The sequence below is a fragment of the Streptomyces sp. LUP47B genome, from assembly GCF_001746295.1.
Taxonomy (GTDB): Bacteria; Actinomycetota; Actinomycetes; order Streptomycetales; family Streptomycetaceae; genus Streptomyces.
Genome location: NZ_MJAH01000034.1, coordinates 1 through 56,016, shown reverse-complemented (window position 1 = coordinate 56,016; position 56,016 = coordinate 1). Strand labels below are relative to the sequence as shown.

Annotated in this window: 54 protein-coding genes, 4 tRNA genes and 4 pseudogenes (1 of these 62 only partly in view); 31 read left to right on the top strand and 31 right to left on the bottom strand. The window is 69.1% G+C overall.

The window, feature by feature from the left end; translation table 11 throughout:
• A tRNA-Ser gene (locus BFN33_RS48040) sits at positions 1-75 on the top strand; it begins 13 nt to the left of the window's first position.
• Between the two features lie 79 nt (positions 76-154).
• On the opposite strand, the gene BFN33_RS55170 is transcribed toward BFN33_RS48040, so the two are convergent.
• From BFN33_RS55170 to BFN33_RS55780, 3 genes and pseudogenes are all read right to left on the bottom strand, one after another.
• On the bottom strand, positions 155-463 hold the full coding sequence (locus BFN33_RS55170) for a tyrosine-type recombinase/integrase (RefSeq protein ID WP_256123093.1): 309 nt from the start codon (positions 461-463) through the stop codon (positions 155-157).
• 244 nt (positions 464-707) lie between these two features.
• Positions 708-1,673 (bottom strand): annotated as a pseudogene (locus BFN33_RS48030) (ATP-binding protein); the annotation flags it as partial.
• A gap of 6 nt (positions 1,674-1,679) precedes the next feature.
• Positions 1,680-2,356: pseudogene (locus BFN33_RS55780) on the bottom strand (DNA methylase); the annotation flags it as partial.
• Between the two features lie 134 nt (positions 2,357-2,490).
• On the opposite strand from BFN33_RS55780, the gene BFN33_RS48025 reads away from it, so the two are divergent.
• Both BFN33_RS48025 and BFN33_RS48020 read left to right on the top strand, forming a co-directional pair.
• On the top strand, positions 2,491-3,018 hold the full coding sequence (locus BFN33_RS48025; RefSeq protein WP_069766540.1) for a hypothetical protein: 528 nt from the start codon (positions 2,491-2,493) through the stop codon (positions 3,016-3,018).
• Positions 3,019-3,054: 36 nt separating this feature from the next.
• Positions 3,055-3,543: pseudogene (locus tag BFN33_RS48020) on the top strand (AAA family ATPase); the annotation flags it as partial.
• Between the two features lie 200 nt (positions 3,544-3,743).
• On the opposite strand, the gene BFN33_RS51140 reads toward BFN33_RS48020, so the two are convergent.
• Complete coding sequence (locus BFN33_RS51140) at positions 3,744-6,092, bottom strand: NB-ARC domain-containing protein (RefSeq protein WP_256123092.1); 2,349 nt, start codon at positions 6,090-6,092, stop codon at positions 3,744-3,746.
• Positions 6,093-6,531: 439 nt separating this feature from the next.
• Positions 6,532-7,086, bottom strand: a complete 555-nt coding sequence (locus tag BFN33_RS48010) for a hypothetical protein (RefSeq protein ID WP_069766537.1) — start codon at positions 7,084-7,086, stop codon at positions 6,532-6,534.
• Between the two features lie 323 nt (positions 7,087-7,409).
• Between BFN33_RS48010 and BFN33_RS52915 the strand changes: the two genes are divergently transcribed.
• The 3 genes from BFN33_RS52915 (at position 7,410) to BFN33_RS48000 (ending at position 9,900) form a co-directional block, all read left to right on the top strand.
• The gene (locus BFN33_RS52915) at positions 7,410-7,925 is read left to right on the top strand and encodes a hypothetical protein (RefSeq protein WP_141758086.1); all 516 of its coding nucleotides are present in this window, start codon (positions 7,410-7,412) and stop codon (positions 7,923-7,925) included.
• 198 nt (positions 7,926-8,123) lie between these two features.
• Positions 8,124-9,047, top strand: a complete 924-nt coding sequence (locus tag BFN33_RS48005) for a hypothetical protein (RefSeq protein ID WP_141758085.1) — start codon at positions 8,124-8,126, stop codon at positions 9,045-9,047.
• A gap of 403 nt (positions 9,048-9,450) precedes the next feature.
• The gene (locus tag BFN33_RS48000; RefSeq protein ID WP_141758084.1) at positions 9,451-9,900 is read left to right on the top strand and encodes a hypothetical protein; all 450 of its coding nucleotides are present in this window, start codon (positions 9,451-9,453) and stop codon (positions 9,898-9,900) included.
• A 922-nt stretch (positions 9,901-10,822) separates the two neighbouring features.
• Here the strand turns inward: BFN33_RS48000 and BFN33_RS52910 are convergent.
• The 4 genes from BFN33_RS52910 to BFN33_RS47985 form a co-directional block, all read right to left on the bottom strand.
• Entirely contained in the window at positions 10,823-11,002 is a 180-nt protein-coding gene (locus BFN33_RS52910) for a hypothetical protein (RefSeq protein WP_141758083.1), read from the bottom strand.
• Between the two features lie 72 nt (positions 11,003-11,074).
• Positions 11,075-11,887 carry a DUF2637 domain-containing protein gene (locus tag BFN33_RS55165; protein WP_256123091.1) on the bottom strand — a complete coding sequence of 271 codons (813 nt, stop codon included), beginning with the start codon at positions 11,885-11,887 and terminating at the stop codon, positions 11,075-11,077.
• Complete coding sequence (locus BFN33_RS47990; protein WP_069766534.1) at positions 11,835-12,080, bottom strand: hypothetical protein; 246 nt, start codon at positions 12,078-12,080, stop codon at positions 11,835-11,837. The genes BFN33_RS55165 and BFN33_RS47990 overlap by 53 nt, the downstream gene beginning before the upstream one ends.
• A 267-nt stretch (positions 12,081-12,347) precedes the next feature.
• A complete protein-coding gene (locus tag BFN33_RS47985; protein WP_069766533.1) occupies positions 12,348-13,127 on the bottom strand; it encodes an SDR family NAD(P)-dependent oxidoreductase in 780 nt (259 codons plus the stop codon).
• Positions 13,128-13,157: 30 nt separating this feature from the next.
• Here BFN33_RS47985 and BFN33_RS47980 point away from each other — a divergent pair, with 30 nt between their 5' ends.
• Positions 13,158-14,000, top strand: coding sequence for a DUF72 domain-containing protein (locus tag BFN33_RS47980; protein ID WP_069766532.1), 843 nt, complete (start codon positions 13,158-13,160; stop codon positions 13,998-14,000).
• On the opposite strand, the gene BFN33_RS47975 is transcribed toward BFN33_RS47980, so the two are convergent.
• The 5 genes from BFN33_RS47975 to BFN33_RS47955 all read right to left on the bottom strand — a co-directional run bounded on the left by BFN33_RS47975 (position 13,966) and on the right by BFN33_RS47955 (position 19,806).
• Complete coding sequence (locus BFN33_RS47975; RefSeq protein ID WP_069766531.1) at positions 13,966-15,735, bottom strand: copper resistance protein CopC; 1,770 nt, start codon at positions 15,733-15,735, stop codon at positions 13,966-13,968. The two genes, BFN33_RS47980 and BFN33_RS47975, sit on opposite strands and share 35 nt — an antisense overlap.
• A 124-nt stretch (positions 15,736-15,859) precedes the next feature.
• The gene (locus BFN33_RS47970) at positions 15,860-16,612 is read right to left on the bottom strand and encodes an SDR family NAD(P)-dependent oxidoreductase (RefSeq protein WP_069766530.1); all 753 of its coding nucleotides are present in this window, start codon (positions 16,610-16,612) and stop codon (positions 15,860-15,862) included.
• On the bottom strand, positions 16,609-17,076 hold the full coding sequence (locus BFN33_RS47965) for a cupin domain-containing protein (RefSeq protein WP_069766529.1): 468 nt from the start codon (positions 17,074-17,076) through the stop codon (positions 16,609-16,611). Before BFN33_RS47965 ends, BFN33_RS47970 begins: the two co-directional genes overlap by 4 nt.
• A complete protein-coding gene (locus BFN33_RS47960; protein ID WP_069766528.1) occupies positions 17,066-17,677 on the bottom strand; it encodes a GNAT family N-acetyltransferase in 612 nt (203 codons plus the stop codon). The genes BFN33_RS47965 and BFN33_RS47960 overlap by 11 nt, the downstream gene beginning before the upstream one ends.
• Positions 17,678-17,700: 23 nt before the next feature.
• Positions 17,701-19,806, bottom strand: a complete 2,106-nt coding sequence (locus BFN33_RS47955) for a penicillin acylase family protein (protein ID WP_069766527.1) — start codon at positions 19,804-19,806, stop codon at positions 17,701-17,703.
• Positions 19,807-19,885: 79 nt separating this feature from the next.
• Here BFN33_RS47955 and BFN33_RS47950 point away from each other — a divergent pair, with 79 nt between their 5' ends.
• From BFN33_RS47950 to BFN33_RS47940, 3 genes are all read left to right on the top strand, one after another.
• The gene (locus BFN33_RS47950; RefSeq protein ID WP_069766526.1) at positions 19,886-20,623 is read left to right on the top strand and encodes a siderophore-interacting protein; all 738 of its coding nucleotides are present in this window, start codon (positions 19,886-19,888) and stop codon (positions 20,621-20,623) included.
• Between the two features lie 33 nt (positions 20,624-20,656).
• Complete coding sequence (locus BFN33_RS47945; RefSeq protein ID WP_069766525.1) at positions 20,657-21,244, top strand: HhH-GPD-type base excision DNA repair protein; 588 nt, start codon at positions 20,657-20,659, stop codon at positions 21,242-21,244.
• Positions 21,245-21,489: 245 nt separating this feature from the next.
• Complete coding sequence (locus BFN33_RS47940) at positions 21,490-21,807, top strand: hypothetical protein (protein WP_069766524.1); 318 nt, start codon at positions 21,490-21,492, stop codon at positions 21,805-21,807.
• A 190-nt stretch (positions 21,808-21,997) separates the two neighbouring features.
• Here BFN33_RS47940 and BFN33_RS55775 read toward each other — a convergent pair.
• Positions 21,998-22,183, bottom strand: a pseudogene (locus BFN33_RS55775) (ATP-binding protein); the annotation flags it as partial.
• A 222-nt stretch (positions 22,184-22,405) separates the two neighbouring features.
• On the opposite strand from BFN33_RS55775, the gene BFN33_RS47935 reads away from it, so the two are divergent.
• Positions 22,406-22,702: a type II toxin-antitoxin system VapB family antitoxin gene (locus BFN33_RS47935; protein WP_003999914.1), complete on the top strand. Its 297-nt coding sequence runs from the start codon at positions 22,406-22,408 to the stop codon at positions 22,700-22,702.
• Between the two features lie 100 nt (positions 22,703-22,802).
• On the top strand, positions 22,803-23,444 hold the full coding sequence (locus BFN33_RS47930) for a LytR C-terminal domain-containing protein (RefSeq protein WP_256123090.1): 642 nt from the start codon (positions 22,803-22,805) through the stop codon (positions 23,442-23,444).
• 497 nt (positions 23,445-23,941) lie between these two features.
• Here the strand turns inward: BFN33_RS47930 and upp are convergent, their stop codons facing one another.
• Positions 23,942-24,577 carry a uracil phosphoribosyltransferase gene (gene upp, locus BFN33_RS47925; RefSeq protein ID WP_057609479.1) on the bottom strand — a complete coding sequence of 212 codons (636 nt, stop codon included), beginning with the start codon at positions 24,575-24,577 and terminating at the stop codon, positions 23,942-23,944.
• Between the two features lie 96 nt (positions 24,578-24,673).
• Here upp and BFN33_RS51135 point away from each other — a divergent pair, with 96 nt between their 5' ends.
• From BFN33_RS51135 to BFN33_RS47895, 8 genes are all read left to right on the top strand, one after another.
• Positions 24,674-24,856, top strand: a complete 183-nt coding sequence (locus BFN33_RS51135) for a hypothetical protein (protein WP_079141430.1) — start codon at positions 24,674-24,676, stop codon at positions 24,854-24,856.
• Between the two features lie 322 nt (positions 24,857-25,178).
• Positions 25,179-25,718: a hypothetical protein gene (locus tag BFN33_RS47920; RefSeq protein WP_069766523.1), complete on the top strand. Its 540-nt coding sequence runs from the start codon at positions 25,179-25,181 to the stop codon at positions 25,716-25,718.
• 47 nt (positions 25,719-25,765) lie between these two features.
• Positions 25,766-26,191 carry a tRNA adenosine(34) deaminase TadA gene (gene tadA, locus BFN33_RS47915; RefSeq protein ID WP_069766522.1) on the top strand — a complete coding sequence of 142 codons (426 nt, stop codon included), beginning with the start codon at positions 25,766-25,768 and terminating at the stop codon, positions 26,189-26,191.
• A gap of 45 nt (positions 26,192-26,236) precedes the next feature.
• Positions 26,237-26,321, top strand: a tRNA-Ser gene (locus tag BFN33_RS47910).
• 106 nt (positions 26,322-26,427) lie between these two features.
• The gene (locus tag BFN33_RS53575) at positions 26,428-26,604 is read left to right on the top strand and encodes a hypothetical protein (protein ID WP_088245552.1); all 177 of its coding nucleotides are present in this window, start codon (positions 26,428-26,430) and stop codon (positions 26,602-26,604) included.
• 18 nt (positions 26,605-26,622) lie between these two features.
• On the top strand, positions 26,623-26,916 hold the full coding sequence (locus BFN33_RS47905) for a Dabb family protein (RefSeq protein ID WP_069766521.1): 294 nt from the start codon (positions 26,623-26,625) through the stop codon (positions 26,914-26,916).
• Between the two features lie 143 nt (positions 26,917-27,059).
• The gene (locus tag BFN33_RS47900; protein ID WP_069766520.1) at positions 27,060-27,917 is read left to right on the top strand and encodes an RNA polymerase sigma factor SigF; all 858 of its coding nucleotides are present in this window, start codon (positions 27,060-27,062) and stop codon (positions 27,915-27,917) included.
• A 313-nt stretch (positions 27,918-28,230) separates the two neighbouring features.
• Positions 28,231-29,124, top strand: coding sequence for an RNA polymerase sigma factor SigF (locus tag BFN33_RS47895; RefSeq protein WP_069766519.1), 894 nt, complete (start codon positions 28,231-28,233; stop codon positions 29,122-29,124).
• A 588-nt stretch (positions 29,125-29,712) separates the two neighbouring features.
• Here the strand turns inward: BFN33_RS47895 and BFN33_RS47890 are convergent.
• Positions 29,713-29,916: a hypothetical protein gene (locus tag BFN33_RS47890; RefSeq protein WP_069766518.1), complete on the bottom strand. Its 204-nt coding sequence runs from the start codon at positions 29,914-29,916 to the stop codon at positions 29,713-29,715.
• 195 nt (positions 29,917-30,111) lie between these two features.
• Here BFN33_RS47890 and BFN33_RS47885 point away from each other — a divergent pair, with 195 nt between their 5' ends.
• The 5 genes from BFN33_RS47885 (at position 30,112) to BFN33_RS47860 (ending at position 35,266) form a co-directional block, all read left to right on the top strand.
• Positions 30,112-30,618: a MarR family winged helix-turn-helix transcriptional regulator gene (locus tag BFN33_RS47885; protein WP_069766517.1), complete on the top strand. Its 507-nt coding sequence runs from the start codon at positions 30,112-30,114 to the stop codon at positions 30,616-30,618.
• Between the two features lie 13 nt (positions 30,619-30,631).
• Complete coding sequence (locus tag BFN33_RS47880) at positions 30,632-33,172, top strand: MFS transporter (RefSeq protein WP_088245551.1); 2,541 nt, start codon at positions 30,632-30,634, stop codon at positions 33,170-33,172.
• Positions 33,173-33,261: 89 nt separating this feature from the next.
• Complete coding sequence (locus BFN33_RS47875) at positions 33,262-34,083, top strand: YceI family protein (RefSeq protein ID WP_069766516.1); 822 nt, start codon at positions 33,262-33,264, stop codon at positions 34,081-34,083.
• A gap of 408 nt (positions 34,084-34,491) precedes the next feature.
• The gene (locus tag BFN33_RS47865; protein ID WP_069766514.1) at positions 34,492-34,788 is read left to right on the top strand and encodes a hypothetical protein; all 297 of its coding nucleotides are present in this window, start codon (positions 34,492-34,494) and stop codon (positions 34,786-34,788) included.
• 4 nt (positions 34,789-34,792) lie between these two features.
• Positions 34,793-35,266, top strand: a complete 474-nt coding sequence (locus BFN33_RS47860) for a PPOX class F420-dependent oxidoreductase (protein WP_069766513.1) — start codon at positions 34,793-34,795, stop codon at positions 35,264-35,266.
• 19 nt (positions 35,267-35,285) lie between these two features.
• Here BFN33_RS47860 and BFN33_RS47855 read toward each other — a convergent pair whose 3' ends face one another.
• The 8 genes from BFN33_RS47855 to BFN33_RS47820 all read right to left on the bottom strand — a co-directional run bounded on the left by BFN33_RS47855 (position 35,286) and on the right by BFN33_RS47820 (position 45,410).
• Positions 35,286-36,047: a TetR/AcrR family transcriptional regulator gene (locus tag BFN33_RS47855; RefSeq protein WP_069766512.1), complete on the bottom strand. Its 762-nt coding sequence runs from the start codon at positions 36,045-36,047 to the stop codon at positions 35,286-35,288.
• Positions 36,048-36,191: 144 nt separating this feature from the next.
• Complete coding sequence (locus BFN33_RS47850; protein ID WP_069766543.1) at positions 36,192-37,673, bottom strand: MFS transporter; 1,482 nt, start codon at positions 37,671-37,673, stop codon at positions 36,192-36,194.
• A 116-nt stretch (positions 37,674-37,789) separates the two neighbouring features.
• On the bottom strand, positions 37,790-40,003 hold the full coding sequence (locus BFN33_RS47845; protein WP_069766511.1) for a glycosyltransferase family 39 protein: 2,214 nt from the start codon (positions 40,001-40,003) through the stop codon (positions 37,790-37,792).
• The gene (locus tag BFN33_RS47840) at positions 40,003-41,490 is read right to left on the bottom strand and encodes a bifunctional glycosyltransferase family 2/GtrA family protein (RefSeq protein WP_069766510.1); all 1,488 of its coding nucleotides are present in this window, start codon (positions 41,488-41,490) and stop codon (positions 40,003-40,005) included. Before BFN33_RS47840 ends, BFN33_RS47845 begins: the two co-directional genes overlap by 1 nt.
• A 14-nt stretch (positions 41,491-41,504) precedes the next feature.
• Complete coding sequence (locus BFN33_RS47835) at positions 41,505-43,109, bottom strand: HAMP domain-containing sensor histidine kinase (RefSeq protein ID WP_079141429.1); 1,605 nt, start codon at positions 43,107-43,109, stop codon at positions 41,505-41,507.
• On the bottom strand, positions 43,106-43,846 hold the full coding sequence (locus BFN33_RS47830) for a response regulator transcription factor (RefSeq protein WP_054235077.1): 741 nt from the start codon (positions 43,844-43,846) through the stop codon (positions 43,106-43,108). Before BFN33_RS47830 ends, BFN33_RS47835 begins: the two co-directional genes overlap by 4 nt.
• A gap of 184 nt (positions 43,847-44,030) precedes the next feature.
• The gene (locus BFN33_RS47825; protein ID WP_069766508.1) at positions 44,031-44,516 is read right to left on the bottom strand and encodes a hypothetical protein; all 486 of its coding nucleotides are present in this window, start codon (positions 44,514-44,516) and stop codon (positions 44,031-44,033) included.
• Positions 44,517-44,534: 18 nt separating this feature from the next.
• Complete coding sequence (locus BFN33_RS47820) at positions 44,535-45,410, bottom strand: DUF2797 domain-containing protein (RefSeq protein WP_079141428.1); 876 nt, start codon at positions 45,408-45,410, stop codon at positions 44,535-44,537.
• Between the two features lie 485 nt (positions 45,411-45,895).
• Between BFN33_RS47820 and BFN33_RS55770 the strand changes: the two genes are divergently transcribed.
• Positions 45,896-46,261 carry a hypothetical protein gene (locus BFN33_RS55770; protein WP_370743397.1) on the top strand — a complete coding sequence of 122 codons (366 nt, stop codon included), beginning with the start codon at positions 45,896-45,898 and terminating at the stop codon, positions 46,259-46,261.
• Positions 46,262-46,275: 14 nt separating this feature from the next.
• Positions 46,276-46,815 carry a GtrA family protein gene (locus BFN33_RS47810; protein ID WP_069766506.1) on the top strand — a complete coding sequence of 180 codons (540 nt, stop codon included), beginning with the start codon at positions 46,276-46,278 and terminating at the stop codon, positions 46,813-46,815.
• Between the two features lie 97 nt (positions 46,816-46,912).
• On the opposite strand, the gene BFN33_RS47805 is transcribed toward BFN33_RS47810, so the two are convergent.
• Entirely contained in the window at positions 46,913-47,470 is a 558-nt protein-coding gene (locus BFN33_RS47805; protein ID WP_079141427.1) for an NUDIX hydrolase, read from the bottom strand.
• 221 nt (positions 47,471-47,691) lie between these two features.
• Between BFN33_RS47805 and BFN33_RS47800 the strand changes: the two genes are divergently transcribed.
• Positions 47,692-47,886 (top strand): hypothetical protein, encoded by a 195-nt coding sequence (locus tag BFN33_RS47800; protein WP_088245549.1) that lies wholly within the window; start codon positions 47,692-47,694, stop codon positions 47,884-47,886.
• Between the two features lie 130 nt (positions 47,887-48,016).
• The gene (locus BFN33_RS47795) at positions 48,017-48,571 is read left to right on the top strand and encodes a DUF4760 domain-containing protein (protein ID WP_069766505.1); all 555 of its coding nucleotides are present in this window, start codon (positions 48,017-48,019) and stop codon (positions 48,569-48,571) included.
• Positions 48,572-48,596: 25 nt separating this feature from the next.
• Here BFN33_RS47795 and BFN33_RS47790 read toward each other — a convergent pair whose 3' ends face one another.
• The 5 genes from BFN33_RS47790 to BFN33_RS47765 all read right to left on the bottom strand — a co-directional run bounded on the left by BFN33_RS47790 (position 48,597) and on the right by BFN33_RS47765 (position 51,706).
• Entirely contained in the window at positions 48,597-49,157 is a 561-nt protein-coding gene (locus BFN33_RS47790) for a GNAT family N-acetyltransferase (RefSeq protein WP_069766504.1), read from the bottom strand.
• 397 nt (positions 49,158-49,554) lie between these two features.
• Entirely contained in the window at positions 49,555-49,701 is a 147-nt protein-coding gene (locus tag BFN33_RS55155) for a hypothetical protein (RefSeq protein WP_256123089.1), read from the bottom strand.
• An 826-nt stretch (positions 49,702-50,527) separates the two neighbouring features.
• Positions 50,528-51,073 (bottom strand): hypothetical protein, encoded by a 546-nt coding sequence (locus tag BFN33_RS47775; RefSeq protein WP_256123088.1) that lies wholly within the window; start codon positions 51,071-51,073, stop codon positions 50,528-50,530.
• Between the two features lie 282 nt (positions 51,074-51,355).
• Positions 51,356-51,428: transfer RNA gene (locus tag BFN33_RS47770), tRNA-Arg, on the bottom strand.
• 187 nt (positions 51,429-51,615) lie between these two features.
• Positions 51,616-51,706 (bottom strand) — tRNA-Ser (locus tag BFN33_RS47765).
• Positions 51,707-51,859: 153 nt separating this feature from the next.
• Between BFN33_RS47765 and BFN33_RS47760 the strand changes: the two genes are divergently transcribed.
• Positions 51,860-52,288, top strand: coding sequence for an SSI family serine proteinase inhibitor (locus tag BFN33_RS47760; RefSeq protein ID WP_069766500.1), 429 nt, complete (start codon positions 51,860-51,862; stop codon positions 52,286-52,288).
• Positions 52,289-52,458: 170 nt separating this feature from the next.
• The coding region (locus tag BFN33_RS47755; RefSeq protein ID WP_088245554.1) for a PAS domain-containing protein at positions 52,459-56,016 on the top strand (3,558 nt) is incomplete at its 3' end.

Here is a 56,016-nt window from a genome sequence, read left to right as displayed (position 1 = left end):
AGAGGCCTAGGGCGCACGCTTGGAAAGCGTGTTGGGTTCACACCCTCACGAGTTCGAATCTCGTATCCTCCGCCAGTGCCTCACCGGGCACGATGTCGAAGGGCCCCACCGTTCGCGGTGGGGCCCTTCGACGGTTGCGGTCTCATCTACAGTCTCAACGTGAGCCTGCGGAGCACTCCGGGCCACCTTCGTCGGCAGCCTTGGCCACCTCCCAGATGAGACCGCCGACCCGCTGCGCCACGTCGGCCATGATCCCGCTCGTCACATGCTGGTAGCGGGCCGCCATCGCGGTCGACGACCACCCCATGATCTGCATCACCACCCGTTCCGGAACTCCGAGGATGAGCAGGATCGTGGCGGCGGTATGCCGGGCGTCATGCAGCCGTCCGTCCCGCACCTTGGCATCGGTGAGGAGCTGCTGCCACACGTCGTAGTCCGTGCTGGGCACCAGCGGCTCACCCACGGGAGACGTGAAGACGAAACCGGTCTCGTTCCACTCCTGTGCGGCGATCCGGCGCTCTCGGTCCTGCTCCTTGCGGTGCAGCTCCAGCAGTCTGACCAATTCGCCGGGCACGCCGATCACCCGGCGGCCGGCCTTCGACTTGGTGTTGGCCGTGTCCTCGTTCTTCCTGATTCGCTGCTTGCAGTACCCGGGCTTCCGGTCGCACTCTCCCCCGCAGCCGTGCAGGTACTTCGGTCGCAGTCTTGGACGCCATACGCACTTCGGCGCCGGCGTCGAGCCCTGCTGCGTGCTTCAGGACCGTCTGCGCCAGCAGGTCACCTTCGATGACGCCGTCGTTGAGGTCATCCAGACTCGCTCGGTACGCGGCCAGCGAGCCGAAGCCGGTCGCCGCGTCGAGCTGCGCGCACAGGTGGGCGAAGTCGGCCATCCGCAGGTCGGTGGGGGTGTCCGCCTCAGCGGCCCGCACCTTCACGGTCAGGTCCAGCAGGGAGCCGAGAACGACGGGGAGGATCTCCGCGTACTCCACCCACAGCTCTGCCTCGGTCCGCCGCACCTGGGGCCGCACGAGACGCAGCGCCAGGAGGCGTTCGGCGAGGTCGGGCCGGATGACGCCGACGTCGATACCGGTCAGCAGCATGGGGCGCCGGTAGCGGGAGCGCACGACATCACCATCGGTGAACAGCGCGCGCTTGATGCTCTCGGCACCGGTCACGATGCAGCACATGAGGTCGGACAGGTCCGGGGGCAGGTGGGAGAGGTTGTCCAGGGCGGTGACCCATCCGGCAGCAACGGCCGTGATCATGTTCTCCTCGTCCTTCGGGGCCCGGCGCAGGTCGCCGCTCATCCCCTCGATGATCCGCACCAGCATCCGGCCCCCGGTGGACTTGCCCGCCCCCTGCGGGCCGGTGAGGAACGGCGCGGGAACGGGCACGGAGGGTTCCAGGCAGCCGATCAGCCAGGCGATGGCCAGGCACTCGGTCTCAGCACTGGCGAAGTTGCACAGGCGCAGCAGGAGGTCGATGCCCTAGCCGTTGGTGTCCTTGGCGGGCAGGGGGAGTTCCCCGGTGAGCTGGGTGCGCCTCCAGCAGACTTCCTGCGGGTCGGGGGTGAGGACGTCCCGACCGGTGGCGTGGATGCGGACGGACCTGCCGTCGTTGCGGCCCAGGTCGAGCCAGGTCGCGCCGTCGAATCCGGGAGCGACGCGGATGTGGGGGGCTGTAAAGGCGGGCGGGAGGGCTTCCCGCAACCTGAGGTGGTCGGTGGACCAGTCGATGCGCTTCGCGGCGCGGATCTCATCCACGGTGGCCTTGCCACCGCCGGCGCCGTACGCGGCCACGTAGGGGCCCTCGCGGTAGACGCCGTGCCGCCAACCGCGCACATAGCCACGGTGCTTGGGATGAGCGGGCTGCGCGGTGATCCAGCCCCCGAGTTCGAAGTGGCGGTGCATGAGCACCCCCAGGCCGAACATCTCGCCGCACAGGCGCAGGTCTTTGGGACCTGGGAGCCGGCCACGTTCTCCATCACGTACGGGCGGCCCGTGCTTTCCAGGGCGGCCCGGGTCGGGGCGATGAGCCGGGGGTAAGTGCGGCCGATGGCTGCGTTGCGGGCCCGGTTGGTTCCCTGGGTCGGGGCGCCCTCGCCCTGGCAGGGCGGGGTGGCGTGGATGAAGTCGTACTCGTGGCCGTGGGCGCGGATGTACTCGATGGCGTCGCCCTGGTGGAAGGCGTCGCCGCAGTAGTCCGGCTGCGCCTGGATGTCGATGCCGGTGATGTGGCAGTTGCCGAACGCGCGCCGGTAGCCGGTAGTGGCGCCGCCGATGCAGCAGTAGGCGTCCAACACATTGAGGGGTTCGAGCAGGGCGAGCAGTCGCCCGAGGTCGGGTTGGTGGGTCATGCTGAAGGTCCCCAGTTCCTTGAAGGTTCTGGCTGGACAAGGGCGGCCCCAGTTCTTTGGCGAGATGCGAGGGCCGCCCTTGGCGTGACTACACACGAAGCGATTCGAAGGCAGGACACATGCGTGGGGTGGGAGTGGCCGTGACCGCGATAGCGGTGATGACGGCGCTGACAGGTTGCGGCGGCGGTGACAGCGTCGGCACAGCAGGCAAGCGGGCGACGACGACTGCTCGTGCGGCCGAAAAGAAGGCCAGGGACGAGCTGACCCCCGATGCCGTACGGGGCGATGTCCGGTCTGCGGCCGCTGCTGCGGGGATCGGGCACCTGGGTTTCCTCGACACGAGCAAGGCCGGCAATCCGTGCCGCGTGATCGCGTCCTTGCGGACTGGAGACGCGCCGAAGCGTGAGTCCGTGGACTCGGTGCTTGCCGTGCTCAAAGCACGGGGCTGGGGACAGATGGAGCAGATGCTGGCCGACGACACCGACCAGGCTTGGCGCCTGAAGAAGAACGGCTGGCAGATGATCCTGGGAGCGGGGAAGGTCCCCGAGGGCGCGGGGATCGTATTCGACGCGGACGCGTCGGGAAAGGCGTGCGGGGTGCCCATGCCGTCGCGGCCCGCAGCCTCCGACATCTCGCCTCCTGAGCCGCCCGTCCTTCCCTGAGAACGCAGGGAGGGTCTCGAAAAGGCCCCCGGCTCCGGCAAGACCACCCTTTCCCGCGCCCTCACGGATCGCGGGTTCGTTCGTCTGTGCCCGGATGAAGAGATGTACCGCCGGCATGGCGTGTACGGGGCCGACTTCCCGCGAGGCACGTTCCCCACCCTTGAACGGCCCGTGCTCGAAGACGTGGCGGTTGAACTCACGGAACAGCTCAAGGCCGGACATGACGTCGTCGTCGACCACGGCTTTTGGACCCCGGAAGATCGGGCTAGGTGGCGAGCCATCGCCACCGACGCCGGCGCCACCCCTGTGCTGGTCTATCTCGCAGCGAGCCACGATGAGCTTTGGGCGAGGGTCAGCAAACGCAACGAGGCCCATGCGGACGATCCAAACTCGATCTACTTCTCTGAGAGCGATCTCCAGCGTTACCGCACCCGGTTCATCCCGCCTGAGGCGGACGAACCGCACATGACGTACGACGGTGATGTTGCGACCGTAGTCGCGGCTCTAGAAGCTGCTCGTTTTTGACGATCAATGAACGCAGCCGCCGCTCGACATGGCGGTCGAAGGGGCGACTGCTGCACAGCCATTCTGGCGCCGCCTAGGAGGTCCAGAGCACCCCCGATTACGTCGGCAACGGCGTCACGCTCATCGTCGCTAAGTTCTTCAAGGAAACTGAGCACGCGGCCGGCGACACCCGTCTCGTTCCCGTCGATTCCAGATTCCGCTTACCCGAGCCAACGCAGAGCGGTGGCTCGCAGCCCCTTCTGCCCCTCGTCTGGCAAGAAGGCCACCGAGGCGCCAGGCACGATGTAAGGCCACTCAGCTTCGTCTATCAAATCTCTGAGGTGGAAGAAATAGTCCCTCCCCCAGGACCGAGTAAAGCCAAAAATCTTGTCAGGTGGCACATTTGTAACTTGCCCAACCCTGCGGTTCAGTAGGTTCGGATCGACTGTCCGCAATCGATCCCTAAGGCGATTCGAAAAGTTTTCTAGGCTTCCAATAAGGAAGTCGTCATCTACTCTTCGAAGAAGTCCTTCACTAATGTCGATCAACTGCAGAATGCGGTCCTCCGGCTCCCCGCTCAACATCTCTAGCCGCCCAGATTCAACAAGGTTGACCGCCGCCTCTAGAACCTCCACGGCAGCGTCGAGTTGCGTGTTCCGGATTCTTTTTTCGGCCTCATAGACTCCGGCTCGTACACCCATCGTCATTGCGGCAGATCCCTCGTGGATATCCGGTTTAAGGGTAATGGCATGAGATGCGCTAGTTAGCGCGGACTCAAAATCCCCCAACTGAATATGGGCCCAGGCGATTTCATTTACCACGACGGGTGGGACCTGCGTGAGGACAGCTGCCTTTTGGAGGAGTTCAAGTCCCAATGCAAGATCAACTGCATCATTTACCAAGAAGGAGCCGTATAGGAAGTTTAGAGTAGCCGATTCAGGCGCAAGCTCATGCGCACGTTCGTACGCTGCGCGAGCGCCCGGAACGTCATTCAGTCCGGTTTGAATATATGCCTCAACTCGCCAGGATTCATGATATCCGGGCGATAGCTTTTGGGCTTCACGGCAGATCAGCAATGCGCCATCTGCGTCACCCCGGTCGTAGCTTCTCAAGGCATCACGAAGAATACGCGCTGTGCTGAAATCTCCTGGGCCCTGAATATCAAGCGTCTGCGGATCGTACGGGGATGCAGTACTTTCCGCCTGTAGTCTCATACCTAGGTCGGATAGCTCCCGACTTCTCCCCTCGTATGTCGCCCGCTCAAGCGATCCAACCGAATGCTTCTTATCCAGATACTGCTTTCCGAAATCCGTGAGTTGGTACGTGGTTTCGGTAGTTTGTCCAGTGGACGCCCCTTGCATTTGGATAAAGTTCGTGGTGATCAATTCCAGCAAACTTGATTGAATTTCCCCTGCGGAGTAACCGTTAAGGAAGGCGAGTTCAGCTTGACTCCGCCGCCCTGGAAGTACCTGCATCGATCGCAGGACTGAGCGAGCATTCTCCTTTAGGAATTTATATACGTTCGACATGCAGAATTCGAGGAGAAGGTCATTTTCGTGAAGTAGCTCTTCGGGGCGCCTGCCAGCCTGGACGCCAGCTACGAACCACCGAATGTAGGCTGGGTGCCCCTTCATGGCCTGCACCATGTTATCCAGGACTGGCGGACGGAGGCTCTGCAACGCCTCCACGTTGCGCACTCGAGCAAGTTTCAGAAGTAGACGCCTTGAGTCATCGTTCGACAAAGGAGCCAAAGATACAGGATTCTCGATCCCCAAGCCAATGCGGCTTGTGATCATGACCTTGCTCCCCATTGGGAGATCAAGGAGGAAGTTGCGCAGACGCTGATCGAGAACAGTTTCCATGTTATCCAAGATCAACAGAACCTTGAAATGCTCCAGATAGGAGAGGACTTCGGCCACGGGGTCGCCCGCCCCCTGAGCCTCAGGGCTGCCCAATTGTTCAGCCGCTGAAGCAAAGAGACCCAAGGAGTTTTCGATCGCTCCACTAATGCGCTGGATCTCGTTGACGGTGAGGATTGTCGCTTTTGCAGTCACCCACACGAAAGCGTCAAATGGATTTTTCGGGTCGTCAAGCAGTTCATATGCAACCTTCAATGCAATGGAAGTCTTTCCGATTCCACCATCACCCAGAATCGACACTACGGGGTAAGCGCCCTTGATGGCCTTTTTGATCCGGTCGAGCTCCGGCCGGCGACCAAAGAACCCTGTTTCGTCGAACTCTGGCGCAGGGAGGTTATGCTGAGGAGCGGTATCTGGGTCCGTCACCAGATTGATGGTCAGCCCCAAGACATACGCCGGGTCTTCCTGGAGCTTCGCGAGAGTTCCACTCAATTTATCCCAGAAGGATGGAGCTGCAGCATAGACATTCTTCGCCACATCGTGTACGACTGCAAGGTCGTCAATCTCCATTGGTCGGGTGTGAGCAACCCTGTTGCGGACCTGTGTCAATTGACCCAGACGTGGCGCAAAATCCTGCAGAGATTCCTGTACTTGCTCAGGCAGATTCTTTTTATACTTTGAAAGCACTTCGTAAGACTCGGCGAAATCCAAGTAAGGGGATAGGCTGGCGATAGTGACCTTCTGCTGACTACCCAGTTCCCGCGTGATTCGACTGAGTGATCGGTCGTACCGAACCTCGCCTAGGGCGACCCGGGGGTCTTCGCTTTCACCGCATACGCCCAGAATGGCGTTCCGTAAATCCTCTTCCATTGCTGACAGGAGTGCAAAGCAGGTAAGTCGAGTGGCACTTGAACTCATATCTCCCCCAGAAGTTCACTTGGATCGTCCGTGTGAAGTGACGTCACCTTAGATGATCCATACATGGCCTGTCTCACAGTCGGCGTGGAATACATCCATACCCGCGCCTTACGGGCGGTACTCACCGCCAGGCTCGTGGCTATCGCTTGTCATTAGGGCGTCGCCGAACCTGGGAACGGCGACGGCTGGCACGGGGCCAGCCTTCTGGTCGACGTCACTTCTGGTGTCTGAACTACGGCGCGGGAGGCTCTTCGGAGTTCAGGCGGGCGAGAGTCGCGGCGAACGACCCCTGGTCGGATGTGAAGTGGCGGGCCCTGGTCCACCAGAAACCGAAGAACTGGCGCTGGACCGGAGTGGTCAGCCCGAGCAGCAACGCCCGCTTGGTGGCCTCTTCCCGTTCGGACAGGACTACGCCCCTGACGCTCGCCGCGTAGGAGACAGCGAAGTCCTTGTGGCGCTGCAAGGGCCAGCTGCCGGCGTACACGGCGACGTTGTCGACCATCCATCGCGTGGCGTCGTCGAGCTGCTGCAGCCACCGTTCCCGCTCTCCCTTGATCCGGTCCCGCAGTACAGGCCTCCAGGCCGGGTCGTCGATCGGCGTCTGTTCCAGGAGTGAGCAGGTCGCCAGGACCGTCATGAGGTGGGTGCCGAAGGTGTCGCGGGCAGTATGGGCCTCACTGATCCGCTTCTTCCGCGCGTCCAGCCGGGGAGTGACGAACAAGCCAGTTGCGGTGGCAGTCACCACAGCCGTAGCGGCGGCCACCAGGAGGGTTGGGGCGAGGTTCATGGCGCACATGCTTCCGCACTGCAGAGCCGAACACGGCCCCGAGCGTCATTCGGCAGGCCGCTCACGAGCGGTTCACTGAGGTCGTCGCCCGCTGGCGCGTGCTCCTCACGCAGGTCGAGGTCACCGACGCGGACGAGGAGACGTTGGGCGACCTGGTCCCGATGGCATCTACGTGCCAGGCCGGTGCTCCGTAGGTCAGGTCGCCAATCGTCTCTAGATCACCCAAGGTTTTGATATCGGAGGCGCAGTTGGCCACGCACGGCTGGACTCCACGCTCACTCAACGGTCGATCAGTGGTTTCTCGCCTGGGTACGACACCTGGCATGGATTGGATTGCTCCCGTGGGCACTATTGGCGGCGCCATCGTGGGTGTCGGGTCTGCTCTGCTTGCCGAGCGGCTGCGATGGCGTCGCGAAGGTAACCAGCAGTGGGTCCAGCAGCGTCGCGCCGTCTATCAGGAGTTCGTCATGGCCAGCAGTCGTGCTCATGCCCAGATGAGAGCGTCTGCCCTCAAGGACGGCCTCACCGACAGAGGGCGCTTCGGCGCGATTCATGAAGCTATCGATAGCTCGCAACTTTGGCAATATCGGCAGGCGCTGTCCCTCACCGCCCCAAGCCACATAGTGGCATTGGCCTCAGAGGTGACACGGGCCTTGGAGGCCATAAGGGACCAGTTGATCGACGTTCCCTCCATCACGGAAGATCGTTTCCTGCACCTGCGGGCGGTCTACTGGCTGAAGAACGCAGACTTACGCGAGGCGATGCGATTGGACTTAGGTATGAGCGGGCCTCCTGATCCCGAAGTCGGGAACTATCGAGGACCAGCCCCGCTTCGTTGAGTGCTGCTGTACAGCAGCGAAGTACCGCAACCGCGTTCATCGCAAGTGGAAGAGTCAAGTGAAGCGGGTGTCGACGCTGGCTGGCACCGTCGCCAACCCTTAATTCAATTCAATGAGATCCGAAGGAGCACTAGGCTCACGAGGAGCTGGCCACGACTTCCGGGGGTGCCCGTGTATTGCTTTCGTCTCCCCTTCACGATGCCGAAGCAGACCCAGCTCGGGCTGAGCGAAAGCCAGTTCCTCCTGGGGAGTCAAGGAGAGCAACAGGTTTGGCTGAAGCCCTTCGGGGATGCCGACCAACGTTTGTGTGACGCCACCAACTTGGTGATCCGGGGCGAGGGTTACGCGGCCCAGGACGAAGCTGCCCGGGACGGCGAGCGGTGGCGCGACGTGATTACTCGTGCCTTCGCTCGCGTCCACCTCGCCGCCGACTTTGGGGATCGACAGCCCGTCAATATGCTGACCAAAGCGGGTGAGGAATGGCTTTCCGGGCTAATGGGGCGCCCTGTGTTGGCACACCTGTCCGGCGTCACAGTCTTCGAAGATCAGCCGGACCTTCGCTTCGTTGCCGCGCCGAGTCTTGAGGGGTGCAAGCGTCCGTCCGAGGAGCGGAACCGCCTGGTGTTTACGCAGGCCGCGCGGCTCCATGATCCGTTGGACGGTTCTGAGCGGTTGGCCTTTGACCTGTACAGCGGCTCCTTCTTCCAACCATCGGCGGACTCGCGGCTTCTGATGCTGGCCATGGCGATTGAGACCCTGCTCGTCCGCCAGCCCCGCTCGGATGTCGCCAGGGCGCACGTGACCGCCATGATGGAGGCCACCAAAGCCAACCCAGACCTCACCCAAACCGAGCGGAACTCCCTACGAGGGAGTCTCAAGGAGCTGCGGGATGAGTCGATCGGACAAGCCGGGAAGCGACTGGCCCGGACCCTGGAGCCTCGTACGTACGCAGGCCAGGCGCCAGACGCCTTCTTCAGCCGCTGCTACACGATGCGCAGCGAGCTCACGCACGGAAACGTGCCGCGCCCTAACCGACGTGATGTAGATGCTCTCGCCGCGAGCCTCGAGTTGTTCGTCGCAGACCTTCTGGCCGGACGCCTTCTTACCGAGATCCCTGACTGACGCTGGGTGAGGCAACGCCTCCCAAGCACGGCGGCGCCCTGGCGAGTAGCCGTACCCAACGAGGGCTGCAACGGTGGTTCTTGAGGGCCGTGGGCCATGCGTGGGCCAGAACCTTCGTAGAGCGCTTAGCGGAGGCTTATCGTGCAGGTCAGAGGGCGTGGTCGCCGTGATCACCCATCGGTCTTGAAAGCCGTCACCGTCCTGGTCGATCAGGCTCTCCCTACGTCACCAAGGCTCGCTGCGCTCGCTCGCCCGGTGGCCGACGGGCGCCACCCAACGGCGAACAGGCGCCGGAGACGTTGCAGCATCATGGACTGCTATGAATCTCTCCGGCATCGCTGCCCTCCTTGCTCTTGCTGGGATCCCAGTGAGCGTGCTCATAGCCAGGTGGCAGATGAGGGCCATGCTGACGCAGGCAGAGAGCAGTCACCGTGCGGCTCTGGAGGCGGCTCAACTCACGCAGCAGGGCGCGTTGGAGGCTGTACGCGTTCAGTCTGAACGCGAGCGTCACCGTTGGCTGACCGAGGCGCGTCGTACCTCCTACCGACTGTTTCAACACTCGCTTGCTGAGTTTCGGCGAGCGCTCATGGCCGACGAGGTGGACGTGGTGCGGCTGGGTGAGGCGTATTACGGGGTCCACGACACCGGTCACGAGATCGCTGAGGTGGGACCTAACAGCATCACTGGTCTCACTTCGACGCTGACAACCGAGTGCGAACTTCTGCGACACGATATTGCGTTAGGACATCTGGCATCGAGGCAGGAGCGCGAGGATCTGTGGAACGGACTGATTGCACCGCTTCGCAAGGACTTGGACGAAGCGATCTACGACGTTCTTGCCAGTGACCAGTAGCGGAAAGTGAGGGTTTGGGGTTGGGGAGAGCCTCGCCGTGGCTGGGGCGGTCGGCTCCGCCGACCTGAGGTTGCGTCGTGTCACCACACCAACCCCGCCGCAGGATTCGAGTGTGCATAGTGGTAGAACCGCTCAACCGAGCGCACAAGAAGGCCCACCCCGTCGTACAGGCTTCCCGGCGAGTCGACAGGGTGGGCACCGAACCCTTTGGAGGTTCAAGATGAGTGTGGCGCTTCCCCTGCATGGACTGTCAAACCCGGGCTTGAAACCGTGGGTGATCACGGTGGTGGTAATCATCGTGATCACGTGGCGCCTAGCCGCCGATGTGGTGAGTGCACTTGCGGACGTACTTGGGTTGACGACTGCCGTCTATGCAGGGCACGACGTACAGCAACGAACTACCGCAACCACTCTGGCCGGCAACAATCGTGGTTGGCCTTCACAGCCCTCCTGACCAGCCCAGCGGACCTCAGCGACCCCCGTGCCCGTAGTTCGCATCGAGCAGCGCAGCCAACAAAGAAGGTGACGCAAGCCGAAGGAGCACACGCCCGGGCGTCCGGCGCGGCTGTGGTGGTGTCCCTGCTGCTGTCGCTCAGTCTCAACGGCAGTCTCATCCTTGGTCGTTCGCGCTCGTTCAAAGCCGTGTCAGCAGAAGGCGGCACGCAGAATCTGAACGGGTCTGAACTACCAGGAACAGGAACCAGCAGAGTTGGAAAGCGTGTTGGGTTCACACCGTCACGAGTTCGAATCTCGTATCCTCCGCCAGTGCCTCACCGGGCACGATGTCGAAGGGCCCCACCGCGAGGTGGGGCCCTTCGTCGTTGTCCGTCTGGACGCACACGCTCGGCGGCACGGCGGCCCCGGACGCTTGGAGGGGTCTGGTCCGTCACATCGCCCTCCCCGACGAAGGGGGCTCAGGAGTTCAGACGCCCAGCAGGTAGGCGGTGGCGACCACGCCGGCGAACGTCTTGCCCGTCGCGCGCAGCAGATCGGGACTCGTCGCGGCGAGGTCGCGCCGGAAAAAAGCTCGACTCAATGCCGGCCCCATCAGACCGACGCCGGCGGTGGACGTCGGCGTCGAATCAATCGGTTCCACCGGCACGCCCCGAGGCGAGCCCACTCGACACCGGTCATCGAGGAGAGAAAGCGCATCCGTGCGCCGAGGGCGACGCTGCTAACGGCGATGGCGCCGCGTTCCCTGTCGTGGTGGCAGAGTCAGCGTGATTTGCCGGACGAGTTGCTGGAAGCAGGCGAGGGAGGCGAGGGCCGGCAGGCAGGCTCCGGCGATACCGGTGACAGTTCTGTCTGCCTGAGCCACACACAGCATTATCGCGACGGATGAGAACAGCAGAACGATGAACCACGAATGCACGGCTCGGCGCTGGTGCAGGGCAGTCCGGAGAATGGAGAGAGACGCCACCATCCAGGGGCCGTACACGAGAAGTGGCCACGACGGGAACATGGTGCCTCCCGTCCCGGAGGTGATTTTCTGCAGAGGCCTGTAGGCCACCATGCCGCCGAAGACGCTGACCATCGCCACGATGACGGCGACGAGCGCGACGATGAAGAAGCTGCCGGTCTGCGCCCACTTGAGCCGGACTTTGCGGACGTGGAGCTTCCGGTGCCCGGCGGAGGAGCGTCGAGTGGGCGGCAGTTGAGCGGTGATCTGCGCCAGGTTCTCCATCGGGTCGCTGAAGGCGCCGCCGGACGCGGGCTCGCTGCGAGGTTGCGGGATCCTGGGCGGCTGCTCCGCCGGACCGGCCTCCTGCAGGAGATAGGCCAGTTCCTCGACCGGGTCCCAGCCTCCGGCGGGTGCGGTCAGGGGAACACCTGAGTGGACGCTGTCGGCATGTCCGTCGTTCCAGCCAGTACCCGGCCCGTACGAGTACGCGTCGGAGTAGTACTCACGCTGCGCAAAGGCGGGATCGACATAGTCATGATTCACGAAAATGCGACCCGTCGTGCGGTACGCGGCGGCCGGATTCATCCTGACCGTTCCATCGCGAATTGAGGTCGTCCTGGACTTCCTCCAGCAGGGCGAGGAACTCGCGAAGCAGTGGCTCGGTGACCTGACGCTCGAACCGCACGTCGTCCCCGGCCACCGCGCCCTGCGCCGTCAGCGCCGCGTACTCCGCACCAGGCTGGAAAGTGTACTTCCCCACTGTCAGATCGCGGACCACAGAAATATTATCCGTCCTCGTGGTGCGCCGAGGCAGGTCATGGGTCCTTGATGTCGTCATGGCTTGATAACGCGACTCCCCTGCCTCAGGGCGTGCGGCAAAAGAGTGAGCTTACGAGGCAGAAAACCTGAGGAACGGGTTCTCAATCATTTATGCTACACATCCAACTCCGCACCCTATTGGTCGATTAATTATTCTTCTCGACTCCACTTCAGGAGTAAATAGGATTCGCCACCGGTGTAACTGGATGAGTAACTCGCCCACTGATCAGTGCACCGACAACCCCCCGTCCACAAAGATCGACTGACCCGTGACATAGCCCGCCGCCCCGCTCGCCAGGAAGACCGCGGCGCCCGCGAAGTCCTCGGGGAGGCCGTTGCGGCCGGTCATGGTGCGGGCGGCCAGGGACGCGACCTTCTCCGGGTCGGTGGCGAGGCGGGCGTTGAGGGGGGTCAGCACGAAGCCGGGGACGAGGGTGTTGCAGGTGACGCCGTGCGGTGACCAGGCCTCGGCCTGGGAGCGGGCCAGGGACTCCAGGCCGCCCTTGGAGACGCCGTAGGCGCCGCTCTGGACGAAGGCGCGGTGGGCCTGCTGGGAGGTGATGTGGATGATCCGGCCGAAGCCGCGCTCGGCCATGCCGGGACCGAAGCGCTGGCCCAGGAGGTAGGGGGCCTCCAGGTTGACCGCCAGGGTGGTGTCCCACACGTCGTCGGTGAGCTCGGTCATCGGTGGACGCAGGTTGATCCCAGCGCAGTTCACCAGGATGTCCGGCTCACCGAACACACCGGCGGCCGTCTCCGCCGCCGCACGCACACCCTCCCTCGTGCTCAAGTCGCCGCTCACCCAGGCCGCCCGGCAGCCGTCGGACGTCAACTCCGCGGTCGTGGCGATCAGTTCGGCCTCGCCGCGGGCAAGGACCACCACCCGAGCCCCCGCCCGCGCCAACGCCCCCGCGATCGCTCTGCCGATGCCCGAACTCCCGCCGGTCACCAGCGCCACGCGGCCGTCCAGCGAGAACAGTTCGGAGAGGTACGCCCGGGAAGTCATGGCCGAACCCTAAGTCGGTACCCACTCCCCATGACCAGCATCCTCGTCGGCACCTGCTCCTGGACCGATCCCGCGCTCGTCCGCAGCGGTTGGTACCCGCCCGGCAGGCAGGACGCCGAGGGGCGGTTGCGGTACTACACCGAGCGGTTCCCGGTGGTGGAGGTGGACGGCACGTTCTACGCCCTGCCCAGCGAGCGCAACAGCCGTCTGTGGGTGGAGCGCACGCCCGCGGGGTTCGTGTTCGACGTGAAGGCGTACGCGCCGCTGACGGGGCATCCGGTGAAGCAGGCCGCCCTCGCGGACATGGCTCCTGACGAGGTGTGGGCGCGGTTCGCCGCCGGGATCGAGCCGTTGCGGGAGGCCGGGCGGCTCGGTGGGGTGCTGTTCCAGTTCCCGCCGTGGTTCCGGCCCGGGGCGCGGGCGGAGCGGTTCCTGGAGGAGACCGCGGCGCGGACCGCCGGCTGGCCCGTCCATGTGGAGTTCCGGCATCCGTCCTGGTGGGGGGAGGGGCAGCGGGACCTCACCTGCGCGCTATTGCGCACGTACGGCTTCGCCGCCGTGGCCGTGGACATGAGCCAGGAGCTGACCACCTCAATGCCGCCGGTCACCCCCGTGACCGCGCCCCGGCTGTCCGTCGTGCGCTTCCACGGACGCAGTGCCTCCTGGGGGCGCGGCAGCAAGGAGGAGCGTTTCCGGTACGACTACCGGCGCGCCGAACTCACCGAGTGGTTACCGCGGTTGCACGCCCTGGCCGAGCAGGTGGACGAGGTCCACGTCCTGTTCAACAACTGCTGCGGAGCAGCCGCCGTACAGGCCGCCGAGACCATGGCCGGCCTGCTCAGCGCACGATCCGCACCGTCTTCGTCACGCTGACCTGGTCGATGTCGGAGACCCTGATCGTCGCCTTCATCCGCCAGTCGCCCGCGAGGGGCAGGGTGAGGTCGTTGGTTCCCCAGTAGCCGCCCTTGTCCTTCAGTTCGGCGTCGATCGGGCCGATCTGCTTGGCCGGGAGGGTGAAGGACAGGTGGAGTTCGGGGACCGTGGCGAGGCCTCCGTCGGCCGCGTAGACGATGGCCTGGACCGAGTTGTCGCCGGTGCGGCCCGGGTCGAGGGTGACCTGCACCCTGCCCGTGGCGCCCCCCACGGCGAAGGGGACCTCGGTCAGGGACGCGGCGGGCAGTCCGCCGGTGGCCGGTCCCGCCTCGGCCGCCTCCGCTTGCGCCCGGCCGGGCAGCGTGCCGCTCAGCACGGTGCTGAGCACCAGGACCACGACACCGACGGCCACTTCGGCGAGGACGGAACGGCGCAGGCCACGCCGGTACGCCGGGGAGTCTCCCCCCGGTGCGGCGGGCTCCCGCTCCGCGTCGGAGGCGGCCGGCGGTCCCCCCACCGGCTCCGGCACCCGCTCCCGTACGACGGACTCCGACTCGACCTGCGCCCCGACCGTCATGAGCCGTCCCGTCCACTGCCGCGACAGCCTCGCCGCCGCCAGCAGCCCCGTCACCGCGAGCAGCTTGAAGACGAGCAGATGGCCGTACGTCGTGCCGGTGACCGCGCCCCAGGAGCCGAGGCCGCGCCAGGACTGGTAGACGCCGGTGGCGACGAGGACGGTCACGGAGACGAAGGCCAGCCGGGAGAAACGGGCGACCACGGCGGCCGGGATCTGCGACGACGCCCGGTACAGCGTGGTGAGCAGGGCCGCGAGGCCGCCCAGCCAGACGGCCATCGCGAGGACGTGCAGCACCGCGGACGTCATCGCCACCGGCACCTGGATCCCGGCGGACGCGTGCTCGGCGGACGCCCAGGTCAGCGCGAGACCCACGGCGAGCGCGCCGCCCGCCGCCTGCCACACGCGGGGGAGCCTCGACTCCCCGAGCCGCAGCAGTCGTACGACGAAGAAGTACCCGACGAGCAGCAGCGCCAGACGGACCAGGAGCGCCTCGCCCGGGCGGGTGGTCAGGGTGCGTTCGAAGGCCTTCAGCGAGAAGGCGGAGGCCGGGCCCGCCCCCGACTCGTAGGGTGCGCGCAGCACCAGCAGGAACACGGTCGAGCCGAGCAGGGTGCCCCAGCCGGCCCACAGGAGCCGGCGCAGCCGGGACGGCTCCGGGGGGCGGCAGGCCAGGAGGAAGACGGCCGTGCCGACGAGCAGGGCCACGGCGAGGTAGGCCAGATAGCGGCCCATGTTGAAGAGGCTCTCGGTGGCCGGGTTCTCGGTCGGGCCGGTGTCCACGACCACGGTGGCCGGGGAGGGTTTGCCGACCGAGAAGGTGAAGGCGCCGGAGACCGGGTGGCTGTCGGCCGAGACGACCCGCCAGGCCACCGTGTAGGTGCCCTGGGCGAGCTTGCCGGGCAGCGAGACACTGGCCGTGTCCGAGCCGCCCGCCCCGTGTCCGGCGTCGGTGACCTTCAGGCGCTTGCCGTCGGGGTCGAGCACCCGGAAGGAGTCGTCGAGCAGGCCGACGGACTCGGTGAAGGTCAGGGTGATGTCGCGGGGGGCGGACTTGAGGACGGTTCCGTCCTCGGGGTCGGTGGCCTTGAGGGCCGCGTGGGCCGACGCCGCTCCCGCACCGCCGAAGAGGAGCAGGACCAGCACGGTGCCCAGCAGCACCAGCCCTTGAAGTCCTCGCCTTCGTCGGCCTGTGCTGCTGCCTGCACGCTCACACCTCACGTCACTACTCCGTACCTGGGGCTCGAGGTCTTCCCGATAGGTACGCACGCGAGGCCGCGAGCGCTCACCACGTCGGCCGGGCGGAGACCCCGCCGTCCACCACCAGGTCGTGCCCGGTGACCCAGGACGCCAGCGGTGAGGCCAGGAACACGCACGCGTCGGCCACGTCCTCGGGCCGCCCGAGCCGCCCCAGAGGCGCTTTCCGCACCCACCGCTGCACCCCCTCCGGCCAGGCCTCCGCCAGCCCCGCCCGGTCGATCAGCCCGGGGGAGACCGTGTTCACGCGGATGCCCCGCGGTCCGTACTCCAGGGCCGCCGACCGCGCGTGCATCACGATCGCGGCCTTGGAGGCGGAGTAGTGGGAGTGCTCGGGCGCGGGGTGACGCGCCTCGATGGACGCGATGTGGGTCACGCAGCCGCCCGGCCCCATGACCTCGGCCGCCGCCTGCGTGCACGCGAAGACACTGGTGAGGTTGGTCTCCACGACCGCCCGCCAGTCCGCCGCCGTCATCCCGGCCAGGGGCTGAGTGGGCTGCACACCGGCGTTGTTGACCAGTGCGGTCAGTCCGCCACCCCATGCGACGGCCTCCCGGACCAGCCGCCGGCACGCGTCCTCGTCCCGCAGATCCGCTTCCAGTACGACGGCCCGGGCGCCCGAGTCCTCGATCCGGGACGCGACTTCACGGGCCGCCGCCACCGCCGTACGGCACTGGAGCGCGACCGCCGCGCCCTCCTCGGCGAACCGCAGCGCGATCCCCCGCCCGATGCCGCCGCTCGCGCCCGTGACCAGGGCGACCTGCCCGTCCAGGAGTCTCATGGGCGGCACAGTCCGGCGATGCGCGCGGCCTGGGACGGGAAACGCGCCGTCAGTTCGGCCGCGTCCCCGTGCTCGTAGTCCTCGTAGGTGAAGCCGGGCGCCATGGTGCAGCCGAAGAAGGTCCACGCGCCGCGGGTCCTGGCCCCCATCCAGGTGCCCGCGGGCACGGTCAGCTGGGGGTGCTGGCCGGCGCGTATGTCCGGGCCCAGGACGGGGGTCGTCGCCGTGCCGTCCGGGGCGAGGAACAGGAGGTCCAGCGGGTCGCCGAGATAGTGGTGCCAGATCTCGTCGCTGGGCAGGCGGTGCAGGGCGGAGTAGTCGTCGGCGGTGAGGAGGGCGACGATCGCCGTGCCCTGCGGCCTGCCGTCGCCACGCTCCTCGCCCGCCCAGGTCTGCCGGAACAGTCCGCCCTCGCGGGGGATCGGTATCAGGTTGTAGTGGGCGACGAGGTCGTCAGGCGTCACCCGGGAAGGCTACCTCCCTTGTCAGGAACGCCAGTTGGGCATGCTTCTCGGGCAGGTACACGTCCGGCAGGTCGATCTCCGGCAGCACGACCGCGGCACCGGCCACGAAACCCTGCTTGAGGAAACGGGCGATGGCCTTCTCGTTGCGCACGTCGGGGTCGACCACGACCCGCCGCTTGTCCAGACCCAGCAGCACGTACGAGGCCACGGCGGACAGCAGCGCCGACGACCAGCCGGGGTGCGTGCCCTGCGGGCCGGGGGGCGGGAGCAGCAGGTGGATGCCGATGTCACCGGGTTCCACGGGGTAGCACTCGCTGACGCGGTCCGCCTCGGGCTCGTAGGTCTGCAGGAGTCCGGCCGGTTCGCCGTCCTTCTCCAGCAGATAGGCGTGATGGGTGTCGAGGGTGTCCACGTGGGCGTAGATCTCTGCCACTTGCTCCCTGGTGAGGCCGTTCATGCCCCAGAACGCGGCCCGTTCCTCACGCACCCAGGCGTGGACGGTCGCGGCGTCGGCGTGCGGGTCGAGCCGCAGGACGCGGACGGTGCCGAAGCCGTCAACTGTCTGGGTGTGGAACGCTTCACGCGTGGGGGTCTCGGACATCGGTCCCACAGGTCTCACAGAGCTCACAGGTCTCCTCGGTCTTCCTTGGTCAGGTGCTGCCAGTCGCTGCCGACCGGGACGAGATCTCCCCTGAGCCACAGGGGGAGTTGGTCGCGGTGATGGGGTGAGCCGGGCAGGCCGGAGGCGCCCAGCGGGACCACCCAGAGACTGTCCTCGCGGCGGGCGAGGTCCCAGACGTAACGGGCGGCGGGGCCGCGGGCGGCGAGGTCGGTGAGTCCTGGGACCGCGGACGTGCACAGGACGCAGTCGTGGTCACCGGAGAGGGCCGGGGCGTCCCCGTCGCTCTCGGAGAGCGCCCGCCAGGGGGCGAGGCGATGGGTGTCGCCCCAGGTGCCCCGCGGCGGCTCGGCGGCCACTTCCTCCACGGCGGCCCGTACGATCCCGGCGCGGTCGATGCCGTACAGCTCCTCGGCGCGCAGGAGGTGTTCGAGCGCGAAGGCGACACGGGGGACGAGGCCGAGCCAGGGGAGGAGGACGTCCGGGTAGGCGGGCGGGGCGGTCAGGGCCGCGAAAGCGGGGTGGGCGGCGAGCCGTCGTACGACCGCGCTGCGGACGGCGGCGTAGAGGGCGGCCTCCCGGCTGCTCGCGACCATGCGGCGATCCCAGTGAAGGATCGTTTGCCTCATGGTCACGGCCTCGGGGCTCAGTCCGTCCAGGGCCTCGATGTGATCCAACAGGGGCTGTGCCGAGGCGAGATGGGTGTCCGTGTGGATCCGGGGCATGTCGGCGGCCGACCACCGCTCCTTGTCCCGCAGCAGGGCGGTGATGCGGTCGGCCCGGTGGGGCGGGGCGAACTCCACGCCGAGCGGGGCGGCCGGGCCGCGCTGGTTGGCCATCACGGCGATGCCGTCGGTGAGACCGGCGCGGGCAGGGTCGTGCCGGCCCTGCCAGTCGTGGCCGGGCTCCCAGGCGGGGACGGTGTGCAGCCGGTTGGCCTCCGCGCGCACGGGGACCCAGCCGGCGACCCGGTGCAGCAGCCCGCCCTCGGTGTCGGCGGCCTGGACGACGTTCACGGGCTCGGCCCACAGGTCGAACGCCCGGTCCACGTCGGCGGTGCGGCGGGCCCGGAGGAGAGGGAGCAGGGCGCTGAAGCCGAGGTCCTCGGTGACCCGGGGCGGATAGCGGAGGGAGAGGGCCACGGGCGTGCCCGGAGAACCCGGCCGTTCCTCCTCCGAGACCCCTCCGTCCAGCCCTTCCGGACCCCCCGCGATCACCGGCCCCCGACCGGTCTCGATCACCTCGATCTCGACCGGGGTCTCGCCCGCCGTCTCGACCGTCTCGGTGTGCCGGCCGGCGCGGTGCCAGACGCCGTCCGGGCCGAGGGCCTCCACCCCGGCGCCCGTGCGGCGCAGTCGCTCCCGGTACAGGTCCTGGTAGTCGGCCATGGCGTTGGTGATGGACCAGGCGACCGTGCCGGTGTGTCCGAAGTGGGCGATGCCGGGGACGCCGGGGACGGCGAGGCCGAGGACGTCGAACTCGGGGCAGGCGAGCCGGATCTGCTGGTAGACGCCGGGTTCCTCGATGTAGCGGTGCGGGTCGCCGGCGAGGACGGCATGGCCGGTGGTGGTGCGGGTGCCGGCGACCAGCCAGCCGTTGCTGCCGGAGGTGCCCGGGCCGTCGGCGGCGAACAGGCCGACCGCGTCCGGGCCCAGGTGCCGTAGCGCCTCGTCCCGCCAGAGCTTGGCCGGGAAGCCGGCGAACAGGATGTGGGTGGCGAGCCAGACGCCGAGCGGGGTCCAGGGCTCCCAGCGTCCGGGGGCGAGGCCGACGCGGGCGAACTCCGGGGCCCGCGTGCCCGGCAGCTCCTCGTTCACGCCGTCGACGTACGCCCGCACCCAGTCGGCCGTCTCCGGGTCCCGTCTCTCCAGCGCCCCGAAGCAGCGTCTCGCCGTGTCGTCGAGGCGGGCCCGTCTTGCGAAGGTGTCCCAGGACAGGGATCCGGCACCGAGGAAGGCGGCCGAGGTGCCCTGCGCGCGATGCCGTTCGACCTCGAGCTGCCAGGCACGGTCGCGGGCGGTGACCAGGCCCTGGGCGCGGGCGAGTTCACGCGCGCTGCCCGCGCGGAGATGGGGAATCCCCCAGGCGTCGCGGTAGATCTCGATACTCACCCTCGAACCCGCTTCCGTTTAAGTTAGGCTTACCTAAGTTTCCCCGGTGGGGGAATCGTACGCGAGGGGTGAAAAGGTCATGGGGCAGGGGCACGGCTGGGAGGGAGCGGTCCTGCGACTGCTGCGCGCGAAGGACTTCGTGTTCACCGTGACCGGCGCCGAGGACGTCACCGGGGCGTACCGGCGGGTGCACCTCACCGACGGCGGGATGCTGGCGGTCACCGGCGTCCACCCGACGATGTGGGTGCGCCTGTGGTTCTCCGCCGCGGGCAAACCGCACCAGCGCGCGTACACGCTGGTCGACCCGGACCCCGGGGCGGGCACCTTCACCCTGGAGTTCGCGCTGCACGACGGCGTGGCCAGCGACTGGGCCCGGACGGCGAAGCCCGGCGACACCGTCGAGGCCACCGTCCACGGAACCGGCTTCGAGCGCCCCGACCCCGAGCCCACCCATGTCTTCGCCATCGGCGACCCGGCCTCCCTGCCCGCCCTCAACTCCCTCCTCGGCGCCCTGGACTCCTCCCCCGCGACCGTCTGGTTCGAGGGCGGCGACGACGACCTCCCCTTCCGCACCGACCCGTCCCGCCACGAGGTCCGCCGGGTCCTCCGCCTCGACTCCGGCGCGCATCTGGTGGCCCAGGTGAAAGCGGATCTGCCCGGTCTGCTGACGAGCCACCCGGACGCGTATGTGTGGATCGCCTGCGACACGGCGACGACCAGGGCGCTGTCGTCGTACGTCCGCAAGGAGCTCGGCGTGGCCAAGGAACGGGTGAACGCGCTCGGCTACTGGAGGGAGCAGTCCACCGGCTCCCGGTAGAGGCGAACCCTCGGCACAGGCATGATCGGGGACATGGACGTCACCCTTCACCTCGCCCAGGACCCCGAGGCCGACGAACTCCTCGGCCGCTCGCCGCTCGCCGCGCTGGTCGGGATGCTGCTGGACCAGCAGGTCCCGATGGAGTGGGCGTTCAAGGGCCCCCGCACCATCGCGGACCGCCTCGGCGCGAACGACCTCGACGCGCACGAGATCGCCGCGCAGGAACCGGAGGCCTTCGCCGCGCTGCTCTCCGAGAAGCCGGCCGTGCACCGCTACCCCGGCTCGATGGCCAAGCGGATCCAGCAGTTGTGCCAGTACCTGGTCGAGCACTACGACGGTCGGGCCGAGCTGGTGTGGAAGGGCGTGGCCGACGGCCGCGAGCTGCTCCGCCGCCTGGAGGAGCTGCCGGGGTTCGGTAAGCAGAAGGCGCAGATCTTCCTGGCGTTGCTGGGCAAGCAGCTCGGCGTTCAGCCGAAGGGCTGGCGCGAGGCCGCGGGCGCGTACGGCGAGCCGAAGTCCTTCCGGTCCGTCGCCGACATCACCGGCCCCGATTCCCTGACCAAGGTCCGCGCCCACAAACAGGAGATGAAGGCGGCGGCGAAGGCGGCCAAGAAGCCCTAGCCGGCACCCACAGCCCCGGACGAGCCCCGCCCAGCCACCACCGCACCACCGGCATGCGTCCTCCCGCGACCGGGTGAACCCCGCAGCCGAAGTCACGATGCACACGGCCGTCCGGCAACGCACGGGCGCCACCTCCGACATCCGCCACGCCCCCACCGCACCACCGCACGCGCCCGCTGCTGCGACCGGGTGAATCGGGCGGCCGAAGTGATGAATCACGTGCGCCGGGCGGGGAGACGACCTGTGTGAGTTCCGTACGACGTGCCCCGGGCAGCCGTGACTGGCTGCGCACGCTCGTGCTGCTGCTCGCGCTGCTGGTTCCCGGGGCGCATTTCCAGGCGCAGGCGATGCCGCCCGTTCCGGCCGGGGAGCTCGTCGAGTACGACGTCCTCGACACCCCCCTGCGGCCACCGGCCCGGGCCGTCCACCGTGCGGCCGTACCTCTGCGCCCCGCTCCGCGACCGGAGCCGGCTCCCGGAGTGCCGGTGGACCACCCCGTCCCGGCGTCGCCGCGGCCGCCGTACGTGCTGCGCGCCCTGCGTTCCGTGGTCCTGCGCTGCTGACAGAGCCCGCTCACCGCAGGCCTGCTCAGCACTCACGCAAGGAACACCGTCATGCCCAACGACCCGTACGCGATCCTGCGCGCCCTGCTGCGCGCGGAGGCCGCACGCAGTGCGCCGAAACCGCAGAGCACGAAGAAGAAGCCTCCGTTGAGAGAGGAGAAGCGCGGCTGATCCTCGGGAGGAGGCGGGACTACCGCCTCCTCCGGGCCCTACCGAAGAGCGAGCGGGTGATCTCCCGCCCGATCCGCGTGCCCGGCGACCGCGCGAGCGACTTGAACATGCCACTGCCGACAACCTGCTCGACGACGGAGGGGCCCTTCTTCCGGGACGTGGGCGCGGCCTTCATCTCGTCCGGGCCCTTGGCGCCACGCGAGCTGAGCCAGGGCCTCCCCGGGCAGAGCGGCGGAGCCGGACTGTGCCTCCGGCATGGACCGGTCGGTGGTTCCCGCCACGGCCCCCGTGACGCCCTCCGGCGGGTCCTTTCGCTCGCTCATACCAAACCCCTGCTCCCGCTATGTTCACTTTCGCGGCTTTTTTCCAGCGTCACACTCGGTCGCCATGGCTGCGCCCGGAAGGTCTTGGCCGGTAGGCTTTCCGTGTGATCTTCAAGCGCATCGGAAACGGCCGGCCGTACCCCGACCACGGCCGGGAAAGCACCCGGCAGTGGGCGGACGTCGCACCGCGCCCGGTCCGCCTCGATCAGCTGGTGACGACCAAGGGCCAGCTCGACCTGGAAACCCTGCTCGCCGAGGACTCCACGTTCTACGGCGACCTGTTCGCGCACGTCGTGAAATGGCAGGGCGACCTGTACCTGGAGGACGGACTGCACCGCGCGGTGCGAGCTGCGCTCCAGCAGCGACAGGTGCTGCACGCGCGTGTTCTCGAGCTGGACTGAGTGACCGCGCTGTAAAGGTTTGGCCCTTTCGGGTTCACCTGCGCCGTGGCCAATGATCATCTAGTAGGCATCGCAGCCCGGGCGGCACTACGCTGCGCCCATGAGCATGCTGACGCCCCCCGGCATGGGCGGTAAGTACCGGATCACGGGCGACAAGTACCCCCGGATGCGTCGGCCCCGGCGGCGTGGCAGGCTCGTGTTCGGCGTGGTGGCCTCCGTCGCCGCGCTGAGCCTGGTCGGCTGGGGCACACTCCAGCTCATCGACGTGTTCACGGGCGGTGGGGACGAAGCCTCCGCGGTCGGTTCCAAAGGGGACTGCACGAAGAAGGCCGGCGCGTCCCCCTCCCCCTCCCCGGCCGCTTTCCCCAAACCGGGCCAGATCACCGTCAACGTCCTGAACGCCACGGCTCGCGGTGGGCTCGCCAAGAAGACGGCGGACGAGCTCAAGAAGCGGGGCTTCAAGATCGGCGACGTGGGCAACGCGACGGCGACCTACGACAAGAAGGTCAAGGGCACGGGGATTGTGCTCGGTCCGTCGTCCGCCCTCAAGACCTCACTACCGGTCCTCGCGACGCAGCTGGCCGCCGCCGAGACCCGCACGGACACCCGCAAGGGCGCCGAGGTCGACCTGATCATCGGGACGGGCTTCAAGAGCCTCACCAGCAAGGCGGCCGCAGACAAGGCACTGACCGCGCTGAGCGCCCCCCACCCGACGCCTACGGCATCGAAGAAGAGCTGCTGAGGTGTCGTAGGGCTGGGCGCTTACGGGGGTGCCGGGTTCGGTTGTCGGGCGGCTGCGGCCCGGTGGGGGCTGGTCGCGCAGTTCCCCGCGCCCCTAAGGAGTTGCAGTCACCCCCGCCACGACGGACCGTTCACCGCACGGCGCGCCACGACGGACCATTCGCCCCACGGCGCGCCACGACGGACCATTCGCCCCACGGCGCGCCACGACGGACCATTCGCCCCACGGCGCGCCACGACGGACCGTTCGCCGCGTACGGCGAGAAGGGGACGGGGTGGGGGGTGTCCGCCCGCAGCGGCCGGCGTCCGTCACCGAGCACTGTTGAAGCAGCCGAATCGCCGGACCGAGGACGGACACCCCCCACCCCGGCCCCGACCCACAGCACACCCTCACGCGCTACAAAGGCCCCCACCGGACCGAAACAGGCCGCCGCAGGCACCCAGGGGCGCGGGGAACTGCGCAAAACGCCCACCCCCACGCACCCGCAGCCAGCGCCGCTACTCCGCCGCCCCGTACAGCCGATCCCCCGCGTCCCCAAGGCCCGGGACGATGTAGCCATGCTCGTTGAGATGGTCGTCGACCGCGGCCGTCACCACCGTGACCGGAGTCCCCGCCAGCTCGCGCTCCATGATCTCCACGCCCTCCGGGGCGGCCAGCAGAACCACCGCCGTCACATCGTCCGCGCCGCGCTTGATCAGCTCACGGATCGCCGCGACCAGAGTGCCACCGGTCGCGAGCATCGGGTCGAGGACGTAGACCTGCCGCCCGGAGAGGTCCTCCGGCATACGCGCGGCGTACGTGGTGGCCTGCAGCGTCTCCTCGTTGCGGATCATGCCGAGGAAACCCACCTCGGCGGTCGGCAGCAGACGCACCATGCCGTCCAGCATGCCGAGCCCGGCACGGAGGATCGGCACCACCAGCGGGCGCGGATACGACAGCTTCACACCGGTCGTGGGGGCGACCGGTGTCCGGATGTCGACCGCCTCGGTCCGCACGTCGCGCGTGGCCTCGTACGCGAGCAGGGTGACCAGCTCGTCGGCGAGACGACGGAAGGTCGCGGAGTCGGTGCGCTGGTCGCGCAACGCGGTGAGTTTGTGTGCGACCAGAGGGTGGTCGACGACGTGGAGACGCATGGCCACAACAGTAGCCGGGTCGACCGCACCCCTCGCGCTGGCGTCAAACCGTCCGACCGGGGGAAAGTGGGAGGGACGGACTGGGGTGGTGAACCGATGCCTGACCTGCCTGAGCATGAACCGTCGTCACAGGAGACCGACGCCGCGCGCCGGCGCCGTCGCGCGCAGTTCCTGCGCGATCTCGCGGAGGCCAGAGAACTGCGTGACCGGGTGCAGCCACGCCGAGCGAAGGTGGCCCGGCTGCGACACGCGATGCGTATGCGGACCTTCCGCTGGTAACGAAGATACGCGCGCCCCGAGCCCGTCGGCGCACCGGCGGCGCACCCACGGTGCGCTGAACAGGTGGCCGTGCACGGGCTCTTGGGAAAGCCGCGTACGATCCCGCTCGTGGCGGCGACGAGTGCGCTGGTGAGTCCTTCACCGACGTGCCGACGCACGTGCGATCAAAACCACCGGACACAGGGTGCCGAAGACGTCCCCTGAACGCCTTGTTTCTGCCACGATTCCGAGTGGGCGGGACTCGGAGCCGAGCTCTACCCGCCCACAACCTCCGCCGGGGGGACCCCCAACCGGCACGCCTATGACCAGTGGGAGAGTCACGGTGTACTTCGCCGCACTGCTCGCGCGCACCGAAGACGGGTGGGAAGCGAGCGACACAGAGCTCGACGATGTGGAGACCCTGTCGGATCTGGCCGACCTCGCCCGGGAAGCCGCGGCCGAGGACGACACGGTGCTCGTACTGATCGAGCAGGAGGACGCTTGGTTCGGCGTCGTCCGCATCGACGGCGAGGAGGATCCTCGCATCTACGTCTCGGACGCCGCCGCCGCTGCCCGCAGCTCGTACGGCGAGATCCTGCTCACCGACGAACTGCTCGGAAAGGAGCCCGGCGACGACGACCCGGACCTCGACGCCCTCGACCTCGACGGCACCGAGGACGGTGAGGACGAGGACGACGACGACACCCCCGCCGCCGAGGCGGGCGTCTCCGGAGAGATCGTGCCGCACGGCCCGGTCGGCGACGCCCAGGTCCTCGACGACCTGGGGGTCAGCGAGAAACAGCTGAAGTCCCTGTCGGAGGACGCCGTCACCGAGATCGCCGAATCCCTGGGCGCCTCGGAGGTTCTGGAGACCGTCCGCTGACCGGAACCCCCGCGGCAGATCCGGTACGTGACCGCTGGCGGGCCGCGATGCGGCTCGCCCTGGAGGAGGCCGGCAAGGCGGGCCCGGACGTGCCGGTGGGCGCCGTCGTACTGTCCCCGGACGGTACGACCGTGCTCGCGGCCGGCCACAACGAACGCGAGGCCGGCGGCGATCCGACCGCGCACGCGGAGGTCCTCGCGATCAGGAGGGCGGCAGTGGAGCTCGGCGAGTGGCGGCTGACCGGCTGCACGCTCGTCGTCACGCTGGAGCCCTGCACGATGTGCGCGGGCGCGATCGTCCAGTCCCGGGTGGACCGGGTGGTCTACGGCGCCCGGGACGAAAAGGCGGGCGCGGCCGGTTCCCTGTGGGACGTCGTCCGCGACCGGCGCCTCAACCACCGGCCCGAAGTCGTCGAAGGTGTCCTCGCTGAGGAGTGCGCCGGGCTCCTCACGGAGTTCTTCCGCGAGCGCTGAATTCCGATTTCAAAGCACGCCCCACCTTGCTGTAAGGTCTCCCTCGGTAGCGTGTCCGAGCGGCCGAAGGAGCTCGCCTCGAAAGCGAGTGTGGCGCAAGTCACCGAGGGTTCAAATCCCTCCGCTACCGCTTGAGAAGGGCCCCGTCGAGAGACGGGGCCCTTCGTGCGTTCTGATCACCCGGTTACACTCGCGCCGCAGAAGCAACAGAAACATCAGGAGCGGGGGAGGCCGCGGTGGCGGTGAACGGAAAGAAGATCGCCGTCTATGTGCTCGTGGTCTTCATCCTGTACGTGATCATCACGGACCCGGAAACGGCCGCCGGCTACGTGCAGATAGGGTTCGAGGGCATATCGGACGCCGCCAAGGCCGTCGGCGACTTCTTCACCTGGCTGGCCGACGGGGCGCACTGACACACCCAAGGAGCGCCCATGATCCGCCACCTCGTCCTCTTCAAGCTCGACGAGGGCGTCGAGCGCGACGACCCCCGCGTGGTGGCGGGAGTCGAGGCCTTCCGCGCACTGGACGGCAAGATCCCCGAGATCCGCTTCTGGGAGCTGGGCTGGAACCTCAGCGACCGGCCCATCGCCTACGACTTCGCCATCAACTCCGGCTTCGAGGACGCGACCGCGCTGCGGACGTACGTCGAGCACCCGGAGCACCAGGCGGGTGTGGCGCTGTGGAAGGAGTTCGCCACCTGGGTGATCGCGGACTACGCGTACTGAGCCCGAGCGCTCCGAAGCCTCCCACCGGGAACGGCGGGGGGCTTTTCTGTGTCGTCCACCCCAACTTGCCCCTCAACACGGCGTAACCCAACGTATGCGGTGCTTGCACACAGTGCACATGTCTTGTGATGCTATGACCGCTTTTGACGGATGGGTTGATCAACGAAGAGGTGGCGTTGACCGTGTCGGCCAGTACCGCGCCTCCCCAGGAGGCCCCCCAGGAGGCCGCTCCACGCAGCCGCGGCGCCGACACCCGGGCGCTCACCCAGGTGCTCTTCGGTCAGTTGAAAGGGCTTCAGCCGGGCACGCCGGAGCACAGCCGGGTGCGGGCGGCGCTCATCGAGGCCAACCTCCCGCTCGTGCGTTACGCGGCCGCCCGCTTCCGCTCCCGCAACGAGCCGATGGAGGACGTGATCCAGGTCGGCACCATCGGGCTCATCAACGCGATCGACCGCTTCGACCCGGACCGGGGCGTGCAGTTCCCGACCTTCGCGATGCCGACCGTCGTCGGCGAGATCAAGCGGTACTTCCGCGACAACGTCCGTACGGTCCACGTCCCGCGCCGGCTGCACGAGCTGTGGGTGCAGGTCAACGGCGCGACGGAGGACCTGACGACCGCCTTCGGACGGACCCCGTCGACCGCCGAGATCGCCGAGCGGCTGCGCATCACCGAGGACGAGGTGCTGTCCTGCATCGAGGCCGGACGGTCGTACCACGCCACCTCGCTCGAGGCGGCCCAGGAGGGCGACGGGCTGCCGGGCCTGCTCGACCGGCTCGGCTACGAGGACCCGGCGCTGGACGGCGTGGAGCACCGCGACCTGGTCCGTCATCTCCTGGTGCAACTCCCGGAACGGGAACAGCGAATCCTGCTGCTGCGCTACTACAGCAATCTCACCCAGTCACAAATCAGCGCGGAACTCGGCGTCTCGCAGATGCACGTTTCGAGGCTACTCGCGCGTAGCTTCCAGCGGCTGCGATCCGCCAATCGGATCGACGCTTAGGCCGATGCATAAGGGGCGCACGGTCGCACGTTCCGGAACACCCCAGTTCGCAAGCAGTATCGAGGCGTAACCGGCACGAGCGAATCGCTCACCAGCGCCGTTCCCAACCCTTCTGCGCCGAAAAACCGTCAGACCCCCTTTATCCAGGGCGTATTCGGGTCTCACATGTCGACATGTCACTACAGCGTGTTGCCGACATGTGACATTCTGCGGGAAGCGCGTTTGCCGAGGCTTCGGCACCGGTATTCAGGTGAAGGCTGACGTTCCACCCGGGGCGTTCGCCACGACCGTCCCGCGACCCAAAGGGGGTGGCATGTCCGCAGATCAGGGCAGCTCGAAGGTGCTTACGCTCACGAAGAGCGAGGCCGAGCCAGTGCTCGACGTCATCACGGCCGTCGAGGCCGCACCGGCCCCGGTCCTCCCGACTCCCCCGACGGTGTCCGGAGCCATCGACACCCGCACCCTGTCCCGCTCCCTCTTCCTGCGGCTCGCCGCACTCGACGAGAACAGCCCGGAGCGCGCCTACGTCCGGGACACCCTCATCGAACTCAACCTCCCACTGGTGCGCTACGCGGCGGCCCGCTTCCGCTCGCGCAACGAGCCGATGGAGGACATCGTCCAGGTCGGCACCATCGGCCTGATCAAGGCGATCGACCGCTTCGACTGCGAACGCGGTGTGGAGTTCCCGACCTTCGCGATGCCGACCGTCGTCGGCGAGATCAAGCGGTTCTTCCGCGACACCTCGTGGTCGGTGCGCGTCCCGCGCCGCCTCCAGGAGCTGCGGCTGGCCCTCACCAAGGCCAGCGACGAGCTCTCCCAGAAGCTGGACCGCTCTCCGACGGTGGCCGAACTCGCCACCGTGCTGGGCGTGTCCGAGGAGGACGTCGTCGACGGCCTCGCGGTCGGCAACGCCTACACCGCCTCCTCGCTGGACTCCCCGGCCCCCGAGGACGACGGCGGCGAGGGCTCCCTCGCGGACCGCCTCGGCTACGAGGACACGGCCCTGGAGGGCGTCGAGTACCGGGAGTCCCTGAAGCCGCTGCTGGCCAAGCTCCCGCCCCGGGAGCGGCAGATCATCATGCTGCGCTTCTTCGCCAACATGACGCAGTCACAGATCGGCGAGGAGGTCGGCATCTCCCAGATGCACGTCTCCCGTCTGCTGACCCGCACGCTGGCGCAGCTGCGCGAGGGCCTCATCTCAGACTGACCGCCCGACCCGGGCGCACCCGAGAGGGGGCGCCCGGCCAGGCCGTAGGACGACTGCGGTCAGCTGCGCTGGGCTTGGGCGGGGCGCCTACGGGGGTGCCGAGTTCGGTTGTCGGGCGGCTGCGGCCCGGTGGGGGCTGGTCGCGCAGTTCCCCGCGCCCCTAGGTGGGTGAAGTCACCCGCGCCAGGACGGACCGTCGACCACCTCGCGCACCACCAGGACCATTCGCCCCCTGCGCGCCGCGACGGACCGTCCGCCTGCTCCGGCATCCCTACGGACCGCTGGCCGCACCGTGCGCCACGACGGGCCGTTGGCCGCGTACGGCGCGCAGGGGACGGGGTGGGGGGTGCCCGCCCGCAGCGGCCGGCGTCCGTTACCGAGCACAGCCGAAGCAACAGCAACCGCCGGACCGAGGACGGACACCCCCCACCCCGGCCCCGACCCACCCACCGAACCCCACGCGCTACACCCGCCCCCACCGAAGCCGAAACGGGCCGCCGCAGGCATCAGGGGCGCGGGGAACTGCGCAAAAAACGCCCGCCCCCACCGAACCCGCACAGCCCGCCGCAGGCACAGGCACCCGCCCCGTTACTTCAGCGCCAGCCACGCCACCGCCGCGACGATCGCCACTGCGACCACCACGCCGAGGATGAGCCCGACACGCGGGCCGCCCGATGACGCGGGAGCGGTCTGCTGGCGGCGGCCCTGCGGGCCCTCGTCGACGAACGCGCGGAACATCTGGGTGCTGCCGGCGGGGTCGTGGTTGCCCTGGGGGACCTGGTTCTCAGCCATGCCCAGAGACCCTAGCGAATCCGGGAGCCGGGCCCAAGTGCGGGGCACAAGGGCGTAGTACGACCCCCCACCCGCAGGTTTACGTTCGCAATACTTGCCTTTGCCAAGTTTTTATGGCGCCCCTACCCCGTTTTATTTGCCTGTAGCAACCAAGCACGCCTATGGTTGCCCTAAGCAACGAATACGGGAGGCGTGATGGCCGAGCAGGCGCGATACGAGGAGCTGATCCGTCAGTTCAGTGCCTTCGGCGCCGTGAAGAGGGAGATCGGTCGGATGATGCCGTCCGAGTGCCCCTCCGGTTCCGCCGCCGTGCTGACCCTGCTCGGGCGCTACGGAGACATGCGCATGAGCAAGCTCTCCGAGCTGCTCGCCGTGGACATGTCCGTGACCAGCCGGCACGTGGCGCACGTCGCCGAGCGCGGCTGGATCGAACGCTCCCCCGACCCGGCGGACAAGCGCTCCCGCATCCTGCGGCTCACGCCGGCCGGCCAGGCGCTCCTGGACCAGCTGTCCCGTCGGACCTGCCGGCTGCTCGCCGAACGGCTGAGCGACTGGAGCGACGACGAGGTCACCCAGCTGACCGCGCTGATGGCCCGCCTCCGGGCGAGCTTCGACGACACCCGCGCCCACGGCCCCGAGCCGAGGCCGCCAGTTTCCCCCGTACTCGAACAGATCACCCGTACACCCGCGACCACCCAGTAAGAGAAGGAAGCCCATGGCAACGACCACACCAACCGGTGTGCGGGCTCACGCCAAGCACGGGGGAGGCGCCACCGAGCACGCCCCCATGACGCACCGGCAGATCATGGAGGCCATCTCCGGCCTGCTGCTCGGCATGTTCGTGGCGATCCTGTCGTCGACGATCGTCACCAACGCCCTGCCGCACATCATCGGCGACCTCGGCGGCGGCCAGTCCGCCTACACCTGGGTCGTCACCGCCTCGCTGCTGGCCATGACCGCGACCACCCCGCTGTGGGGCAAGCTGTCCGACCTGTACAGCAAGAAGGCGCTCGTCCAGATAGCCCTGGTCATCTACGTGCTGGGATCGGCGGCAGCCGGTCTGTCGCAGAACGCCGGCATGCTGATCGCCTGCCGTGTCGTCCAGGGCATCGGCGTCGGCGGTCTGTCCGCCCTCGCGCAGATCGTCATGGCCGCGATGATCTCCCCGCGCGAGCGCGGCCGTTACTCCGGCTACATCGGCGCGACCTTCGCCGTCGCCACCGTCGGCGGCCCGCTGCTCGGCGGTGTCATCACCGACACCTCGTGGCTGGGCTGGCGCTGGTGCTTCTACGTCGGCGTCCCCTTCGCCGTGATCGCGCTGATCCTGCTGCAGAAGACTCTGCACCTGCCCGTCGTGAAGCGGGACGTCAAGGTCGACTGGGCCGGCGCGTTCTTCGTCGCCGCGGCCGTCTCGCTGCTGCTGGTCTGGGTCACGTTCGCCGGTGACAAGTACGACTGGATCTCCTGGCAGACGTACGCGATGGTCGGCGGTTCGATCGTCCTCGGCCTGGTCTTCGTGCTTGTCGAGTCCAAGGCGCGCGAGCCGATCATTCCGCTGCGGCTGTTCCGCAACCGCACCATCACCCTGGCCTCGCTGGCCTCCCTCTTCGTCGGTGTCGCGATGTTCACCGGCACCGTGTTCTTCAGCCAGTACTTCCAGCTCGCCCGCGACAAGTCCCCGACGATGTCGGGTGTGATGACCATCCCGATGATCGGTGGTCTGTTCGTCTCCTCCACCGTCTCAGGGCAGTTCATCACCCGCACCGGACGCTGGAAGGCGTGGCTGGTCAGCGGTGGTGTGCTGGTGACGGCCGGACTGGGCCTGCTGGGCACCATCCGGTACGACACGGACTACTGGAAGATGGCCATCTTCATGGCCCTGCTGGGTCTCGGCATCGGCATGATGATGCAGAACCTGGTGCTGTGCACCCAGAACCAGGTCGACCCGAGCGACCTCGGCTCGGCCAGCTCGACGGTCACCTTCTTCCGTTCCCTCGGTGGTGCGGTCGGCGTCTCCGCGCTCGGCGCGGTCATGTCCCACCGGATCTCGCACTACGTCACCGACGGCGTCGCCGCCCTCGACCCCAAGTACCGGGCCGCCCTGTCCGGTACCGGCTCGTCCACCGACAGCATCCCGGACCTGGGCAAGCTGCCGGCCCCGGTGCGCACGCTCATGGAGAGCTCCTACGGCCACGGCATCGCAGACGTCTTCCTGATCGCCGGTGCCCTGGCGGCCGTCGCGTTCCTGATCACCCTGTTCATCAAGGAGGTTCCGCTGAAGACCAAGGGCGCACTGGCGCAGGCGGCCGGCGAGGACTCGCCGGCCGAGGCCCCCACGGAGGCCGCGACCCCCGCGGAAGCCGCTGTTCCGGCTGCCGGGCACACGCCCACCTGGGCCACGACCACCTCCGACACCGAGACCGCTCCCGACGGCACGCAGCGGCTGTCCGCCGTCGCCACCCTGACCCGCCCCGAGGAGTCCTCGGCCGGCTCCGGCGGCATCCCGGTCCGCGGCTTCGTGCGCGGCAACGAGAGCGCGCCGGTCCCACAGGCCGCGGTCACGCTGATCTCGCTCGCGGGACGGCAGCTGGGCCGGTCGGTGACCCAGGCCGACGGTTCCTACGCGGTCGAGGCGCCGAGCGTGGGGTCGTACGTCCTGATCGCCTCCGCCGACGGCTTCCAGCCGCAGGCGTCCACGGTGCTCGTGAACGGCGAGCCGGTGGCCTACGACGTCCTCCTCAGCGGCACCAGCGGGCTGAACGGGCTCGTGCGGGCCGCGCAGAGCGGGGAGCCGGTCAAGGACGCGATGGTGATCGTCACCGATGTGCGGGGCGATCTGCTGGCCACCGGGACCACCGGTGAGCATGGCGAGTTCGCCTTCGGTGAGCTGGTGCCGGGTGCGGTGACCGTCGCGGTGAACGCCGCCGGGTTCCGGCCGCGCGCACTGCCCGTCGAGGTCGGCGGCACCGGCGTCACCCGCATCGAGGTCGACCTCGACTCGGGGGCCCGCCTCCAGGGTGTCGTACGGGCGCCGCACGGTCCGCTGGCCGACGCGCGGGTCACCCTCGTGGACGCGGCGGGCAACGTGGTCGGTACCGCCACCACGGGGACGGACGGGGCGTACGCCTTCACCGACCTGGACGGCGGCGAGTACACGGTCATCGCCACGGGCTACCCGCCGCAGGCGACGGCCCTGACGGTGAACGGCCCCGCGGTCGACGGCCACGACATCGAACTCGCCCACCCCGGCGAGTAGTCCACCGACTCCGGCCCGTGGCAGGGAGCGCGCTCCGAGCGGAGGTGCGCTCCCGCCACGGGCCGGTCTTCTTCGAGGAGTTACGTGAAATGGGACTGAGCGCGAGGATCCGGACCCGGGACGGATGGGCCGTGTCGCACGCGGTCGTCACGGTGACGGACATGACCGGGACGCAGGTACTGCGCGCGGAGGCGGACGCCGAAGGGGCGGTACGGGACGGCACACCGCTGGAGCCGGGGCCGTACACCGTCATCGTCACGGCCGTCGGCTACGCGCCCGCCGCGTCGAGCGCGATCGTCACCGCGAGCGGCCGGGCCGAGGTCGGCACGGTCACACTGGCCCGTATCGGCGGGGCGGAACTTCCGCCGCCGGGACCCTGGACCGTGGACCCGGCCCACTCCGGCGTGAGCGCGGTCGCCCAGCACCTGGGCATCTCCAGCGTGCACGGCCGCTTCACCGACTTCACGGCGGCGATCGAGGTCGCCCCGGACGACGTGACCAAGTCGCGGGTGGAGGCGGTGATCCGGGCGGCATCCATCGACACGGGGAACGCGATGCGGGACGAGCACCTGCGGTCGGCGGACTTCCTGGACGTCGAGCGGTACCCGGAGATCACGTACCGGTCCACCGGGCTGGACGTGGCCGGTACGGACCGGTGGACCGTGCGGGGTGAACTGGCGATGCGTGGTGTCGTACGCCCCGTCGACCTGGACCTCGCGTACCTGGGGACGGGGGCCGACCCCTGGGGCGGGACCCGTGCCGCCTTCCGGGCCACCACCCAGCTGCGGCGGGAGGACTTCGCCATGAACTACAACCAGGTCGTGCAGGCGGGGATCGCGGCGATCGGTACGACGCTGAAGGTCGAGCTCGATGTCCAGGCGGTGCAGGGGGAGTCGCTGCCGCAGGCCTGAGGGCGTTGTCAGTGGCGGGTCGTACCGTTCTGGCATGGAGCGAACCGCGGGGGTTGGTGCTGCTCACCACGGAGTGCGCACAAGTCGGCATTAGCTCGATCGTGTGATCGTCCGCTTCCGGGCTTGCGGCGCCCTGGGCTGTCCGGGCTAGCGTGGTCGTGCGACCTGGGACACCAGGTGCGGCGTCAGCGTGCGGGGCCCCTGCTCCACCAGAGGATGGTTCAGGGCCTCCCCGTCGCCTCTGGCCGTACCGACCTGCCAGGTCGTAAGGGAACTGGCCTCCCGGGCCCGGACCACGCACAGGATGCGTGTCGCCGCCCCGGGGTCGAGTACGCCGGGGACCAGCTCGCCCAAGACCGTTCGGGGCGCGCGGCTGAACGGACTCACTCTGCTCAGTCCACAGGAACGGTGCAGGCCTACTACGCCGAGTCGGCGCAGCGGCTGGGAAGGGTATACGAGAGCGTTTCCTTCGAGTCGGTGCACGAGGCGCTGCTGGATCTGCTGGCTCAGGCGCCCGCGCGGGCGCTCACCCTGCGGCGCGGTGAGCCACCGGTGGACCGGCGGATGTTCGACATCGCGCCGGAGGAGGTCGCCGGGCACGGGGCGGACGCGGGGCTGAACCTGCTGCGGATCGTGGACGAGAAAGCGGACCGACTCGGCCGTGACGCGGTGCACTGGAACGCCGTGGCACTCCAACTAGGCTGACGTCATGGCACCGAACATTGCGACCAACAAGGCCGTCTCGCTGGACGAGTTGCTGGACTTCGTACGGCCCCGGCACCGGGCGATCCTGCTGACGCGGCGGGGGGACGGGTCACCGCAGGCCTCGCCGTTGACCTGCGGAGTGGACGACTCCGGACGGATCGTCGTCTCGACGTACCCCGAGCGGGCCAAGACGCGGAACGCGAAGCGGGACTCCCAGGTCAGCGTGATCGTGCTGAGCGACGACTGGAACGGACCGTGGGTGCAGGTCGACGGGACCGCGGAGGTCATCGACCCGCCGGAGTCCGTGGAGCCGCTGGTGGAGTACTACCGGAACATCGCCGGTGAGCACCCCGACTGGGACGAGTACCGGGCTGCGATGGTGAAGCAGGGCAAGTCGATCATCCGGGTGACGCCGGTGCGGTGGGGTCCTGTGGCCACCGGTGGATTTCCTGAGCGGTTGGCCTCGCCGGACGCCTGAGGGGCCCTGGGTCGGCGCCCTAAGCGGGTTCGACCATCGCCTCGATTCCCTTGATCCACAGGTCCAGGGCGAACGTGAAGTCCCTGTCCCTCATCTCCTCCACCGTGTCGCCTCCCCTCGCCGCCATGATCTCCTCGTTCTCCTTGAGGATCTCCGCGGCGCCGGGGGACCGGGTGGCGGTGGTCATGGCGTGGCGGAAGTAGGCCTCCTGGGTCATGCCTGCCTGTGCGGAGCGGGCGATGAAGTGGCCCTCGATGGTGCCGAAGCCGTAGACGAACTGGAAGACGGCGGAGATCGCGCCCGTGATGCCGTGTGCGGGCAGGCCGGTCTTGCGGACGACCCGGTGCACGATCCGGGAGAACGCCAGGGAGTGGGGGCCGATGTTGAGGAAGGTGCCGGCCAGCGGTGAGATCCAGGGGTGCCGGACCAGCAGGCCCCGGTACTCCCTGGCCACCGTGCGCAGTTGGTCCCGCCAGTCCTCGTCGGCCTCCGGGTCCGGCAGCTCCAGTTCGCCGAAGGCCGCGTCCAGGGCGAGTTCGAGGAGGTCGTCCTTGGTGTCGACATACCAGTAGACGGACATCGCGGTCACGTTCAGCTCGGCGGCCAGCCGGCGCATGGAGAACTTGGCCAGCCCTTCGGCGTCCAGGAGACGGACCGTCACCTCGGTGATCCGGTCCCGGTCGAGTCCCGAGGGCTGCCCGCCGCCGCGCCCGCCCCGGCGCACCTTGCCCTCCAGCCACACACTGGTCCGACTCGAGGCCTTCTGGCCTGCGTTAGGCATGGCGCACCTTTCGAGTACATCCGTCCACTTGCGAAGATGCTAGGCCTTTCCGGTGCACGAACCGTATCGGTGTGCGGCCCCGCCGCGTGGGCGCGACCAGCCCCGACGGACTCGCACCCGACGACGGTCCGAAGCCCGGAGCTCCTAGGCTCCCTCTGCCCGCTCAACCCGCCGCAGCAACACCGCGGCGACCACTCCGCCCAGCAGCACGGCGCCCGCCCCCACCAACTGGCTGCTCTCCAGTCCGGAGGCGAACGCCTCGGTGATCCGCGCCCGCTCCGCTGCCGAGTCGGCCTGCGCCAGCGCCGCCGGCAAGGACGCCGCCGCCACCGGGACCAGCGCCGCGAAGCGGGAGTTCAGCACCGCGCCGAGCACCGCGACCCCGAGCCCCTGTCCGAACTCGGCGAGCGTGCCGTTGATACCGGCCCCCACCCCCGCCTTCTCCCGAGGGATGGCGCTCATGACGGCGTTGGCCATGGCCGGCATCGCGAAGGCGACCCCGGCGCCCATGACGACCAGGCCGGCCAGCATGCCGCCGTACCCGTGACGGCCGAGCACGGCGATCGCCGCGAGGCCCACCGCCAGACAGGTCATCCCGAGGGCGATGGTGAGTGGTGTGCCGGCCCTGGGCAGGAGCTTCGCGCTGACCCCGGTGAGGTTGAGGGCGACGATGGTGAGGGCGAACGGCGCGGTCCGCAGTCCGGCCTGCAACGGGTCGTATCCGAGGACGAACTGCAGGTGCTGCGTGAGCAGGAAGAGCGAGCCCGCCATGCCGAAGGCGACGAGGATCGCGCCCGCGACGGCCCCGGTGAACCGCTGGTTGCGGAAGAAGTGCATGTCCAGCATGGGGTAGGGGGCGCGCAGTTCCCATACGGCGAACCCGGTCAGCACCACGGCTCCGACCGCGGCGGAGGTGAGGGTGGTGGCGGAGGTCCAGCCGTGGTCCGGGCCGGAGATGATCGCGTAGACGACGCTCGTCATGCCGATCGTGGACAGCAGTGCGCCGAGCAGGTCGGGGCGGTCGCCCTGCGGGTTCTTGGACTCGGGCACCAGCGCCAGGACGGCCACCAGGCCGATGGCCGCGACCGGGATGTTGACGAGGAAGATCGCGCCCCACCAGAAGTGGTCGAGCAGCACACCGCCGAGCAGCGGTCCTGTGGCGAAGCCGAGCGAGTTGACCGTCGACCAGAGGCCGATCGCCTTCACGCGTTCGCTGTCGTCGAAGATCTGGACCACGACGGCGAGCGTGGTGGTGATGAGGAGCGCGCCGCCGACGCCCATGCCCGCGCGCGCCGCGATCAGCTGTTCGCTGGTGGTGGCGAGACCGGCCACCAGGGAGCCGACGCCGAACAGGGCCAGGCCCGCCATCAGCAGCTTCTTGCGGCCGTAGCGGTCGGCGGCGCTGCCCGCGGTGAGCAGCAGACCGGACTGCACCAGCGAATACGCGTTGATCATCCACTGGATGTCGGAGGTGGCCGCGCCCAGTTCCCGGGTGAGCGAGGGGATCGCGACGTTCAGGACGGTGTTGTCGAGCAGCACGGTCAGCTGCGCGAGACAGATGACGCCGAGTATCAGCCAGCGCTGGGGATGGGCCTGGGAGACGGTGACGGATGCGGGAGCGGACATGCCGTACACCGTAGAACGTTTCCTATACGCCGTACAACAAGCTTTGCGGCCGTGGACATGGCGGAGGGGCGGCGACCCGCGTGGTCGCCGCCCCTCCGCCCTCTTCCGGTCCTGCGTCAGCCGCTCGCCTTCTGGGTGAGGTCGTAGAAGGTGGCCGAACCGACCGTCACCTTCTTGAAGGTGGCCTCGACCCACGAGGTGATCTGCGAGGACGTACCGCTGCTGCTGCCGCCCATGCCACCGCCGGAGCCGCTGGAGATGAAGTAGTGGATCCTTCCGTCCGCCACGTACTCCTTGAACTGGGCCAGCGTCGGGGACGGGTCGGTGCCGTTGAAGCCGCCGATCGCCATCACGGACTCGTCGGTGGCCAGCTGGTAGCTCGCCGCGTTCTGGGCGCCGATCGCGGCCGCCGCCCAGGTGTAGTCGTCCGCGTCGGCCTTCAGCAGCTTCTTGGCCTCGGCGGAGACGGACGCGCCGTTGAGCAGGCCGCCGACCCCGCCGCCACCGCCCATGCCGCCGCCGTCACCCGCGGTGCCGCCGGGCATCCCGCCCTGCTGGTTCTGCGTGGTGCCGTTGCCCTGGGTGTTGCCGTTCTGGCCGGGCATCCCGCCGCCGAAGCCGCCGGTGCCACCGGTACCGCCCGTGCCGCCGCCCGGGAAGCCCTGGCCCTGGGTGCCGTTGCCGTTCCGGGTCTGGCCGCCCGGGCCGCCGGTGCCGCCGCCGAAGCCGCCGCGCCCGCCGCCACCGGGACCGCCGCCCATCATGCTCGCGCCCGCGGGACCGGCCGTCGGGATGGACCCGGTGTGCGCGGAGTTCACCGTGCTCAGGGTGTACGCCGTCGGACCGGCCAGCGCGGCCACGATGCCCAGGGCCGCGGCACCGAGCGCCAGTTGCCGGCCGAGCCTGGCCACGAAGATCAGGCCGAGCGCGGCGACCAGGCCGCCGATGAGGACCAGCCACTTCAGCCAGGGCAGATAGTCGGGGGTGCGGTTGAGGAGGACGTACCCCCACGCGCTGCTCGCCACGACCGCGGCCGCGAGGGTGAGCGGGGCCCACATCTCGGCGCGCCTCTCCCACAGGATCCCGGCGCCCATGCCGACCACGGCGGCGATGTAGGGGGCCAGGGCGATCGTGTAGTACTGGTGGAAGATGCCCGCCATGAAGCTGAAGACCACCAGGGTGATCAGCAGCGAGCCGCCCCAGACGAGGAACGAACCGCGGGTCACCGACGTCCGCTTGAGCTTGCGCGTCGCCACCAGGCCCGCGACCAGCAGGATCAGCGCGGCCGGCAGCAGCCAGGAGATCTGGGAGCCGATCTCGGAGTTGAACATCCGGTTCCAGCCGGTCTCGCCCCACTGGCCGGTGCCGGTGCCGCCGCCTCCGCCGCCCACGCTGCCGGTCTCGTCGCCGCTGAGGCGGCCGAGGCCGTTGTAGCCGAAGGTCAGCTCGAGGAAGGAGTTGTTCTGCGAGCCGCCGATGTAGGGGCGGGAGGAGGCCGGCCACAGCTCGACGATCGCGACCCACCAGCCGCCGGAGACGACCAGGGCACCGGTCGCGGCGGCCAGCTGGCCGAAGCGCTTCTTCAGGGAGACCGGCGCGCAGACCGCGTACACGATCGCCAGCGACGGCAGGATCAGGAAGGCCTGAAGGGTCTTCGCGAGGAACGCGAAGCCGATCGCGACACCCGCCCACACCAGCCACTTCGTCTTGCCGTCCTCGATGGCACGGACGACGAAGTAGCAGGCCAGCGCCATCAGCAGGGCCAGCATGGCGTCCGGGTTGTTGAACCGGAACATCAGCGCCGCGACGGGGGTGAGCGCCAGCACGGCGCCCGCGATCAGACCGGCCCCGGGGCTGAACCGGCGGCGCACGGACGCGTAGACGACGGCGACCGTGCCGACACCCATGAGGACCTCGGGGCCGAGGATCGTCCACGAGTTCAGGCCGAAGATTCTGGCCGCGATCTCCATCGGCCACAGGAAGGCCGAGGGCTTGTCGACGGTGATGGCGTTGCCCGCGTCCAGCGAGCCGAAGAACATCGCCTTCCAGCTCTTGGTGCCGGCCTGGACGGCCGCCGAGTAGAAGGAGTTCGCGTAGCCGGAGGCGCTCAGGTTGTAGAAGTAGAGCGCCGCGGTGGCGAGCAGCAGGCCCCAGAAGGCGGGGCGTGCCCAGCGCGGGTCCTCGGGGCGGCCGCGCCACAGTCTCCGCGCGAAGGGCTGCTGGGGTTCGCCGGACTCGGGGGCCGGGGGAGCGACCGGCGCCTCGGGGGCCGTCGCCGCCGGACCCCACCCGGAACCCTGCCGGGTCGGATGATCGGTCTGCGTGGTCATCAGGAGTTCCTCGGGTCGGTGTCGGTCGGGCGCACCGGCTGCAACTGCACGGTGGCGTCCCTCCAGGAGCGCTGCTCCGCGGCTTCACCGGCGCGGAACTCGGTTGTCTCGTACGACGGCTGCGGCGCCGTCGCGTACTGGTGGTGCGGGGTGGGGCGCTGGGGCAGCGGCGCGTAGGGCTGCTGGGTGGAGTAGGTCGGCGAGGACGGGTGGTGGCCGGCCACCACCGTGGTGCGGGGCTGGTCGTCGTCGCGGTCGGGGAAGACCCAGGCCCTGAAGAGCAGGAAGCGCAGCACGGTCGCCGCGAGGTTGGCGGCGATCAGCACCGCCAGTTCGGTGGAGTGCGCGGGGTCGCTGCTGGCCGCGTTGAGCGCGGCGAGCGAGCCGCTGGTCAGCGCGAGGCCGATACCGAAGACGACCAGGCCCTGCGCCTGGTGCCGGACGGCGCCGCCCCGCCCGCGCACCCCGAAGGTCAGACGCCGGTTGGCGGCGGTGTTGGCGACCGCGGAGACCAGCAGGGCCAGCGCGTTGGCGATCTGGGAGCCACCGAACTGCCGGAAGGCGCTGTAGAGCACGAGGTAGAAGAGGGTCGACAGACCGCCGACGACGCAGAACCCGACGAGCTGGCGGGCCAGCCCCTTGGGCACGTCCTGGATCTCGCGGTCGCGCGGGTCGTCGCCGAACGGCCGGGTGATCCGGTCCAGCGGCAGCGATCCGCTCGCCAGGGCCTTGCCCACCCGCCAGACTCCCTTGAGGTCCTCGGTCGCCGTCTTCACGATGTGGACGGTGGAGTCGGGGTCGTCGACCCAGTCGACGGGCACTTCGTGGATACGAAGGCCCGCGCGCTCGGCGATGACCAGCATCTCGGTGTCGAAGAACCAGCCGGTGTCCTCGACGAGCGGCAGCAGGACCTGCGCCACGTCACGCCGGATCGCCTTGAAGCCGCACTGCGCGTCGGAGAAACGGGCCTGGAGCGAGCCGCGCAGGATGAGGTTGTAGGCGCGGCTGATGAACTCGCGCTTGGGGCCGCGTACGACCCGGGAGCTGCGGGCGAGCCGGGAGCCGATCGCCAGGTCGGAGTGGCCCGAGATCAGCGGGGCCACCAGCGGCAGCAGGGCGTTGAGGTCGGTGGACAGGTCCACGTCCATGTAGGCGAGGATCGGGGCGTCCGAGGCGGACCAGACGGTCCGTAGGGCCCGGCCGCGCCCCTTCTGCTCCAGCCGGAAGGCCTTGACCTCCGGGATCTCCGCCTCCAGCCGCTGCGACACCAGGGGAGTGGCGTCCGTCGACGCGTTGTCCGCGATGGTGATGCGGAACGCGTACGGGAACGTGCGCTTGAGATGGTCGTGCAGTCTCAGCACACACGGCTGGAGGTCCTTCTCCTCGTTGTAGACGGGGATCACTACGTCCAGGACAGGCGTACCGGCGTCGCCGGCCGGGAGGTGCTCCCGCGCCGGCAGGGTGCCGGGAGAAGAGTCGGTTCGCATGTGAACGACTCTGGTCAAGCCCCCTGTTGCACCCATATGGCGGCGCTGTGCTGTGCCTGTGAGTGCGATTGCCAGTTCGTTTCGGGCGCCGGACGCGGGGCCACGGGACCGATGGCGGGCAGGTGCATGGTGAACACGGTGCGCCCGGGAACGCTGTCGACGGTCACGGCGCCGCCGTGCGCGGTCGCGACGGCCTCCACGATGGCGAGGCCAAGCCCCGTCGAGCCGGAGGCACGCGAGCGCGAGGAGTCACCGCGCGCGAACCGTTCGAAGACGTGCGGGAGCAGATCGGAGGGGATGCCCTGGCCGTTGTCCTCGACGTCCACGCACATCCAGGGACCACGCCGCTGGATCCGCGCGGTGACCGTCGTGCCCTCGGGGGTGTGTTTGCGGGCGTTGCCGAGCAGGTTGATGAGCACCTGCTGGAGGCGGGCCGCGTCACCGGAGACGAGAGCGGGTTCGTCGGGCAGGTCCAGGCGCCAGTTGTGGTCCATGCCGGCCGCGCGGGCGTCGCTGATGGTGTCCACGACGAGCGGGATGAGGTCGGTCTGCTCGAACTGCAGCGGCCGCCCGGCGTCCAGGCGCGCGAGCAGCAGCAGATCCTCCACCAGCAGCGTCATCCGGCCCGCCTCGGACTCGATACGGCCCAGGGCGTGCCGGGTGTCGGGGCCGACCTCTTCCCTGCCGCGTCGGGTGAGCTCGGCGTACCCGCGGATGGACGCGAGCGGGGTCCGCAGCTCGTGGCTGGCGTCGGCCACGAACTGGCGCACCCGCATCTCGCTCTGCTGGCGTGCGTGCAGGGCGCCATGGACGTGGTCCAGCATGCGGTTGAGCGCGGAGCCGACCTGGCCGACCTCGGTGTGCGGATCGCACTCCGCCTCGGGGACCCGCTCGCTGAGGTTCACCTCGCCGGTGTGGAGAGGCAGTTCGGAGACCCGGGTGGCGGTGTTGGCGACCCTGCGAAGGGGGCGGGTGGCGAGCCCGACCAGGACGTAACCGGCGATGACGGCCGCGCCCAGACCGGCGGCGGTGACGCTGATCTCCACGAGGATCAGGGTGTTGACGGTGCTGTCGACCGTGGCGGTGGGCAGGGCGACGTAGTAGTCGGCGCCGTCATTGCCCCGCACGTACATCACGAGGTAGTCGCCGAGGCCGGGGATGGTCACGGCGTGCTTGCCCGTCGTGGACACGTCGGCGAGCGCGGCACTCTGGTCCTTGGTCAGCGGTGTGGGGTTCATCTGCTGGCGGGTCTCGTCGGACACCTGCTTGGCGATGACCGCCTTGGAGATCGTGCCGTCGGCGCCGACCTTCGCGACGACGGTGTCCTCCTGCGTCGGTCCGTAGGAGACGAACTTGTCGAGCTGGTCCAGTGCCGCGGAGTTCGGGTCGTTGTCCCTGCCGAACGGAGGGCCCGCGAGACGCTTCCCCGCGTCGAAGACTTGGTCGCCCAACTGGTCGTACAGATGGGTCCGCAATGCCAGTGTCGTCACGGTGCCGATCACCGAGCAGATCACGGCGATCAGTACGACCGACGCGACGACGAGCCGCGTCCGCAGCGTGCGCGGCTTGCCTGCTCGCCCTGCTCGCTTCTGCGCCCGCGGCCGTCGTCGTCCGCTCATGAGGCGGCGGGCTTGATCAGATAGCCGGCTCCGCGCCGGGTGTGGATCATCGGCTCCCGTCCCGCGTCTATCTTCCGGCGCAGGTAGGAGATGTAGAGCTCGACGACGTTGGCCTGGCCGCCGAAGTCGTACGACCACACGCGGTCGAGGATCTGCGCCTTGCTGAGCACCCGCCGGGGGTTGCGCATGAGGAAGCGCAGCAGTTCGAACTCGGTCGCGGTGAGGTGGATGTTCTCTCCGGCGCGCGAGACCTCGTGGCTGTCCTCGTCGAGGGTGAGGTCACCGACGACCAGCACGGAGTCGCTGCGGCGGTCGGCGGCACCCGACCGGCGGATCAGCCCGCGCAGCCGGGCCACGACCTCTTCGAGGCTGAACGGCTTGGTGACGTAGTCGTCGCCACCGGCAGTGAGCCCGGCGATGCGGTCCTCGACGGCGTCCTTCGCGGTCAGGAACAGCACCGGCACGTCCGGCAGGTCACGCCGAAGCCGCCCGAGGACGGCCAGTCCGTCCATGTCGGGAAGCATCATGTCGAGAACGACGGCGTCGGGCCGGAACTCCCGCGCGGTCTGAACGGCCCCCTGGCCGTCTCCCGCACTCCGGATCTGCCATCCCTCATAGCGAAGGGCCATGGACAGCAGTTCGGTGATCGACAGCTCGTCGTCCACCACAAGCACTCGGACGGGGCTCCCGTCCGGCCTCAGCAGTTCGGTGCGCCCCTGGGGCGAGGTCGTGGTCATGGCGCCCACCATGTCGGGGCCCCCTGAGAGCACCCTTTCGGATATCTGTGATTTCCCTGAGAAACGCACAGGCGGCTCTCAGGGAACCCCTGGGGAATCCCATGCTCGACTGTTCGACGGGACGGACGAGGCACCCGCCCGCCAATCCGACGGCTCGAGACTCCGACCGCTCGAACTCCGTCCGCTACCGGACCGGCCCCTGCTCGTCCACATGGACCGTAGGCGCCCCGAGGAACACCTCGGCGCCGACCGGGCCGTAGGCGATGTTGAAGGTGTCCAGCCAGTACGACCAGTCCCGCAGCCCACTGCTGAAGCGGTAGTTGAGCCGCCACCGCACCCACTGCCCGGACTCGAGCCGCACGCCCGGACGCCGCCGCGGCCGGGGCGGCACCCCGAACATCGGTCTCACCCTGGGAAGGACCCGCAACCGCCCGTCCGCCTCACGGAGTTGGACGTCGACTCCTCTGAGGTTGTCGCCCTGGTGGTCGTGCGGCACGAAGTCGTCCCCCTCGTCCATCCGGACCGCGTGGACGAACGGATCCCCGTCGCGCCCCACCGCGGACGGCGGCAACACGAAGCCGACGGGAGCCGCGTTTCTCCTGGTCGCGGCCTCGCCGCCACGGGACCGCTTCGTCCACGACGTCCGTATCCACTGCACGGTGACGTCCATCCCCGGCCCTCCCCCTCATCAGAACAGCCCGTCCTGAACCCCCGGTACCTCCTTGAACTCTCTCATCGGCACGGTGATTTCCGCCCCGTCGGCCGGAACGAGATCCCACCCCGTCATCAGCCGTGTGTCCAGTACGACGACTCCCCCGCCCGCCGTCTCCAGGTGCAGGTCCGGACCGGCGGCCGCGACGAGCCGGCCGCCCACCGACCCGCCCGCGACGAGCTCGCTCACCTCACCGACGGCCGTGGGCAGGTCGGCGAGGCCGAAAATCTCGACGTGGTCGACCGGTTCGCAGGGCGCGCGCTCCAGGGACTCGGGCCAGCCGCCCAGGCTTACCGCCCGCGCGTGCAGTTCGGCGATCTCGGCGGCCCGCTCGGCGGCCGACGCCGGCAGGACGGACCGGACGGCCCGCTTGTCGCCGTACGGAATGCGGTCCGGCACCGAGAGCGCCGCCCGCAGCAGTTCCTCGGTGCGCCGGGCGGCCATGAGCGGACCGGTGCCGAGCCAGCTGAAGCAGACGGCGGCCTGTTCCCACAGGCGCGCGCTCCCCCGCTCGTGCGCCGTGATGCCGACCTTGACCATGCCGGGCCCGAACCACGCCAGGTACACCCGGTACGGGCGGGGGTCGTCCGCGAGGGTGTCGGCGGCCACGGAGTGGGCCCGGTCCAGCCGCGCACACTCCTCGCACCGCGCCCCGGTGCTCCGCCCCGACACCGCGGCCCGCGCCGGACACGCATGCCCCCGCGCTCCCACGCATGTCCGCACACCCCCCTCCACGACCCCGAAGGCCACCCGCTTCCCCCAGCTCAGCGCGCTGCGCCGACCGCCGACCCACCCCAACACGGGCCCACCGGCCGACCACCGCAGCCCCGAGCACTTCCATGCCTGTGCCATCCCTCACGAGGGTAGGGGGCACCACTGACAACGGCGATCACACGAAGAGCCGGGGACCGGTCCGTAGGAGTGGGGACCGGTCGAGGGAGCCGGGGACCGATCCGTAGGAGTGGGGACCGGTCGAGGGAGGCGGCGACCAGTCGACGGGAGCCGGAAAGCGGTCCGCGGGAGCGGGAGACCGGCCTGCGGGAGCCGGAATGCGGTCCGCAGGGGCCCGGGGCCCTGCCCGCCGGGGCAAGAGACCGGTCCGCGGGCGCCGCGACGCCAGGGCTTCGGAGGAGGTCAGCCCACCGGCTCCGCGGAGACGGGTTCCGTCATCCATCGCCCCGGCCCTGGGCGCGACCACTGGGATCCGCGAGCCTCCCGCCCCGTCATCCTGCACTCGACCACCGGGCGTACCCTTGCCGCGCGCTCGTGTCCCGCACCCGCATCCCCCACTGTTCGCGCGGCCGCCGACGCCCCGGCGGCTTGCCCCAGCCGGCACGGTGCTGGACCCAGGTGACGAGGAAGCCCACCGCAGTGATCGCGAGACCACCGGCCATCGCCACACCGGCGCCCTCCACCAGCCGTACTACGACCGCCTCGACGCCGTCTTCGCGGGCTGCTCCGCCGACGAGATCGCCGTACTCCACGACTGGTTCAGCCGTTCGACGAACCTCGCGCTCGCCCATATCGAGGAGCTGCGGGCGACGGACGCGGACGGCGAGCAGCAGGGCCGCCCCACCCCGGGGGTGGAGCTAGCCCCACCCCCGATTCGGGAGGGCACTCCATCGTTCCGGCGAGCCCGCGACGGCATCGTTGATCTCAGCCGATCCACCCCGGATCAGGCGGATCGAGAAGCCCGCGCCTAGCCGGAGGAAACACCATGGAGCCGCAGACGGTCGACAGGACCCAGTCCGCGTCCTCGCCCTCCCTGTCCTTCCCGGTCACCCCCGGCCCCCTCGCCTCCTTCGTCCGCTTCGTCGTCTGCGGCGGCGGGATCGGCGTCCTCTCCAGCTTCGCCGTACCGCTGGTGGCGATGACGATGCCGTGGGCGCTCGCGAACGCGGTGATCACCGTGGCCTCGACGCTCCTGTGCACCGAGCTGCACGCCCTGTTCACCTTCGGCACCGGGCGGCGCCCCGGCTGGCGCCGGCACCTCCAGTCCTCCGGCTCCGCGGCGGCCGCGTACGCCGTCACCTGCGCCGCGATGTTCCTCCTCCACGTCATCCAGTCCGCGCCCGGCATGCTCACGGAACAGGCCGTCTACCTCACCGCTTCCGGTCTGGCCGGCATCGGCCGCTTCCTGGTCCTGCGCCTGTTCGTCTTCGCGAGTAGCCGCAAGAGCCCGCTCCCGCCCCGGCGCCCCGTGCTCCCCCTGCCCCGCCCGGTGCTCACCCAGGCCGCCGTCGGCGCCACCTGCTGACGTACGGTCACCACGGTCGCCCCCGACGGGAGCTGTGCCTCGCGGGTACTGGCTCGACAATGCGGGGCCGCCGCCTGGGCGCCCTGCCCCAGATCCCCTACGACGACGATCCGGACCGCAGGCTCTGGGGAGCCCCGTCGGTGGGAGGCGCTGCCGACGCTCCGGGCGAGCAGGCCGCCAGGTGACGCCGTAGGGCCTCCACTCCGTCGGACACGAACGTCCCCCGCCCGGCCGCCTCCAGCAACTCCCCCTCGCCGAACCAGCCGTGCCACGCGATCTCCGCCGGATCGGGCACGAGCGCCCCGGTCACGACGACTTCGTGCACCCCGAGCCAGTAGGGGCTGATCTCGCCGCGGCACAGGAACTTGAACAGGAAGCGAGGCGTCCCGAACACCCCGAGCTCCTCGGCGAGTTCACGGGCCGCCGCCTCCTCGTACGGCTCCCCGACCTCCACCGCCCCGCCGACCAGCCAGTTGTATCGCCCCGGAAACCGGGAAACGCCGTCCGGCCGCCGATGCACCAGAATCCGCCCGTCCGGATCACGGCAGACCGTGGTCGCGACCCGGTGCAGCCACCCCTTCTCGATGGCCTCCGCCCGGTCCACCACCCCGATGACCCGATCCTCCTCGTCGACCCGCTCCACCAGTTCACGCATGACAGGTCACGATCGCAGAGGGGTACGACAACCCCGCGTCGGAGGCTGCCGACACCCTGGAGGTACAGCTGCCCCCACCCCGGACTGGGCGGTGGGCTCCATGTTGCGGTCCCGGTTTCGGCGGCATCGTAGAAGCCAGCGGATCCCGGAACCCGGATTCCCGGGCCCCGCGACCGAGTTCACCGCCCTCACCCGAGCGTCGCCCTCCGGAAGGAACTCCCATGAGCCCGCTGCTGTCCTCCCTGCCCTCCCCGTCGATCGAGATCTCACCGGAGGGCGAACTGGCCCCGCTCCTCACCGCCTGGGACCTGGCCCACCCCGCCGCGGCCGACCCCGACTGGCGCCACCTGCTCGACGAACTCGCCCACCCCCGCACCACCCAGGCCTTCCACGGCCTGGCCACAACCGCCGCATGACCTCGTGCCACGCCATCACCCCCACCGCAAGAGGCCCCGGAGATCCCCTCCGGGGCCTCTCTCATTTCCGGGCCGGGCGTTGATGTCAGAAACGGCCCCGCCGGCTGCGCGCCTTCCGTAGGGTTCGGCCGTGACGTCGTATGAGCGGTGGTCCCTGATCGCTTCGTTCAGCTCTCTGCTCGTCAGTGTCGTTGCCTTCGGCGCACTGGCGTGGCAGCTCCTCCTGCTGGCTCGCGGCACAAGCCAAGATCACGACAGGCGCCGCAAGCAGGCGACCATGGAGTACCTCACGGCCAACATGGAGCGGCGAAAGATCCTGTTCGACGAGGGGATACCCAACGAGCGGGACCACGAGGCCATTTCAACTCTGATCAGCCTCTCGCTGGCGGGTGACGAGCCAACGACGAAACTGATCACGTCCTACCTCACCATGTTCAACTTCCTGGCCGTCGGCGCGCAGTCGGACGCCTTCGACCCCGAAGTCATCGACGAGGCATGGGGAGGACTCATCATCGCCGTCTGGAACAACTACCGGCCCTGGGTGGAGACGCAGCGACAGGCGCACGGCGAGCCCCGCGTGTGGGAGAACCTGGAATGGCTGGCCGGCAATATGACGCCACGCCGATCCGTCACTCCCCCTGGAGCCGGAGCGAACCTGCCCCCGCAGGGACAACCCGTTTCCTAGGGCAGCCCGGGTGCAGGGCCAGCCGTCACCCAAGACGTTCCGGCTCCGGGGTCTCGTCCACAAAGCCGTGCTCGGCCGGGTACGTCGGCCGCTGGGCCAGCCAACCCGAAACCCGAGGCCCTCCGGCGATCGCCGACCCGTCCAAGACCGTGCGGACGTACGCGAACCCCTGGCGGAGGTAGTAGGCCTGTAGATCCTCGTTGGTCGTCCACGCGTCGAGCCTGAGCCAGGTGGCCCCGGCTCGGTGGGCACGGTCTCCGGCCCAATCGAGCAGACGGCCGCCGACGTTCTGTCCGGCATGCGTTCGCACGACGGAGAGCTTGCTGATGAACATCGAAGGCTCGGAGAGCTCTCGCTCTGTCCAGAGGCCCGACTCCACCTCGAGGGCCAGGGTGATGGTCGCCACCGTCGCGGCACCGTCCCGGACCATGAAGACGGTCCCGTCCTCCACGGTGTCCAACAACTTGTCCGCCGGGTACGGGCGTTGCCACTGGTCGGTTCCGCGGCGAGAAAGCCAGGCCGCGGCCTCCGACCGGAAGGCCAGCAGCTTGGACACATCGCTCGGTTGGGCGGGAGTGATTCTCACTGAGGCTCGTTCTCGCTTCGGGCGGACAGATCGCCGATCTCGTGGTTCATCCGGTTGAAGTCCCCCCGGAAGACCGTGATGGTGCACCGGATGAACCAAGCCGCGGTGACGCGTCGACCGGCCCGATGGATAGTAGGTCGCTCGCATGGCCCAAAGGCCGTCGTCCACCCAACGCTGACAAAACCGCAAGGAATCAGCCGACGAGCAGGAGCCGGACACTGGAGAGTGATCGGCGTAGGGGGCCGCGTTGACGTCAATCGTGCACCTGCGGCGACATGGATGGTTGCTGCGTGGCGCCGCCGGAACGAGGCATTGGGGTTGCGGCGGCCGGGGAGGGAACAGTGAACGACTGATGATCTTCGCCAGGTCGGCCTTGATTCCCTTCTGCCCCGCCCGCTCATCCGACGAGTGCGAGGATCGCGGCCAAGAGGTTGAACACGGCCGGCAGGGCGAAGACGCAGCCGACGACGATGTACATGCACCCGCCTGTGCGGTACCCGCGACTCGGAGTCGGCGGCGGGATCAGCCGATCGGCGGCTCTCATGGTCTCGGTTTGCGCCAGCGCGTTCCGCCCCGTGCTGCGCTGCCGTCGCCCCAACCATATGAAGAAGACCGCGGCCATGGCCGTGAAGGCTGCCAGTTGGAGATGCTCACCCGGCGTATCGGCACCAGCAAGCGTCACGGCTACGTACGACAAAACAACTCCCCCACTGGATCACGGTGCGTGGATCACCTCACAACCACATGATCGTGTCAAGACAGCGCTGTTCAACCGCGTGGGGCCGGGCTCGCTAGCATCGTCGCTGTTGAAGGGGGCGTCATGGCACTGGTCCGCAAGGGATCACGACGGATCGTTGTCGACGGTACGGTCTACCGCTGGCGGCTGCGAGGCAGGCCGACGTACTTTCAGGGTCTGGCCTGGTCACCGTGCTCGTTCGCGGTCGAGCATGCGGAGACCCCGGGCATGACGCTCGTGGTCACCACCGACCAGCCGCATCCGAGCAACTGGATCGGCCGTGAGGCTGATCCTGTACGGCCGTCCGGTGTTGCCGCAGCCGTTCGGCTTGCCCTGCGAGCGGGTTGGACTCCGACGGCTCCGGGCTCCGCATTCCACCTCGACCAGTCCGCCGGCTTCACAGCCTCGTTCTGACCGAAGAGCCCACCGTGGGAGCGACGTTGGGCGAGTTGTGGTCCGACCTGCGGGATGCCGACTTCCGCTTCGCCGGCTGTGGCCTCCGCCGGCAGCCGCAGTTCGCTGTGAGTCCCCTTCCGATCCGGCGCGACTGCGGCACGGATCCCGTCTGATCCATAGCTTTGGCCGGAGCGGTCAGTCACGGCGATGCCGCAGGTACGAGGCCCGGCGCCGACCACTACGTGGGGGAGGCGAATGGGTTCCCGTCAGGAATCGGTGGGCCGCTCAACTGTGCCGCAGGAGGCGGGACGGGTGTCCAATCCGGACCGCGGTGGTCCTGCCACCACTTGCCGATGGTCTGGAACTTCTCCTCGAACCCGCGATCCCAGCGGAGGAAGCCGGTGATTGGTGCCCGCAGGCGGGTACGACGGCCACCCGCTTCGTAGATCACAACGGTTCGGGCGCCCTGGAAGCCTTCGACGCAGATGGCCTGAACGTTCGACCACTGGATGGTCCGGCGACGGAGGTTGTGCACGATGGCTGTCGACTCCGTGAGAGTGACGCCGAAGTACTGCCCGGCGATCAACAGCGCCAACAGCGTGGCGCCCCACAGGCCGAACGACTCGGTCATCTCAGCTCCGACGGGCTTCCAGCTCATCCACTCCCAGACCTTCGTACCCCAGACGACGACAAGGAGGGGCAGAACGGGCAGTACGGATTGGAGAAGTGCGGACCGGTAGCGAATGCGCTCCGGCGGCCTGGCCACGACCTGCGATTGCTCCATCAACCCCCACCTCTCACACAACGCAGCCAACATGGTCGCGTGATCACTCGGGCAGCATGGCGAACAAGAAGCACGCTGTCCATCGCCTACCACTGCTGGGCCGAGCGGGTTTCCAGGTTCATCGCCCTCAAGGTCCATCCCACGGTGGCTCAGCGCATCCTCCGGCACTCCCAGATCGCCGGTTCACGGTCTGACGACTGACGTCAATGGCTGACATCGGCCGTTGCCGTGCGCCCCTCAAACGCCAAAGGCCCCGGAGTGATCCGGGGCCTTTGACCTGTGTGCACTCGGCAGGATTCGAACCTGCAACCTTCTGATCCGTAGTCAGATGCTCTATCCGTTAAGCTACGAGTGCTTGTTCTGTTTTCTCGCCGTTCCTTGCCCTTCCGGGCCGCTCGCGGCGACAGGAAGAACATTACATGACTGCCGCTCGCATGTGAAATCCGTTTGCCGTAGCCATTGTGACCTGCGGAAACACCCATCAGAGCAGGGGACAACGACGAAGCCCCGGTCGCTCGGACCGGGGCTTCGGTGATCTTGCGCGGAGGCGGAGGGATTTGAACCCTCGATGGGATTGAAGTCCCAAACCGCATTAGCAGTGCGGCGCCATAGACCGGACTAGGCGACGCCTCCAGCACAGCCGCCCGCGCGAGCGCGAGTGGTGCGTGCAGATGATGACACAGTCGAAGGTCGTGCCACCAATCGGTTCCCACGGTACTAGGCGGGCGGGGCGCAGGGCAAAGTGCTTCGGCGCAACGTACGGCGCCGTCCGGCGTTAGTCAGGGCATGTCATACGTCACCCGCCTCGGCCGGCTCGCCCGGTTGAGTCCCCTCCCCCTGTTCCTCGCCGCCCTGGCCCCCACTCCCGCGTCGGCGTACACCGACGGCGGCGACCATCTCGTCGTCACCGTCCGGGACGCGGGAAGCGGTGCCGACGGGACCTTCGAGGTGGACTGTCACCCCGCCCACGGCACCCACCCCGACCTCCCCGGCGCCTGCGCCGCCCTGGAACGGAACACCCGGTGGGGGAAGGACACCTTCGCCCCCGTCCCCGAGGGCAGCTTCTGCACCATGCTCTACGGCGGTCCCGCCACCGCCCACGTCACGGGGACCTGGGCCGGGCGTCCCGTGGACACCTGGTTCGACCGGAGCGACGGGTGCGACATCGTGCGCTGGGACCGGTTCGTGCCGCTCCTCCCCAGCATGGGCACCTAGCCACCGGGGGGCGGTCACACGTTCTACTTCACTTCGTCGTGCGACCTCCCTCTCATCCGGCACCTCCGCGCAACGGCTGCGCTTAGACTCCCTCGCGTGACACGTCGCGGGCCCCTTGGCAAGATGGCCCGAGCGGTCGGCAAGGTGCGGTAACAGGGAGGAAGCGTCTCGTGAGCAGCAGGCCATCCCGAGGCGCTGCTCGCCTCGCAGCCATACTCGACGCGCTTCCCGATGCGTTGGTGCTGGTCAACGCCAATGGGACCGTCGTCAACGCCAACACCATCGCGCTCGAGGCGTTCGAGGCGCCGGGCACCGCACTGGTCGGGCGCGGGCTGCTCGATCTGCTGCCGCACTTCGACTCACGGCTCATCCCCGGCTCCATGCGGCGGCCCGACCACATGGACCCGCGCGGGCGCACCAAGCCGACCCGGATGGTCGCCCGGCGGACCGACGGCACCGAGTTCCCCGTCGAGGTCACCAGCGCCAACCTGGAGAACGGCCAGCAGGCCTACGACGGTTACGGCTACAGCGGAGACGAGCTGCTCATGCTCGTCGTACGCGATCTCACCGGGACAGTGGACACCGAGGCCGAGCTGGCACGGTCACAGCGGCAGACCGAGATGATCCTGCGGGCCGCTTCGGAGGGTGTCGTAGGGACCGACACCGACGGGCGGATCGTGCTCGTCAACCCGGCCGCCGCCCAGATACTGGGTTACCGGGCCAGTGACCTCGGTGGCCGCGAGCTCCACGACCTCATCCTGCACTCCCGCGCCGACGGCACCCCCTTCGCGTACGAGGAGTCCCCGCTCGCCGACACCCTGCGCTCCGGGCGCAAGCACCGGGTGCGCGGACAGGTGCTGTGGTCGAAGAAGGGCGACAAGGTCCCGGTGGACCTGACGACCGCGCCGGTGCGCGACGGCGACCAGCTCGTCGGCGCCGTGCTCACCTTCACCGACCGGCGGCCCTACGACTCACTCGCCGACGAGAAGACCGCCGCCGAGAAGGCCCACTCGGCGGAGCTGGAGCGGATCGAGGAGGAGTACGCCTCCGAACTCACCGCGCTGCGCCAGAAGCACATCACCGAACTGGAAGAGCTCCAGGAGCAGCACGCCGAGGAACTCGCCGCCGGTGAGGAGCGGTACGCCGCACTCGGCGAGCGCGAGAAGGACCGTTTCGAGGCGCTCGCCGGGCGCCACGACCAGCTCCTCACCCTGCTCGGCCGCTCCCTGCGGGGACCCCTCGACGAACTGCGCCGCGAACTGTCCGCGCTCGCCGCCGACGACGCCGGCCAGCTGTGGCCCGAGGCCAACCAGGTCCTGCACCACCTCTCGGCCGGTTACTCCCGCATCACCAACCTCATCGACAACGTCCTCGGCTATCAGCGGCTCGACGCCGGCACCGACGACATCGTCCGTACGAACGTCATGCTCGACGCGGTCGTCGCCGCGGGCGTGGACGGCGCGGTCGAGCTCATCGGGCCGGGACGCGTCCAGTTCGCCGTGCACGCGCCGCCCATCGAGGCCGAGGTCGACGCCCAGCGCCTCGCGACCGCGCTCGCGCATCTCATCGCGGACGTGGCCGGGGTCGACGCGACCGGGAACTCTCCCGTGTCCGCGGGCGGTTACATGGACAACACGGTCGTGGTGGCGGCCGCACAGCGCGGCGAGGGCGTACGGATCGAGGTGCGCGGGCCGTACGCCGGGGGAGACCCGGTGCACGAGCCGATCGTGCGCGGGATCGTGCGCGCCCACGGCGGTGTGCTGCAGACGCACGAGGTGCCGGGCATGAGCGGCAGCGCGTACGTCCTCGAAGTGCCCATCGGCGGTGGGGCGGGGGCCGTCGCGGTTCCCGGTCCGGCCGCGCTGGAGGCCGCCCCGCTGGAAACCGCCCCCGTGGAAACCGCCCCTGCCGAGGGCGGCGGGCGGCGGCGGGCCCGGCGCTCCTCCACCGACTCCTTCCTGGACGCCGACGTCCCGGCCGAGACCGACGAGTCCGTGGCGCCCACCGGGCGGCGCAGGCGGCGGGCGGCGGCCGAGCTGGAACAGCCCGTGTCCGTACCGGCGCAGGCCTCCGGCGATGACGTGGACGGGTCCGGCGGTACCGGTCGGCGCCGTGCTCGGTCCGCCGAAGCCGGTGTGTCCGAGGGTGCCGTGGTGATGGCGGCCGAGCATGGCGCCGGGTCCGCCGCCGCGGGGACCGGTCTCGGCGGGACCGTGCCGCCGCAGGGCGTGCCCGTGCCGGCGGGGCGTCGGGCCCTGAACGACGGCGGCGAACAGCACGCGCTGCCGGCGGCGTTGCCCGCGGGCGGCTCCGCCGAAGCGGGCCAGGCGCAGGGTCAGGGTCAGCTCCAGGTCGCCGTGCAGGGTTCGTCCGTACCGCAGCAGGACGGGCGCCGACGGCGCGCCCTGGCCGCCGCGTCGGAGCGCGCGGCCGCGCAGGAGGCGGCCCCCCGCGCGGTGTTCGCGCTCCCGCCCGCCGACGCGGACCGGCCGTCCGACGCCGCGGCCGCGGCGGGACTGACGCCGGTGCAGGCACAGGGACAGGGACAGACGCCGGCGTCGGAGCAGATTCCGGGACAGGTTCAGGTCCCGGGTCAGGGCCAGGTGCCGAACCAGGTTGCGGGGCCGGCTCAGGTGCCGGGTCAGGGTGCTGCGGGGCAGCTCCCTGGCCAGATGCAGGTACCTGGGCAAGGCCAAGCACCCGGCCAGCTCCAGGCCCCGGGGCAGGCACAAGCGCCCGGCCAGGGTCAGGCCCCGGGTCAGACTCAGGTCGCCGGCCAAGGTCAGGCCCCGGTCTCGGCACAGCTCCCGGGTGAAGTGCAGGTACCCGGTCAGATCCAGGTACCCGGTCAGATCCAGGCACCGGGGCAAGCGCAGGTTCCGGGACAGATGCAGCCCCCTGGCCAGGCCGCGGCCCCCGTTCCGGTCAACGGTCTCGCACAGGTCCCCGGTCACGCCGTCCCCGTCGACGGTCACGGTGACGACGGTCGGCACGACGCCGTGCCGCACGACCAGGCCGACGACCACACCCCTCCGCAGCCGCACCCCACCAACGCGCCGACGGGCCGCCGCCGACGGGCCGTGGCCCAGCCCGCCGAGGCGCCCGGACAGGGTGTCCAAGCGGGCGCCCCCGGCCAGCCCCTTCCTGTGGGCGTTCCTACGGCCTCTGCCCAGCAGGCCCCCGGCGCGGTGCCGTCAGCCCAGTTCCCGGGTGTCCCCGTGCAGAACGCGACCGGACAGGCCGGCCTGGTTCCGCAGACCGTACCGGCCCCGGCCTCGCCCCTCCAGGCGGCCCCCAACCAGCCCCTCCCCGCCGAGACGCCCCAGCCGCAGGCACCGGCACCGGCACCGGCACCGGCAGACCAGTCGCAGGCCACGCCCACTCCCCAGCCGTGGCCCAACCACGACTCCGTACCGGCGAACGGCGCCGCCACCGCCGTACCCCCGAACCAGCCCGCCCCCCAGCCCGCGCAGGCCCCCGAAGCCGGTCAGTCCACTCCGCCGCCCGGCACGCCCCTGCAGGCCCGGGTCGCCCAGCCGCTGCCCGCCGAAGCCGCGGCCGCGCCCGTCGACCCGAACTCCACCCAGGGCCGGGCGATCAGCGTGCGCACCCTCGGTCAGGGCGTCCCGTTCACCCGCCAGGCGGCTCAGGTGCAGCAGCCGGGGACGGCCACGCCTCCCCCGCAGCAGCCCGGTGGTTCGGGGCGGCGGCGCAAGCTCGGCACCCGG

Excerpts from the sequence above, each read along its gene's own strand:
- BFN33_RS47810 (WP_069766506.1), top strand. The coding sequence starts at position 46,276 with ATGGAGCCGCAGACGGTCGACAGGACCCAGTCCGCGTCCTCGCCCTCC.
- BFN33_RS47825 (WP_069766508.1), bottom strand. The coding sequence starts at position 44,516 with ATGGACGTCACCGTGCAGTGGATACGGACGTCGTGGACGAAGCGGTCC.
- BFN33_RS47845 (WP_069766511.1), bottom strand. The coding sequence starts at position 40,003 with ATGACCACGCAGACCGATCATCCGACCCGGCAGGGTTCCGGGTGGGGT.
- BFN33_RS47855 (WP_069766512.1), bottom strand. The coding sequence starts at position 36,047 with ATGCCTAACGCAGGCCAGAAGGCCTCGAGTCGGACCAGTGTGTGGCTG.
- BFN33_RS48005 (WP_141758085.1), top strand. The coding sequence starts at position 8,124 with ATGCCGAAGCAGACCCAGCTCGGGCTGAGCGAAAGCCAGTTCCTCCTG.
- BFN33_RS47760 (WP_069766500.1), top strand. The coding sequence starts at position 51,860 with ATGTCATACGTCACCCGCCTCGGCCGGCTCGCCCGGTTGAGTCCCCTC.
- BFN33_RS47930 (WP_256123090.1), top strand. The coding sequence starts at position 22,803 with ATGAGCATGCTGACGCCCCCCGGCATGGGCGGTAAGTACCGGATCACG.
- BFN33_RS52915 (WP_141758086.1), top strand. The coding sequence starts at position 7,410 with ATGGATTGGATTGCTCCCGTGGGCACTATTGGCGGCGCCATCGTGGGT.
- BFN33_RS47895 (WP_069766519.1), top strand. The coding sequence starts at position 28,231 with ATGTCCGCAGATCAGGGCAGCTCGAAGGTGCTTACGCTCACGAAGAGC.
- BFN33_RS48010 (WP_069766537.1), bottom strand. The coding sequence starts at position 7,086 with ATGAACCTCGCCCCAACCCTCCTGGTGGCCGCCGCTACGGCTGTGGTG.
- BFN33_RS47960 (WP_069766528.1), bottom strand. The coding sequence starts at position 17,677 with ATGTCCGAGACCCCCACGCGTGAAGCGTTCCACACCCAGACAGTTGAC.
- BFN33_RS48000 (WP_141758084.1), top strand. The coding sequence starts at position 9,451 with ATGCTGACGCAGGCAGAGAGCAGTCACCGTGCGGCTCTGGAGGCGGCT.
- BFN33_RS47980 (WP_069766532.1), top strand. The coding sequence starts at position 13,158 with ATGACCAGCATCCTCGTCGGCACCTGCTCCTGGACCGATCCCGCGCTC.
- BFN33_RS51135 (WP_079141430.1), top strand. The coding sequence starts at position 24,674 with ATGCCTGACCTGCCTGAGCATGAACCGTCGTCACAGGAGACCGACGCC.
- BFN33_RS47840 (WP_069766510.1), bottom strand. The coding sequence starts at position 41,490 with ATGCGAACCGACTCTTCTCCCGGCACCCTGCCGGCGCGGGAGCACCTC.
- BFN33_RS47805 (WP_079141427.1), bottom strand. The coding sequence starts at position 47,470 with ATGCGTGAACTGGTGGAGCGGGTCGACGAGGAGGATCGGGTCATCGGG.
- BFN33_RS47830 (WP_054235077.1), bottom strand. The coding sequence starts at position 43,846 with ATGACCACGACCTCGCCCCAGGGGCGCACCGAACTGCTGAGGCCGGAC.
- BFN33_RS55155 (WP_256123089.1), bottom strand. The coding sequence starts at position 49,701 with ATGAGAGCCGCCGATCGGCTGATCCCGCCGCCGACTCCGAGTCGCGGG.
- BFN33_RS47835 (WP_079141429.1), bottom strand. The coding sequence starts at position 43,109 with ATGAGCGGACGACGACGGCCGCGGGCGCAGAAGCGAGCAGGGCGAGCA.
- upp (WP_057609479.1), bottom strand. The coding sequence starts at position 24,577 with ATGCGTCTCCACGTCGTCGACCACCCTCTGGTCGCACACAAACTCACC.
- tadA (WP_069766522.1), top strand. The coding sequence starts at position 25,766 with ATGCGGCTCGCCCTGGAGGAGGCCGGCAAGGCGGGCCCGGACGTGCCG.
- BFN33_RS47970 (WP_069766530.1), bottom strand. The coding sequence starts at position 16,612 with ATGAGACTCCTGGACGGGCAGGTCGCCCTGGTCACGGGCGCGAGCGGC.
- BFN33_RS47945 (WP_069766525.1), top strand. The coding sequence starts at position 20,657 with ATGGACGTCACCCTTCACCTCGCCCAGGACCCCGAGGCCGACGAACTC.
- BFN33_RS47880 (WP_088245551.1), top strand. The coding sequence starts at position 30,632 with ATGGCAACGACCACACCAACCGGTGTGCGGGCTCACGCCAAGCACGGG.
- BFN33_RS47860 (WP_069766513.1), top strand. The coding sequence starts at position 34,793 with ATGGCACCGAACATTGCGACCAACAAGGCCGTCTCGCTGGACGAGTTG.
- BFN33_RS47800 (WP_088245549.1), top strand. The coding sequence starts at position 47,692 with ATGAGCCCGCTGCTGTCCTCCCTGCCCTCCCCGTCGATCGAGATCTCA.
- BFN33_RS47905 (WP_069766521.1), top strand. The coding sequence starts at position 26,623 with ATGATCCGCCACCTCGTCCTCTTCAAGCTCGACGAGGGCGTCGAGCGC.
- BFN33_RS47950 (WP_069766526.1), top strand. The coding sequence starts at position 19,886 with ATGGGGCAGGGGCACGGCTGGGAGGGAGCGGTCCTGCGACTGCTGCGC.
- BFN33_RS55165 (WP_256123091.1), bottom strand. The coding sequence starts at position 11,887 with ATGAATCCGGCCGCCGCGTACCGCACGACGGGTCGCATTTTCGTGAAT.
- BFN33_RS47850 (WP_069766543.1), bottom strand. The coding sequence starts at position 37,673 with ATGTCCGCTCCCGCATCCGTCACCGTCTCCCAGGCCCATCCCCAGCGC.
- BFN33_RS47885 (WP_069766517.1), top strand. The coding sequence starts at position 30,112 with ATGGCCGAGCAGGCGCGATACGAGGAGCTGATCCGTCAGTTCAGTGCC.
- BFN33_RS47985 (WP_069766533.1), bottom strand. The coding sequence starts at position 13,127 with ATGACTTCCCGGGCGTACCTCTCCGAACTGTTCTCGCTGGACGGCCGC.
- BFN33_RS47775 (WP_256123088.1), bottom strand. The coding sequence starts at position 51,073 with ATGGAGCAATCGCAGGTCGTGGCCAGGCCGCCGGAGCGCATTCGCTAC.
- BFN33_RS47890 (WP_069766518.1), bottom strand. The coding sequence starts at position 29,916 with ATGGCTGAGAACCAGGTCCCCCAGGGCAACCACGACCCCGCCGGCAGC.
- BFN33_RS47820 (WP_079141428.1), bottom strand. The coding sequence starts at position 45,410 with ATGGCACAGGCATGGAAGTGCTCGGGGCTGCGGTGGTCGGCCGGTGGG.
- BFN33_RS47875 (WP_069766516.1), top strand. The coding sequence starts at position 33,262 with ATGGGACTGAGCGCGAGGATCCGGACCCGGGACGGATGGGCCGTGTCG.